Source organism: Nitratireductor luteus (assembly GCF_026162365.1).
GTDB classification, from domain to species: Bacteria; Pseudomonadota; Alphaproteobacteria; order Rhizobiales; family Rhizobiaceae; genus Chelativorans; species Chelativorans luteus.
On sequence record NZ_JAOANW010000014.1, the window covers coordinates 1 to 55,085 of the forward strand.

At 60.9% G+C, this 55,085-nt stretch carries 60 protein-coding genes and 4 pseudogenes (1 of these 64 running past the window's edge); 34 read left to right on the forward strand and 30 right to left on the reverse strand.

All coding sequences use genetic code 11. The annotated features are described in order from the left end of the window. Window positions 1–341 precede the first annotated feature (341 nt). Window positions 342–2,891: a heavy metal translocating P-type ATPase gene (locus N1058_RS18385; protein WP_420848013.1), complete on the forward strand. Its 2,550-nt coding sequence runs from the start codon at window positions 342–344 to the stop codon at window positions 2,889–2,891. An 11-nt stretch (window positions 2,892–2,902) separates the two neighbouring features. Further along, window positions 2,903–3,334, forward strand: coding sequence for a Cu(I)-responsive transcriptional regulator (gene cueR / locus N1058_RS18390; protein ID WP_265519062.1), 432 nt, complete (start codon window positions 2,903–2,905; stop codon window positions 3,332–3,334). A gap of 508 nt (window positions 3,335–3,842) precedes the next feature. Here the strand turns inward: cueR and N1058_RS18395 are convergent. Next, window positions 3,843–4,307, reverse strand: coding sequence for a hypothetical protein (locus N1058_RS18395; RefSeq protein ID WP_265519063.1), 465 nt, complete (start codon window positions 4,305–4,307; stop codon window positions 3,843–3,845). After that, window positions 4,294–4,683 (reverse strand): hypothetical protein, encoded by a 390-nt coding sequence (locus tag N1058_RS18400; protein WP_265519064.1) that lies wholly within the window; start codon window positions 4,681–4,683, stop codon window positions 4,294–4,296. The genes N1058_RS18395 and N1058_RS18400 overlap by 14 nt, the downstream gene beginning before the upstream one ends. Before the next feature lie 121 nt (window positions 4,684–4,804). Here N1058_RS18400 and N1058_RS18405 point away from each other — a divergent pair, with 121 nt between their 5' ends. The 7 genes from N1058_RS18405 (at window position 4,805) to N1058_RS18435 (ending at window position 10,416) form a co-directional block, all read left to right on the forward strand. After that, a complete protein-coding gene (locus N1058_RS18405) occupies window positions 4,805–5,278 on the forward strand; it encodes a MerR family transcriptional regulator (RefSeq protein ID WP_265519065.1) in 474 nt (157 codons plus the stop codon). A 42-nt stretch (window positions 5,279–5,320) separates the two neighbouring features. After that, complete coding sequence (locus N1058_RS18410) at window positions 5,321–6,283, forward strand: arsenic resistance protein (RefSeq protein WP_265519066.1); 963 nt, start codon at window positions 5,321–5,323, stop codon at window positions 6,281–6,283. A gap of 344 nt (window positions 6,284–6,627) precedes the next feature. Next, entirely contained in the window at window positions 6,628–7,572 is a 945-nt protein-coding gene (msrP, locus tag N1058_RS18415; protein ID WP_265519067.1) for a protein-methionine-sulfoxide reductase catalytic subunit MsrP, read from the forward strand. Further along, entirely contained in the window at window positions 7,572–8,219 is a 648-nt protein-coding gene (gene msrQ / locus N1058_RS18420; protein ID WP_420848014.1) for a protein-methionine-sulfoxide reductase heme-binding subunit MsrQ, read from the forward strand. The genes msrP and msrQ overlap by 1 nt, the downstream gene beginning before the upstream one ends. A gap of 558 nt (window positions 8,220–8,777) precedes the next feature. Continuing rightward, entirely contained in the window at window positions 8,778–9,227 is a 450-nt protein-coding gene (locus N1058_RS18425; RefSeq protein WP_265519069.1) for a pseudoazurin, read from the forward strand. Window positions 9,228–9,264: 37 nt separating this feature from the next. After that, window positions 9,265–9,768, forward strand: a complete 504-nt coding sequence (locus tag N1058_RS18430) for a cupredoxin domain-containing protein (RefSeq protein ID WP_265519070.1) — start codon at window positions 9,265–9,267, stop codon at window positions 9,766–9,768. 279 nt (window positions 9,769–10,047) lie between these two features. Continuing rightward, on the forward strand, window positions 10,048–10,416 hold the full coding sequence (locus tag N1058_RS18435) for a hypothetical protein (protein ID WP_265519071.1): 369 nt from the start codon (window positions 10,048–10,050) through the stop codon (window positions 10,414–10,416). Between the two features lie 202 nt (window positions 10,417–10,618). On the opposite strand, the gene N1058_RS18440 is transcribed toward N1058_RS18435, so the two are convergent. The 11 genes from N1058_RS18440 to N1058_RS18490 form a co-directional block, all read right to left on the reverse strand. Then, entirely contained in the window at window positions 10,619–10,906 is a 288-nt protein-coding gene (locus tag N1058_RS18440; protein WP_265519072.1) for a copper-binding protein, read from the reverse strand. Window positions 10,907–10,933: 27 nt separating this feature from the next. Continuing rightward, window positions 10,934–11,419, reverse strand: a complete 486-nt coding sequence (locus tag N1058_RS18445; protein WP_265519073.1) for a cupredoxin domain-containing protein — start codon at window positions 11,417–11,419, stop codon at window positions 10,934–10,936. Between the two features lie 40 nt (window positions 11,420–11,459). After that, the gene (locus tag N1058_RS18450) at window positions 11,460–12,818 is read right to left on the reverse strand and encodes a multicopper oxidase family protein (protein WP_265519074.1); all 1,359 of its coding nucleotides are present in this window, start codon (window positions 12,816–12,818) and stop codon (window positions 11,460–11,462) included. A gap of 17 nt (window positions 12,819–12,835) precedes the next feature. Next, window positions 12,836–14,296, reverse strand: a complete 1,461-nt coding sequence (locus tag N1058_RS18455) for a TolC family protein (protein ID WP_265519075.1) — start codon at window positions 14,294–14,296, stop codon at window positions 12,836–12,838. A 315-nt stretch (window positions 14,297–14,611) separates the two neighbouring features. Continuing rightward, the gene (locus N1058_RS18460; protein WP_265519076.1) at window positions 14,612–14,932 is read right to left on the reverse strand and encodes a hypothetical protein; all 321 of its coding nucleotides are present in this window, start codon (window positions 14,930–14,932) and stop codon (window positions 14,612–14,614) included. Between the two features lie 478 nt (window positions 14,933–15,410). Further along, window positions 15,411–15,893, reverse strand: coding sequence for a DCC1-like thiol-disulfide oxidoreductase family protein (locus N1058_RS18465; protein WP_265519077.1), 483 nt, complete (start codon window positions 15,891–15,893; stop codon window positions 15,411–15,413). Between the two features lie 255 nt (window positions 15,894–16,148). After that, a complete protein-coding gene (locus N1058_RS18470; RefSeq protein ID WP_265519078.1) occupies window positions 16,149–16,649 on the reverse strand; it encodes a cytochrome b in 501 nt (166 codons plus the stop codon). 118 nt (window positions 16,650–16,767) lie between these two features. Then, window positions 16,768–18,570 (reverse strand): glycoside hydrolase family 15 protein, encoded by a 1,803-nt coding sequence (locus N1058_RS18475; protein ID WP_265519203.1) that lies wholly within the window; start codon window positions 18,568–18,570, stop codon window positions 16,768–16,770. A gap of 10 nt (window positions 18,571–18,580) precedes the next feature. Then, complete coding sequence (locus N1058_RS18480; protein WP_265519079.1) at window positions 18,581–19,396, reverse strand: SDR family oxidoreductase; 816 nt, start codon at window positions 19,394–19,396, stop codon at window positions 18,581–18,583. A gap of 4 nt (window positions 19,397–19,400) precedes the next feature. Continuing rightward, on the reverse strand, window positions 19,401–21,941 hold the full coding sequence (locus N1058_RS18485; protein WP_265519080.1) for an SPW repeat domain-containing protein: 2,541 nt from the start codon (window positions 21,939–21,941) through the stop codon (window positions 19,401–19,403). A 30-nt stretch (window positions 21,942–21,971) separates the two neighbouring features. Then, window positions 21,972–22,115, reverse strand: coding sequence for a hypothetical protein (locus N1058_RS18490; RefSeq protein ID WP_265519081.1), 144 nt, complete (start codon window positions 22,113–22,115; stop codon window positions 21,972–21,974). A gap of 295 nt (window positions 22,116–22,410) precedes the next feature. On the opposite strand from N1058_RS18490, the gene N1058_RS18495 reads away from it, so the two are divergent. The 3 genes from N1058_RS18495 (at window position 22,411) to N1058_RS18505 (ending at window position 24,266) form a co-directional block, all read left to right on the forward strand. Next, the gene (locus tag N1058_RS18495) at window positions 22,411–23,334 is read left to right on the forward strand and encodes a permease (protein WP_265519082.1); all 924 of its coding nucleotides are present in this window, start codon (window positions 22,411–22,413) and stop codon (window positions 23,332–23,334) included. A 78-nt stretch (window positions 23,335–23,412) separates the two neighbouring features. Further along, entirely contained in the window at window positions 23,413–23,763 is a 351-nt protein-coding gene (locus N1058_RS18500; RefSeq protein WP_265519083.1) for an MbcA/ParS/Xre antitoxin family protein, read from the forward strand. Window positions 23,764–23,765: 2 nt separating this feature from the next. Beyond that, a complete protein-coding gene (locus tag N1058_RS18505; RefSeq protein ID WP_265519084.1) occupies window positions 23,766–24,266 on the forward strand; it encodes an RES family NAD+ phosphorylase in 501 nt (166 codons plus the stop codon). A gap of 12 nt (window positions 24,267–24,278) precedes the next feature. Here N1058_RS18505 and N1058_RS18510 read toward each other — a convergent pair whose 3' ends face one another. Then, window positions 24,279–24,506 (reverse strand): hypothetical protein, encoded by a 228-nt coding sequence (locus N1058_RS18510; RefSeq protein WP_265519212.1) that lies wholly within the window; start codon window positions 24,504–24,506, stop codon window positions 24,279–24,281. On the opposite strand from N1058_RS18510, the pseudogene N1058_RS18515 reads away from it, so the two are divergent. Continuing rightward, window positions 24,468–24,587, forward strand: a pseudogene (locus N1058_RS18515) (integrase); the annotation flags it as partial. The gene N1058_RS18510 and the pseudogene N1058_RS18515 sit on opposite strands and share 39 nt — an antisense overlap. Before the next feature lie 15 nt (window positions 24,588–24,602). On the opposite strand, the gene N1058_RS18520 reads toward N1058_RS18515, so the two are convergent. The 3 genes from N1058_RS18520 to N1058_RS18530 form a co-directional block, all read right to left on the reverse strand. Then, entirely contained in the window at window positions 24,603–25,040 is a 438-nt protein-coding gene (locus N1058_RS18520; protein ID WP_265519085.1) for a type II toxin-antitoxin system VapC family toxin, read from the reverse strand. Next, entirely contained in the window at window positions 25,040–25,282 is a 243-nt protein-coding gene (locus N1058_RS18525) for a type II toxin-antitoxin system Phd/YefM family antitoxin (protein ID WP_265519086.1), read from the reverse strand. The genes N1058_RS18520 and N1058_RS18525 overlap by 1 nt, the downstream gene beginning before the upstream one ends. A gap of 318 nt (window positions 25,283–25,600) precedes the next feature. Next, window positions 25,601–26,644, reverse strand: coding sequence for a tyrosine-type recombinase/integrase (locus N1058_RS18530; protein ID WP_265519087.1), 1,044 nt, complete (start codon window positions 26,642–26,644; stop codon window positions 25,601–25,603). A gap of 484 nt (window positions 26,645–27,128) precedes the next feature. Here N1058_RS18530 and N1058_RS18535 point away from each other — a divergent pair, with 484 nt between their 5' ends. The 3 genes from N1058_RS18535 to N1058_RS18545 all read left to right on the forward strand — a co-directional run bounded on the left by N1058_RS18535 (window position 27,129) and on the right by N1058_RS18545 (window position 29,613). Then, window positions 27,129–28,013: an Arc family DNA-binding protein gene (locus N1058_RS18535; RefSeq protein WP_265519088.1), complete on the forward strand. Its 885-nt coding sequence runs from the start codon at window positions 27,129–27,131 to the stop codon at window positions 28,011–28,013. Between the two features lie 949 nt (window positions 28,014–28,962). Next, window positions 28,963–29,208: a type II toxin-antitoxin system VapB family antitoxin gene (locus N1058_RS18540; RefSeq protein ID WP_265519089.1), complete on the forward strand. Its 246-nt coding sequence runs from the start codon at window positions 28,963–28,965 to the stop codon at window positions 29,206–29,208. A gap of 9 nt (window positions 29,209–29,217) precedes the next feature. Then, window positions 29,218–29,613 (forward strand): type II toxin-antitoxin system VapC family toxin, encoded by a 396-nt coding sequence (locus tag N1058_RS18545; protein ID WP_265519090.1) that lies wholly within the window; start codon window positions 29,218–29,220, stop codon window positions 29,611–29,613. Between the two features lie 7 nt (window positions 29,614–29,620). Here the strand turns inward: N1058_RS18545 and N1058_RS18550 are convergent, their stop codons facing one another. Genes N1058_RS18550 through N1058_RS18570 form a run of 5 tightly spaced genes read right to left on the reverse strand, consistent with a single transcriptional unit; the run spans window position 29,621 to window position 34,324 of the window. After that, complete coding sequence (locus N1058_RS18550; RefSeq protein WP_265519091.1) at window positions 29,621–30,901, reverse strand: TRAP transporter large permease; 1,281 nt, start codon at window positions 30,899–30,901, stop codon at window positions 29,621–29,623. 6 nt (window positions 30,902–30,907) lie between these two features. Beyond that, a complete protein-coding gene (locus N1058_RS18555; RefSeq protein ID WP_265519092.1) occupies window positions 30,908–31,405 on the reverse strand; it encodes a TRAP transporter small permease in 498 nt (165 codons plus the stop codon). 27 nt (window positions 31,406–31,432) lie between these two features. After that, complete coding sequence (locus N1058_RS18560) at window positions 31,433–32,425, reverse strand: C4-dicarboxylate TRAP transporter substrate-binding protein (protein ID WP_265519093.1); 993 nt, start codon at window positions 32,423–32,425, stop codon at window positions 31,433–31,435. Between the two features lie 25 nt (window positions 32,426–32,450). Continuing rightward, a complete protein-coding gene (locus N1058_RS18565) occupies window positions 32,451–33,584 on the reverse strand; it encodes an Ldh family oxidoreductase (protein ID WP_265519094.1) in 1,134 nt (377 codons plus the stop codon). Then, window positions 33,581–34,324, reverse strand: a complete 744-nt coding sequence (locus N1058_RS18570) for an SDR family oxidoreductase (RefSeq protein WP_265519095.1) — start codon at window positions 34,322–34,324, stop codon at window positions 33,581–33,583. The genes N1058_RS18565 and N1058_RS18570 overlap by 4 nt, the downstream gene beginning before the upstream one ends. Window positions 34,325–34,470: 146 nt before the next feature. Here N1058_RS18570 and N1058_RS18575 point away from each other — a divergent pair, with 146 nt between their 5' ends. After that, window positions 34,471–35,490: a GntR family transcriptional regulator gene (locus N1058_RS18575; RefSeq protein WP_265519096.1), complete on the forward strand. Its 1,020-nt coding sequence runs from the start codon at window positions 34,471–34,473 to the stop codon at window positions 35,488–35,490. 162 nt (window positions 35,491–35,652) lie between these two features. Here the strand turns inward: N1058_RS18575 and N1058_RS18580 are convergent, their stop codons facing one another. From N1058_RS18580 to N1058_RS18590, 3 genes are all read right to left on the reverse strand, one after another. After that, window positions 35,653–36,069 carry a curlin gene (locus N1058_RS18580; RefSeq protein WP_265519097.1) on the reverse strand — a complete coding sequence of 139 codons (417 nt, stop codon included), beginning with the start codon at window positions 36,067–36,069 and terminating at the stop codon, window positions 35,653–35,655. Between the two features lie 185 nt (window positions 36,070–36,254). Further along, window positions 36,255–36,662, reverse strand: coding sequence for a curli-like amyloid fiber formation chaperone CsgH (csgH, locus tag N1058_RS18585; protein WP_265519098.1), 408 nt, complete (start codon window positions 36,660–36,662; stop codon window positions 36,255–36,257). 74 nt (window positions 36,663–36,736) lie between these two features. Then, complete coding sequence (locus N1058_RS18590; RefSeq protein ID WP_265519099.1) at window positions 36,737–37,171, reverse strand: curlin; 435 nt, start codon at window positions 37,169–37,171, stop codon at window positions 36,737–36,739. A 298-nt stretch (window positions 37,172–37,469) separates the two neighbouring features. Between N1058_RS18590 and nthA the strand changes: the two genes are divergently transcribed. Genes nthA through N1058_RS18605 form a run of 3 tightly spaced genes read left to right on the forward strand, consistent with a single transcriptional unit; the run spans window position 37,470 to window position 39,119 of the window. Beyond that, a complete protein-coding gene (gene nthA / locus N1058_RS18595) occupies window positions 37,470–38,111 on the forward strand; it encodes a nitrile hydratase subunit alpha (protein ID WP_265519100.1) in 642 nt (213 codons plus the stop codon). Then, the gene (nthB, locus tag N1058_RS18600; protein WP_265519101.1) at window positions 38,111–38,770 is read left to right on the forward strand and encodes a nitrile hydratase subunit beta; all 660 of its coding nucleotides are present in this window, start codon (window positions 38,111–38,113) and stop codon (window positions 38,768–38,770) included. Before nthA ends, nthB begins: the two co-directional genes overlap by 1 nt. Continuing rightward, window positions 38,757–39,119 (forward strand): nitrile hydratase accessory protein, encoded by a 363-nt coding sequence (locus N1058_RS18605; RefSeq protein WP_265519102.1) that lies wholly within the window; start codon window positions 38,757–38,759, stop codon window positions 39,117–39,119. The genes nthB and N1058_RS18605 overlap by 14 nt, the downstream gene beginning before the upstream one ends. Before the next feature lie 390 nt (window positions 39,120–39,509). Here N1058_RS18605 and eglC read toward each other — a convergent pair whose 3' ends face one another. The 4 genes and pseudogenes from eglC to N1058_RS18625 form a co-directional block, all read right to left on the reverse strand. Beyond that, window positions 39,510–40,940 carry an endo-1,3-1,4-beta-glycanase EglC gene (eglC, locus tag N1058_RS18610; protein WP_265519204.1) on the reverse strand — a complete coding sequence of 477 codons (1,431 nt, stop codon included), beginning with the start codon at window positions 40,938–40,940 and terminating at the stop codon, window positions 39,510–39,512. A 12-nt stretch (window positions 40,941–40,952) separates the two neighbouring features. Beyond that, window positions 40,953–41,585, reverse strand: a pseudogene (locus N1058_RS24330) (1,3-1,4-beta-glycanase); the annotation flags it as partial. Window positions 41,586–41,737: 152 nt separating this feature from the next. Then, a complete protein-coding gene (locus tag N1058_RS18620; RefSeq protein WP_265519103.1) occupies window positions 41,738–43,078 on the reverse strand; it encodes an HlyD family type I secretion periplasmic adaptor subunit in 1,341 nt (446 codons plus the stop codon). 3 nt (window positions 43,079–43,081) lie between these two features. Next, on the reverse strand, window positions 43,082–44,851 hold the full coding sequence (locus tag N1058_RS18625) for a type I secretion system permease/ATPase (protein WP_265519104.1): 1,770 nt from the start codon (window positions 44,849–44,851) through the stop codon (window positions 43,082–43,084). Between the two features lie 193 nt (window positions 44,852–45,044). Here N1058_RS18625 and N1058_RS18630 point away from each other — a divergent pair, with 193 nt between their 5' ends. The 14 genes and pseudogenes from N1058_RS18630 to N1058_RS18695 form a co-directional block, all read left to right on the forward strand. Beyond that, window positions 45,045–45,299 carry a hypothetical protein gene (locus N1058_RS18630; RefSeq protein ID WP_265519105.1) on the forward strand — a complete coding sequence of 85 codons (255 nt, stop codon included), beginning with the start codon at window positions 45,045–45,047 and terminating at the stop codon, window positions 45,297–45,299. 800 nt (window positions 45,300–46,099) lie between these two features. Beyond that, on the forward strand, window positions 46,100–46,438 hold the full coding sequence (locus N1058_RS18635) for a DUF736 domain-containing protein (protein WP_265519106.1): 339 nt from the start codon (window positions 46,100–46,102) through the stop codon (window positions 46,436–46,438). 171 nt (window positions 46,439–46,609) lie between these two features. Further along, on the forward strand, window positions 46,610–46,882 hold the full coding sequence (locus tag N1058_RS18640; RefSeq protein ID WP_265519107.1) for a type II toxin-antitoxin system VapB family antitoxin: 273 nt from the start codon (window positions 46,610–46,612) through the stop codon (window positions 46,880–46,882). Further along, entirely contained in the window at window positions 46,879–47,292 is a 414-nt protein-coding gene (locus N1058_RS18645; RefSeq protein WP_265519108.1) for a type II toxin-antitoxin system VapC family toxin, read from the forward strand. Before N1058_RS18640 ends, N1058_RS18645 begins: the two co-directional genes overlap by 4 nt. A gap of 507 nt (window positions 47,293–47,799) precedes the next feature. Continuing rightward, entirely contained in the window at window positions 47,800–48,210 is a 411-nt protein-coding gene (locus tag N1058_RS18650) for a hypothetical protein (RefSeq protein WP_265519205.1), read from the forward strand. Between the two features lie 214 nt (window positions 48,211–48,424). Continuing rightward, entirely contained in the window at window positions 48,425–48,661 is a 237-nt protein-coding gene (locus N1058_RS18655) for a helix-turn-helix transcriptional regulator (RefSeq protein WP_265519109.1), read from the forward strand. Next, entirely contained in the window at window positions 48,661–49,167 is a 507-nt protein-coding gene (locus N1058_RS18660; RefSeq protein WP_265519110.1) for a S26 family signal peptidase, read from the forward strand. Before N1058_RS18655 ends, N1058_RS18660 begins: the two co-directional genes overlap by 1 nt. A 131-nt stretch (window positions 49,168–49,298) precedes the next feature. Beyond that, the gene (locus N1058_RS24275; protein WP_420848015.1) at window positions 49,299–49,802 is read left to right on the forward strand and encodes a lytic transglycosylase domain-containing protein; all 504 of its coding nucleotides are present in this window, start codon (window positions 49,299–49,301) and stop codon (window positions 49,800–49,802) included. Window positions 49,803–50,109: 307 nt separating this feature from the next. After that, a complete protein-coding gene (gene rlxS / locus N1058_RS18670) occupies window positions 50,110–52,083 on the forward strand; it encodes a relaxase/mobilization nuclease RlxS (protein ID WP_265519111.1) in 1,974 nt (657 codons plus the stop codon). 229 nt (window positions 52,084–52,312) lie between these two features. Next, window positions 52,313–52,486 (forward strand): annotated as a pseudogene (locus tag N1058_RS18675) (transposase); the annotation flags it as partial. Window positions 52,487–52,660: 174 nt separating this feature from the next. Beyond that, window positions 52,661–52,975: a hypothetical protein gene (locus N1058_RS18680; protein WP_265519112.1), complete on the forward strand. Its 315-nt coding sequence runs from the start codon at window positions 52,661–52,663 to the stop codon at window positions 52,973–52,975. Window positions 52,976–53,261: 286 nt separating this feature from the next. Next, on the forward strand, window positions 53,262–53,516 hold the full coding sequence (locus N1058_RS18685; protein ID WP_265519113.1) for a type II toxin-antitoxin system prevent-host-death family antitoxin: 255 nt from the start codon (window positions 53,262–53,264) through the stop codon (window positions 53,514–53,516). 179 nt (window positions 53,517–53,695) lie between these two features. Next, window positions 53,696–53,905, forward strand: coding sequence for a hypothetical protein (locus tag N1058_RS18690; RefSeq protein WP_265519114.1), 210 nt, complete (start codon window positions 53,696–53,698; stop codon window positions 53,903–53,905). A 116-nt stretch (window positions 53,906–54,021) separates the two neighbouring features. Further along, window positions 54,022–54,389 (forward strand): annotated as a pseudogene (locus tag N1058_RS18695) (DDE-type integrase/transposase/recombinase); the annotation flags it as partial. 153 nt (window positions 54,390–54,542) lie between these two features. Here the strand turns inward: N1058_RS18695 and N1058_RS18700 are convergent. Beyond that, window positions 54,543–55,085 carry the 3' portion of a putative bifunctional diguanylate cyclase/phosphodiesterase gene (locus N1058_RS18700; RefSeq protein WP_265519115.1) on the reverse strand. It continues 1,365 nt past the right edge of the window, so the window shows 543 of its 1,908 coding nt (coding positions 1,366–1,908); its start codon lies off the right edge, out of view — the gene reads right to left on this strand; the stop codon is at window positions 54,543–54,545.

A 55,085-nucleotide genomic window follows, 5' to 3' on the forward strand; every position in this document is an offset into this window, starting at 1 on the left:
ATAGTCCATGGTTGTCCCTCGCTTGATGCTTGGGGCCGACACAATCGGACCCCGTTCAACATCATCACTCTGAGGGACAGCCACCTTCATGGCTACCAGAGGAGCGCCGGCCCATTACGGCATCTAGGGTGTGCGCGCTATCGACGATCATATCTTCCGCAAGACGATCGCTCGTCCAGGCATAGGCCAAAGTCGGCACGTCCGGAGCTGACGTACCGTTGAAAACGTTCATTGAGTGCACCTTGGATTCGCCGTTTCAAAAAACTCGCCCACCAACCTTGACCTTACCACCGCTGGAACCTTTATGTTTCCTTGCGATCAGGAACAGAAGGAGCGACGGCATGAATTCCATGGTCGCACCAAAAGACAAGGCCTCTCAGGAGCCGCCGCAGCAGCTTCGCTTGTCGATCAAAGGCATGAGCTGCGCATCATGCGTTGGCCGCGTAGAGAAAGCCATCCAAGCAGTTCCGGGCGTGAAATCGAACTCAGTCAATCTGGCGACCGAGCGCGCCGAGATAGTGTTCTCGGGCAAATATGATGTTCCGGCTCTCGTCGAAGCCGTCAGGGGCATAGGGTATGACGTTCCCCCCGAAAGGGTTGATTTGGCCGTCGAGGGCATGAACTGTGCCTCCTGCGTTGGTCGTATCGAATCCGCGCTGAAGGCCGTGCCCGGCGTTACCCATGCCGCCGTGAATTTGGCGACCGGCAGGGCTTCCGTCGAGATTGTTTCAGGTGCGGTCAGTGCATTCGATCTCATTGCGGCGATCGAAGAGACCGGCTATGCCGCCCGGTCTATTGGTGCCGACGCTCCCCAGGAGCAGGAGGCGGAGACGCGAGAGCGTGAGAGAAAGAAACTGTGGTGGGCCGTGGTCGTTGCCTCGGTCCTGACGCTGCCGGTGGTCTTGCTCGAGATGGGCACCTTTCTCGTTCCCGCGATCGAGACAATTGTCACCGAACGTCTCGGGATGCAGGTAAGCTGGGAAATCCAGTTTGCGCTCGCGACGATCGTATTGTTCGGACCGGGCCTGCGCTTCTTCCGTAAAGGGTTTCCGGCGCTCATGCGCCTCGCCCCGGATATGAATTCGCTGGTCGCCCTCGGCACCGGCGCTGCCTGGCTCTATTCGGTCGTGGCCACCTTCTTGCCCGACGTTCTACCGGAAGGTACCCGAAACGTCTATTTTGAGGCGGCGGCCGTGATCACCACGCTGATCCTTCTCGGACGCTACCTGGAAGCGCGAGCCAAGGGTCGCACAAGCGAGGCGATCAAACATCTGATGGGCTTGCAGCCCAAGACTGCCCGCGTTCTGCGCGAGGGGAGCGCGGTGGAAGTGCCGCTCGATGAGGTGATGGTCGGAGATCTGGTCCTGGTCCGGCCGGGGGAGAAGGTGGCGGTCGATGGCGAATTGACCGAAGGTTCCTCCTTTGTCGACGAATCCATGATCACCGGCGAGCCCATGCCGGTCCCAAAGGCTGCGGGCGATGCGATTGTCGGCGGGACGATTAACAAGACGGGATCGTTCACGTTCCGCACGACAAAGATCGGTTCGGATACCGTCCTTGCCCAGATCGTTCAGATGGTGGAGCGCGCACAGGCGGCAAAACTGCCGATCCAGGCTCTGGTCGACAAGGTCACGGCCTGGTTCGTACCTGCCGTCATGGGCATCGCCGTCGCCACCTTTCTCGTGTGGCTCGGCTTCGGTCCGGAGCCGGCACTCACCTTTGCACTTGTCAACGCCGTCGCTGTCTTGATCATCGCTTGCCCTTGCGCCATGGGACTAGCGACCCCGACTTCGATCATGGTCGGAACCGGGCGCGGAGCGGAAATGGGTGTCCTGTTCCGCAACGGCGAGGCCCTACAGACCTTGCGCGATGCTCAGGTGATCGCGCTCGACAAAACCGGCACGTTGACCAAGGGTCGGCCGGAACTGACCGACTTCGTCACCATGGCGGGTTTCGAGCGCGATGAGGTCCTGGCCCTTGTGGCCGCAGTCGAGGCTCATTCAGAGCATCCGATCGCCGAGGCCATTGTCGAAGCGGCGCGGCACGCGGGACTGGAGATCTCAAGGGCCGAGGGATTCGAAGCCATACCCGGATTTGGCGTGAGAGCGAAGGTAGGAGGACAGGCGGTCGAAGTCGGCGCGGACCGCCTCATGACGAAGCTGGGGATCGACACAGCACCTGTTGCTGAAACCGCCATTCGTTTTGGTGATGAAGGCAAGTCGCCGCTCTATGCCGCCGTCAATGGAAAGCTTGCCGCGATCATCGCGGTCGCCGACCCGATCAAGCAGTCGACGCCCCAAGCTATCGAGGCGCTGCATCGACTTGGGCTGAAGATCACAATGATCACCGGCGACAACGAGCGGACGGCAGGCGCCATCGCAAAGATGCTCGGGATCGACGAAGTCGTGGCCGAGGTTCTGCCGGACGGCAAAGTGGAGGCCTTGCACCGGTTACGGCAAGGGGGCCTCAGGATCGCGTTTGTGGGAGACGGCATCAACGATGCGCCGGCGCTCGCCGAGGCCGATGTTGGCATCGCCATCGGCACAGGGACCGACGTTGCAATCGAAAGCGCGGATGTGGTGCTGATGTCCGGCGAGCTGACCGGCGTCCCCAACGCCATCGCGCTGAGCCGTTCCACGTTGCGCAATATCAAGCAGAATCTGTTCTGGGCCTTCGCTTACAATACGGCGCTGATTCCGGTGGCTGCAGGCGTGTTGTTCCCCGGTTTTGGTCTGTTGCTGTCGCCCATGCTTGCCGCCGCCGCGATGGCATTTTCGAGCGTCTTCGTGGTCACAAATGCCCTTCGTCTCAAGACCTTCCGTCCTCCGGTGGCGGTAGGGTCTGACACCGCATCAAGCAACGCAACAGAGCCGTTGCAGGCAATTTCGTAGTGGAGGTTGTGATGAATATCGGACAGGCCGCACAAGCTTCCGGCGTCCAGGCAAAGACCATCCGTTATTATGAGGAAACCGGCCTCATTCCCGCCGCCGGACGCACCGAGGCAGGATATAGAGTCTACGCCCATAAGGACGTCAACACGCTGCGCTTCATCCATCGTGCCCGACAACTGGGGTTTTCAATGGAAGACATCCGCCGGCTCTTGGAGTTGTGGCAGGACGACAGCCGAACGAGCATGAAAGTCAAGGCGCTCGCCCGGGTCCACATCAGCGTTCTCGATGAGAAGCTGGCAAAACTCAAGGCTATGAAGCGTACACTACAGCACCTCGTTGACCATTGTGAGGGTGATGAACGCCCGGATTGTCCGATCCTGGACGATTTGGCGGGAGAAGACACCGAGCTTCCACGCGGCCAAGTCGGGCCACGATTCAATTAACGATCTCCCGCTCACTGTCCTCGTGGATTCGCCGGCTCGTTGCACGTAAGGATCAGGATCACTCCAAGCGCACCGGACAGGATAATCGGCGTGGAATACATATGCAGCATGACCAAGCCGCTATGTTCGGAAAGGTAACACGCGACCGACAGCAGAACGTACATCCCAACAAGGGAGGCAAGAACAGCAACGAGGATTTTGGACGCAAGTATGAACATAGAGGGAAGGTGCATCATTTGAGGCCGCGATCAAGGAGGCCGTGACAGAGTGCCGAACGAAAGCCGTTCAAGTTTGCGTTACATCGCCATGCTCAACGTTTTGGGGTGTCCATTCACTGCGAACGCTGGCGCAAGTCCCACTTTGGCGGTCCAAACTGGACTACCCTGCCGACCACGGCTGGCCTCGCCTTCAGTTTCGGGATCATGTACGCGACCGCCATGCTGGTGAAGATCTGACGGCCGCGTCTGGCGCAATCAGGTCGCGGAGCCGGATCATCCCCATTGCCAGATCAGTTCGTGGACGAGCGCGCCGAACGGAACGCTGGAAGGTACTCGTCCAATCCCCATAGCAGAAGTCCGAACAGCAGATGGGGCACGAATGACGCCGGGATCAGCCTGGGGCTGACGGAGACGCCGGCAAAACCCCAACCCACGACAGGGAAGAACACCACGAGGATCACAAGCCACAGGACGCCGGCGAGCCCCAACGCCGTCCACAGGTCCCTGCGCGGAAAATACCGGACGAAGATCACCGACCAGAAAGTCACGTAGGCGGTATGAAACAGCAGCCCGACCGGCAGGGGCAGAGCGCGCCCGAGCATTGTCTCCGCGAAAGCGAGCGATGGCGGCTTTGGGAATGGTGACAGGCCGGCGGCAGTCAGCGCGAGCATCACCGCCGCGGTGACGATGGAGACCAGGAGGCCGATCCCGACGGCTCGCGGCCAGGACCTTGCGTTGGGTTCAGCAGTAGTCATTGTCTTCTCCCTTCCGGCTGGACGGCGCCGCGCACGCGCAACCTCCGCTTTGGGGTGAACCCGTCAGGAAAGGCTCGAATATTGCGTCCAGAGCATCGGCGGCGCTCACCGGCGCTTTGACGACAAGCGTCACACGGCCATCGTCCTCCCTGAGGTCGAAGCCGAGAAAACCGCAACATTTCTGTTCCTGGCGGACCATCTCGCGGACGCGGTTCGCATGCTCCTGACGATAGGCCAGGATCAGCCGCACTCCTTTCCGCTGCACGTCCAGCAATGCGGCCCGGTTAAGCTCCGCAATCCAATCAAGGCGCTTTCCGAACTCTCCGGCCCCAAGGGTGCAGGCGATCGGTTCTGCTTGAGAAATTGTTCCGTCCATTCTTCACTCCACTGGTTCCGCCGCGACGCGTCGGAGGCGTCGCGGCGATTACTGGCGTAAAGGTAGGTCTTCAAGTAACTTGAGGTTCAAGAGGCGAATGTAAATTGTGAGGAAACGAGCGATGCCCGGAATGAAGATCGGCGACCTCGCCACACGCACCGGCACGAATGCGCCGACGATCCGCTATTACGAGGAGATCGGCCTCATACCGCGCGCCGATCGCCAGGACGGAGGGCAGCGCCGCTATGGTGACGAAGACGTCAAGCGCCTGACCCTGATCCGCCGCTGCCGCGAGTTCGGCTTCCCGATCGAACAGGTGCGGTCGCTGGTGGCGCTCGCTGAGGAACCTGGCCGTTCTTGTCTGGAAGCACGCGACCTCGCCCGGGAGCATCTCATGGCCGTGCGCGCCAAGCTGCACGAGCTCAAAGTGCTGGAACAGAGCCTCGCGCGCTTTGTCGCAAGCTGTGAGACCGCTTGCGCCGGTGGTCCCGGCCCTGACTGCACGATCCTGGGAGACCTTGCCACGCCGTCCAGTCAGGCGAGAACCCTAAGCGAAGCCGGGCAGACGGCAAGACGACTTCGTGCCCGCCGGTAGCATCAAGCGCCCGCAGTCGAAGCCGAAAGAAGGGAGGCATGCGTGGAGCAGGTTCGCTCGGTCCTCGAAGAGCACCAGGTGGCGATCTATCTGGCGGCGATCGCCATCGGGGCGCTTGCCGGCCTCGGCGTCCCGCGGGTCAGCGCGCTTGGGGCAGCGATCAACCCGGCTCTTGCGTTCATGCTCTTCGTCACCTTCCTCCAGGTTCCGCTGGCGGAACTCGGAGCGGCGCTGCGCAACACGCGCTTCCTCGGCGTGCTGCTTGCAACGAATTTCGTCCTGATGCCGGCGGTCACGGCGCTCCTGGTGCAGCTGCTGCCCGACGAGCCGATGCTGCGGCTGGCGGTGCTGTTCGTGCTTCTGACACCGTGCGTCGACTATGTGGTGACGTTCACGCATCTCGGGCGTGGCGACGCCAGGCTGCTGCTGGCGGCGACGCCAGCGCTTCTGCTCGTCCAAATGGCGCTGCTGCCGGTCTATCTGCGTCTTCTGCTCGGCAGCGACGCCTCCGGTCTCGTCCGTCCGGAGCCCTTCCTGCACGCCTTCCTGTGGCTGATCGCCGTGCCGCTGCTGCTGGCGGCGGGCTTGCAGCTCTGGGCGGCCCGCACAGCGACCGGCGAGCGCGCATTAGCTGCCCTCGGCCTGCTGCCGGTGCCGGCAACGGCCCTCGTGCTCTTCCTCGTCCTGGCCGCCGTCATGCCGCAGATCGGAGAGGCCGCGGGCGCGGCGCTGACCGCGGCGCCGATCTACCTGGCCTATGCCGTCGTGGCGCCGGTGCTTGGCTGGATCGCCGCGCGCAGCGGCCGCCTTGCCCCTGGCGCTATGCGGGCCGTGGCGTTCAGCGCCGCCACGCGCAACTCGCTCGTCATCCTTCCGCTCGCCTTCGCGGTGCCGGGCGGTGTGCCGCTTGTTCCGGCCGTCGTCGTTACCCAGACGATGATCGAGCTGGTGAGTGAGCTCGTCTATGTGCGCTGGATACCGGCCATGGCCAGGTCGCCGAACTGAAAGGCCAAGAGTATGGAAGCTGTAAGTCAGAGTGGCGATCACCCCCCTGCCCTCCCCAACCATATCGCGCGCAGGCTGTCAAAGCCGGCAACTAGCCGAGTCGATCGGGGATTTCGCCAGGAGAGCGTGCGAGCCGGTAAGCAGGAAGGGATCTCTCCCCCGAAGAGCTGCCGATGGTGTCTCTGGCCCAGGCTGCACTTTGAATACTGGCGATGCCCCGGGTCCGGACCAACGAGAAGCGGCCGCAGACACGACATTGTGTGCAGATATGAATTTCCAGAAGCGGGCCCGATGTTACTATATGGCCAGGCTTCCATGGAGATCGCCATCTCAGGGATTCGTCGATGTTGATTTCGCATGCACCACTTATCCGTCCGTCGGAGATCACGCCGCGGGACGTCTATCTCAACCGTCGCAGCCTGATGCTGGGTGCAGCCGCTGCAGGGCTTTCCGCCGCCATGGCGCCACGGGGCGCGGAGGCGGCGCAGCTTGAAGCCTCGCCCAGCCCGCTGTCGACCGACGAGGAGCCGACGGCGCTCGAACACATCACGAACTATAACAACTACTATGAGTTCGGCACCGGCAAGGAAGACCCGGCGAAAAACGCCCACACCCTCACCACGAAGCCGTGGAGTGTGAAGGTGGACGGCCTCGTCTCGCGGCCGGCCGAATTCGACCTCGAAGACCTCTTGAAGCCGGTGACGCTGGAGGAGCGCATCTACAGGCTGCGTTGCGTGGAGGGATGGTCCATGGTCATCCCATGGGTCGGCTTCCCGCTCTCGGAGGTGCTCAATCGGGTGGAACCCTTGGGCAGCGCCAAGTTCGTCGCCTTCGAGACGGTGATGCGGCCGGACGAGATGCCGGGCCTGCGTGCCTTCTTCAACGTGCTCGACTGGCCCTATGTGGAAGGGCTGCGGCTCGACGAGGCGATGCATCCCCTCACCATCCTTACGGTCGGTCTCTACGGGGAGACCCTGCCCAACCAGAACGGCGCGCCGATCCGGCTCGTCGTGCCGTGGAAATACGGCTTCAAGAGCATCAAGTCCATCGTCAGGATCACGCTCACGGAGGAGCAGCCGCCGACCTCGTGGAGCAAGCAGAACCCGCGCGAATACGGCTTCTACTCGAACGTCAATCCGGAGGTGGACCATCCGCGCTGGAGCCAGGCGACGGAACTGCCGATCGGCCAGGGGATTTTCGCCAAGCGCAAGCCGACGCTGCTGTTCAACGGTTACGCCGACCAGGTAGCCCAGCTTTACGCCGGCATGGACCTCACCAAGTTCTACTGATGCTTCAGATCACCGACGTCGCGAGGGAGCCCAGATTGTCCAAAGCGCTGCGCTTCCGCCTGTTGCGCGCCACGCTCTACTGGGTCGGGTTCGCGCCTGCCGTATGGGTCTTCTACCTGGGGTTCACGAACCAGCTCGGCGCAAATCCTGTCAGGACGCTGGAACAGGAACTCGGTATCTGGACGCTGCGCTTCCTGATCACCACGCTGATGGTGACGCCGCTGCGCGACCTCACCGGCATCAGCCTCATCCGCTACCGGCGCACGCTCGGGCTCCTGACCTTCTACTATGCCCTTTTGCATTTTACGACATACATGCTGATCGACTACCGGCTCGACCTGCAGGCGATCGCAGCCGACATCGTCAAGCGCCCCTACATCACCTTCGGCATGCTGGCCTTCGCCATTCTGGTGCCGCTTGCCATCACCTCGAACGACCGGATGGTGCGGCGCCTGCGAGGGGCTTGGGCAAAGCTTCACCGGTGGGTCTACCTGGTCGCCGCGGCCGCCGCTGTGCACTATCTGCTGGTAGTGAAATCCTGGCCCATGGAGCCGCTCGTCTATTTCGCCATCGTCGCCGTGCTCCTTGCCTATCGGCTCGGAAAGCACTTGCGCCGCCGAAGGCGCAGGCGGCCTGCTGCGGCGTGAAGCACGTTGAGAAGACGTTCAACCCTGCCACAAGAAGACGCAAGCTCGGGGGAACGATAAGCGTCGAGTTTACACATTCTTATCACATTCATGCTGTTTGGTTGCGAGGCAAACCATGATGAAATGACCAAGGAATTGCGCTCCTTCAAGCATGCGGCAGATTCTCCTCACGTTCATGATTGTCCTGGGACTGATCGCAACCCAGATGTCCGCTATCGCACAGGGGCATATGGGTGGGGCAGTCGCGATTGCGCAAACACAGGGAGACGCCCATGGCCATCCGCGAGGGCAAAGTACTGGTCATTGCCCGGCGAAAATTTCCTGTACGCACGCGCTGCTGGCTCTAAAGCCAGTTCCGGATTCCGCGCAGACGACTAACGCGGGGGGGTTTGTTCTTTCGCTTGCTGAGCACGAACCACGCCGATTCTTACTAGGAATCGACCCGCCGGTGCCGCGAGACTGATCCACATATTCCTTTAGAAGCGTCCGTTCGGTGCGTCCAAAACGCAGTTGCCGAACGGTCGATATTCAACCGAACAAAAGAATATGGAGAATGGAATGCGCGCAAAACGCATGCGAGTAGCCTTGTTGTGCGCCGCCGCCACAGCTGTGGCTGGTGTTGCTTCGGCATCGGCGGAAACCGCAACTATCGAAATGCTGAACAAAAAGGGCGATGAGCGGTTTGTCTATTCTGAGCCATTGGTTCGGATCGAACCCGGCGATACTCTGAGTATCGCCGCCACCGACAAAGGGCACAATGCGGTCTCGATAGACGGCATGCTTCCCTCCGGGGCCGAGCCGATCAATGTCCCGTTCAACAAGGATGGCGAGATCACCCTGACCGAGCCGGGTGTCTACGGCATCAAATGCACCCCGCATGTCGGCCTGGGCATGGTCGCTCTTATCGTGGTCGGCGATCCAGCCAATCTCGACGCGGCCGCGGACGCCGCAGACAAACTCCCTCCCAAGGCAAAGAAACGCATGTCAGAGCTGTTCTCTCAGCTTTGACCGACATCCACTCGTCAAACTCAGGATAAAGATTGTCATGATGAAAATTTCCATCCACAACCTCCCCATTCTCGCCGCTCTCAGTGCTTCGATTCTCGCCCATGCATCTGCCGCTCGGGCCGATGCCGGGCATGGCACCGTGAGTTTCGGCAAGCCGGGCAGTGCCGCTGAAGTCGACCGAACCATCGAATTGACCGCGGACGGGATGAACTACGGGATCGACAACTTGCAAGTACGCGCTGGCGAGACGATCCGTTTCGTGATCGACAATGGCAGCGAGCTCAACCATGACTTCACGATCGGCGACAAGGCCACGCAGGCAGAACATCGCGCCCAAATGACGGAAATGATGGCGTCGTCGTCCGGTATGATGGATCATGACGACGCCAACGCCGTGTTCCTCAATCCAGGTGAGACGGGAGAACTGATTTGGACCTTCTCCAAGACTGGGCAATTCGAATTTGCCTGCAATGTTCCCGGCCATTACGAAGCCGGCATGCACGGACCAATCACCGTAGCAGAAGCAGACGTCGACACGTAAGATGACATAGAATGGCTCAACCCCGGTCTGACTGACAGACCGGGGTTGAGCTTTGTTGCGACCCACGTCGTCCTGCTCGTCGGTCGTAGGACGCCTGCCTGCAGCCTCGGCATTGATCGAAAGATGCCAACCGGCAGCGCTTTCTTCCCCGCCAGTTGCTCACATATGCTTCTGGCTGGACCCCTCCGCCGTGGGAAGGGTGCACACTCTTGGTCCGAAACCCGCGTTTTTCGGGGCCATATGTGCTATGGTGTCCCCTGCAGTTCCAGGGAGGAGACAATGTATGTGCAATCTCTTCTGGCAGGCGCACTGATCACAACGGCCGCCGCAGCTGCGGAGCCTATGATATTTCATACGGCCTATTTCCCGGATGCAACGGCGGTCAACCTCAGTGTGGCCGACAAAACACTATCGGCAGATGGTAACTACGACTTCGATGTGATGATCAGATTGACCGAGGTGGATGCGGCGGGAGCCGTTATCTTTGAGGATTCTGTGAGTCATGGCGCGCGCGTAAGATGCAGCGCCCCGGCCAAGATCCTGGTCGGAGGCCTCGACTATGCTGTCGGGGCAACTTCGGTCTCCCCGGACTTATCCAGCTGGAAGGAAGACCTCTGGCGGACTGTCTGCGGGGCGCCCGTGTCCTGACGGAATTGTACATCCGCTTGTCCAAGCGGCTTATCGCACCCAATAGAAGCGATGGAAGTGAACTGCCGCCCGCTGAGCGGCCGGGAGACTCGCGAGCACCGAGACGAGGAACAGGTACTTCGTGTTGATTCCCGTGGGACGAGTGACAACGGGACAAGCCGCTGCGGGCCGGCGCTGGAGATCCGCCCGCAGCGACCACAGTTTACTGTTGAATCTCGGTGACCGTCAGGCGCCCGTTGACGCGCTCGGCAACGAACTCGACTGGTTGGCCCACCTTGACTTTGTCGAGCATCGCATCGTCGGCGACGACGAACACCATCGTCATTGCCGGCATATCGAGGTTCTTCAGTTCTTCATGTTTAATGGTGAGCTTCTTTTGCGCCGTATCGATCTTCTTGATTTCACCCTTGGTGTACTCGGCAGCGAGGGCTGTCCCGGCGAGGGTGCCCGACAGTGCAAGAGCTACAATCAGCTTTGCAATGAGCTTCATGGTTTTTTTCTCCTGTTCAGATGGGTGCTAGTTGGTGACGTTGATGTCGCCCTTCATTCCGGACTCGTAGTGCCCCGGAATAAGGCAGGCGAACTCGAACTCCCCGGCCTTGGCGAAGGTCCAGACGATTTCCCCCTTTGCGCCGGCACCAAGGCGAACGGCATTCGGGTCGGCGTGTTCCATCTCGGGGAACTTCTCCATCAGCGCCTTGTGCTCCAAGATGCTCTCATGGACGTCCATGACGAACTCGTGCTCCAGTTCGCCCTCATTGACGAACGTCAAACGAATGGTCTCGCCCTCCTCGATCTTCAGTGAGGCGGGTTCGAAGACCATTTCGCCGTCGTCATTCTCCTTCATGGAGATGGCCACCGTCCGCCCCGCCGCGGCGGCATCGCCCGGCTTGCCGATCGCCATCATTTCGGCTTCACCGTGGTCACCGCCATGATTGCCGCCGGCATATGCGATGCTTGTGAGTGTCGCCATCGAAGCGACGGCCATGATCAGTCGTTTCATGTCGTTCCATTCCTTGGTTTTGCTGATTGGGAGGGTGGTTTCATCCCTGCTTGCCGTGACCGCGGGGACTTGCCGGAGTCATCGTTTTTGCGTCGCCGGACTTGACCGGAGCGGGAACGTCCCCGGTCCATTCATAGGCGACGGTTCCCTCCGGGTGCTCGTACCAGCCCGGATCGGAATAGTCGGTCGCTGAAAGCCCCTCGCGTACCTTCACGACCGAGAACATCGAGCCCATCTCGATGGCGCCGAACTGCCCCCATCCCTCCATCATCTTGATGGTGTTGTCGGGAAGCGGCATCTCCATCTCGCCCATGTCCGCCATGCCGCGGTTCCCCATAGGCATGTATTCGGGCTGTACGCGCTGGATCTTCTTCGTCACTTCGGTCTTGTCGACGCCGATGAACGTCGGCACGTCGTGGCCCATCGCGTTCATCGTATGATGCGACTTGTGACAGTGAAACGCCCAGTCGCCCTCGTATTTGGCATCGAACTCGTACGCGCGCATGGCGCCGACGGGGATGTCGATCGTCACCTCCGGCCAGCGCGCTTCGGGCCTGACCCAGCCGCCGTCGGTGCAGGTGACCTCGAAATCGTAGCCATGCATGTGGATCGGGTGGTTGGTCATCGTCAGATTGCCGACGCGCACGCGCACCCGGTCGTTTTTCGAGACGGCCAGAGGGCTGATCCCCGGGAAGACCCGGCTGTTCATGCACCACAGATTGAAGTCGGTCATCTCCATCACGCGCGGAACGTAGGAGCCAGGCTCGATGTCATAGGCGTTGAGGAGAAAGACGAAGTCGCGGTCGACGGGCATGAAGGACGGATCCTTCGGGTGGATGACGAAGAAGCCCATCATGCCCATTGCCATCTGCACCATCTCGTCGGCGTGCGGGTGGTACATGAAGGTCCCGCTCTTCACGAGGTCGAATTCGTAGACGAAAGTCTTGCCGGGTGGGATGCCGGGCTGCGTCAGACCTGTCACGCCGTCCATTCCGTTGGGCAGGATCAGGCCATGCCAGTGAATGGTTGTGTGCTCGGGGAGCTTGTTGGTGACGAAGATCCGCACCCGGTCGCCTTCAACGGCCTCGATGGTCGGGCCCGGCGACTGGCCGTTATAGCCCCAGAGATAGGCCGTCGTTCCCGGAGCCAGTTCGCGCTCGACCGGCTCGGCGACGAGGTGAAACTCCTTTACACCGCTGTTCATGCGGTGCGGTAAAGTCCATCCGTTGATGGTGACAACCGGCTGATAGTCGGGCCCGCTGGTTGGGAATAACGGCGGTTGCATGTCCGGTGTTTCCATGATCGGCGCCTCGGGAAGCCCCATCGCCGAGGTTTTCGTCCACGCGGCCGCTCCTGCAAGGAGCGCGCCACCGCCGAGGATTTGACGTCTTGTAATCATCGCGTTTCTCCTTGCGTTCAATGTCCGCCGCCCTCGTCGCCCGCCGAGCTGACCTCGGACGCTTCGGCTGCCGGGGACGATCCGCCCCCGCCATGCACGGCCGTCCCCAGGTCCACATCCGCGAGCCAGAACTGGCGCTTGGCGTTGAGGGAAAGTATGATCGAATTGATCTTGGCGCGCGTGTCGGCGAGCAGTTCAAAGGTATTGGTAATCATGCCGCTGTAGGTGAGGACGGATTCCTCTTCGATCGTGGTCCTGAGCGGCACGACGCTGTTCCGGTAATGCCGTGCAATGTCGTAGGTCGAGCGATAAGCGTCATAAGCGCCGCGCGCTTCCGAGCGTATGTTGACAGCCTTCTCCGCCAGAAGATTTGCCGCGCGCATATAGGCGAGTTCTGCCTTGCGCATGCGCGCCTTGCCCGTATCGAAGATCGGTATGACGAACTCGACCTCAAGGTTGCCGGCTACACTGGTCTCGGTTTCGCCGTCCTCCTTCTCCCGTTCGATCTCAACCCCGCTCAGCAGTTCGAGATCGGTCAGGTAGCGGGTGGCATCCGTCAGTCCGTAAGAAAGCGCCAGTGCATCGAGCTCGAGGCGCGCGATTTCCAGGTCGACACGGTTGCGCAGCGCCTCCGCCTCGATGGCACGTTTGGCCACGACGCTCTTCGGCAAGGACGGCAGAGCATTCGGCACCTGATAGTCGATGTCGTCGCCCCACAGCCCCATCAGGCGTGTCAGTTCCTCCTTCGCCATCCTTGCCTGCATGCGCGCCTCGGCTGTCTGCCCCGCCAGCTCGGCATAGAAGACATGTTCGCGCGCCTGCCCGCTCTTGGTGAAGGCGCCGGTCTCGCCGAGTTTCTTGGCGAGTTCCGATGCCGCATCGGCAGCCGCTTGCGCCTGGTTGAGATAGGCGACCCGTTCCCAGGCCGAAACGGCATTGATCCAGGCGCGGCGCGTGTCCGCGGCAAGGCGCAATGTCTCTTCCGCCGCGCGCAATTGCGCCTGCCGGAACCGGGCATCCGCGACAGCGACGCGCTTCGGTCGCGTGATGAGCGCGAGGATGTTGCTGACGACGGCCGTCTCAACCGTACGGCTGACCCCGCCAATGCCCGTCGCACCGATTGATATACGCGGATTGACGAGCAACGTCTCCTGCCAGAGATCGGCGGCCGAAAGGCCGATATCGGCATAGGCCGCCTGCAGGCCCTTGTTGTTCAGAAGCGCCGCCTGCACGGCGACGTCCGGTCCGACTGTCTTCTTCTGGACCAGCCCCCTGACCCGCTCGGCGAGCGATTGGGATTCCGCGCTTGACTGAACCCAGACCGCCTGCTTGCCCGTCACCGATGCGGTCCGTGCGGCGACAGTGGTGAAGCCGAGGCTCGGATCGGAGATGTTGTCGTACGATGCCGTCGTCGTGCAAGCGCCGGCCAGCAGCGGCAATATGGTGGCCGCGATTGCCTTTATGGGCAGATTTCTCACGAGCCACCTCCAGGATTCGCCGGCGAGAGGCGTTCGTTCTGCTGCCTCCAATTCTGCGGTTCGACCGGAACCCGGTGTTCGTAGTCGGCCACGACAGGGTGGTAATGTACGTCCCTGATCCCCAGGGCCGGGTCAGATGGATTGAAAGCCGGAAGAGTGTCTGGCGGCGTTGCCGCGCAGCCGGCCAGGGAGAGCGATGCAAGCACCGCAGCAGCTGGAAGTTTCATTGCTGGTCCTGAACTTGACATGGGATGCCGACCACGACGGGCTCATGCCCATCGCGGCGCTCAGCCCGCGTTGCGGGCGCGTGTCAGTTCAGGCTCTCGGAGGCCTCATGAAATCCGCGTATTCGCCGGGCTGAAGCACCGAACCGGGTTCCGCCGCATGAAAGCGAGCGGTCGGCTGCAGCAGCGCCGGGCATGCAACAGGGATGGTGCTCATCGGCGCGCAGTGGACCTCGCAGACCTTGTCGGCAGTCTGCTTGCCGTGATGGTGCTGGTCTCCCGCTTCCTGACCGCCGGTGCCACCCCTGTCGGACAGGACATGACGATGCTCGTCAGCCTGATACATGGGCAACTCTGCGTCGACAGTCATCGCCATCTTGCCATGGAGCCCGGCGGCACTCGCCGTCGTCATTAACCCCGGCTGGAGAGACATTAGGATGAGAAATACGATCGCAAGTACCGCCCGCAGCGGTACAATGCGTCCAATCGTAGCTCGGCTCATGATTCTCATCGCGAGACTTTTGACGATTGTTCGCGGCATATGTCAAGCGATGAAACCCGGGCGTTGCTGCACTGCAACGAAATGTGATGATCGGGCGAATGGCGGGGAACGAACCGTTGGCGCCCACGGCCATTTAATCCGCATTCCTGACCCGCCGTCTGGACACAGCAGCAACGAGTCCAACTTTGGCGTTGCGGGATTCGCGAACGGTCGAGGGGATGGAATGCCGCTGGAGCTTAGCTTGCTCGTACGCCCGCAGCCAAGTTGGGCCCATAATGATCGTTGTCGCTCACCTTCAATTTTCCTCCGACCCAACTGATTTTTGAACGTCGATCATGAATCCCATTTCCAACCACCTAAAGGCACACTCTTGTAGGTAGCGGGCGCTCTAGAAACGGTCGTTGCCTTCGATCCGCAAATTGTTGATCTTGGTTTTGCCCAAGGCTTTCAGCAGAAGGTTTCGGCATGCCCGGAGAGGCGGATAGAGCAAATGCGCCGCCGTTCTGGAACGAAACAGGTAGTAGCTCATTCTGTTGAAGACGCCGGTCCGACTACTGAGGCCGGCGAGAACGTGAATGGCCTCGCCGCCGTAATAGAGCCGTCCGTCCTTCTTGACGACCATTCCCTGGTCGATATCGAGCCCGGCCTCGGTTATCTCCTCCATGACCGGGTTCGGGTCACGCGCATTGACAATCCGCAGCGTGCCTGCGGATGGCTGAATGTGCACCATGCGGCAGTAAACATCGCAGGCCGGACATTCCCGATCGTAGACCAGCAGCACTTCTTCAGCCTCTGCCACCGGTTGCGGATCATCAACTTTGTGATTGGGCAAGCCTTGCGCCATATTTGCCTGATCCGTCTTCCCGTCCACGGTCCACCGTCTTCTTCGACCGCCGGCTCTGAAAGGGCGACTCCGTCCATTCCGGCTCATCCGGCGCGGCGCTCGATACGCTGATCGCCTTCTATATATGGCGCCGACTTGATCCGCGAACTCCAATTGAATTGGCATACATGCTTCATCCTGATACGGCATTGAGCACGGTCCGTTTGGATGACACCAGACATCTGCCCGCTGCGGTGGAACCGGCCTGCCTCATCTGCTTTCCGCGGCGGCCGTCCTGCTCTGTCAGCGAGGCCAAGGGACCATGCGCTTGACGACCCCGTCGCACCGAACCGCGTGGTACGCGGCCGCTGCTATATGAAGGCTGGCGAGCACAAGTGTGACGTTCCACAACAGGATGTGGATTCGCCCGGCGGGCGCCCACAGATAGGCTGCCGCGAACCCGGCCGCAACCTGTCCGAGCAGTGAGATGTAAAGCCCCCAATGGATGACCTGCGAAAGTCGTTCCAGCCAGCCCTGAATGTGCAATGACGCAGGACGAGGTTGGAACAATCGAAGCCCGATCCGCGCGAGCATCAACGCGCCGATCAGCAGGCCAGCATAGTTGTGGACTGCGTGCAAAAGCAGGTCCGTACTGGATGGTGGCAGAAGCGGATTGTGCGTTCGAGGTATAGCCTGAGAGGTGTACCATTGCTCGACGACCAAAAGCACAACCGCCCAATGGATGGCGATCTGCAGCCGCGTATATCGGGTGCTTTCTTGGTTATTTGGCGCAACCGAGGACATGGGAGCTTTGTTGTCTTTCGTCTGTGCAGGACCAACTCCGCTGGAAAGCCGACGAATATGGGATAAATCAGGCGGTGACTAGATGATTCCCAGCGCCTACAATCGACTTTGAGTTATCCTACACGGCGGCTTCTTGCGATCGCTGTCGTGCCGGCTGGCCCGCCTTGGTCAGGTTCAGGGCGGTATCGGCCAATGCCACATGACTGAAGACATGAGGAAAATTGCCGAGATGGCGGCGTGCTCGCGGGTCATATTCTTCCGCCAGCAAGCCGACGTCGTTGCGCAAGTCGAGCAGCCGCTCGAAAAGCTCGCTGGCTTCTTTCTGCCGGCCGAGCAGGACGAGGTTGTCGGCAAGCCAAAAGCTGCAGGCGAGGAACGCTCCTTCCCCTGGCGGCAGTCCGTCCTGTGTGACCGCGGAATCATACCTGAGTACCAATCCGTCGACCATGAGACGATTCTGGACAGCCTCCACAGTACCCCGCACACGATCATCATCCGCCGGAAGAAAGCCGACAATCGGCAGTAGCAGAAGACTGGCATCCAGGGCCTTGCCTCCGTAGCACTGCACGAATGCGCCCAAGTCGGGATTGTATCCGCGTCGGCAAACCTCCTCATGGACCCGCGCGCGCAATGCTCTCCAGCGCTCAACCGGTCCCTCGAGCTGGAACTGCTCGGCACTACGGATCGCACGGTCGAGCGCCACCCAGGCCATCACCTTGGAATGGGTAAAATGGCGTCGCCTGGCGCGAATTTCCCAGATGCCTTCATCGGGCTTGGCCCAGATCCTCTCGAGATGCTCAATAAGCGCCCGCTGCAGTTCCCATGCTTCGTGACTTGGCTCAAGGCCGCCGCGCCGTGCCTGGTGCATTGCGTCCATGATCTCGCCGAAGACATCAATCTGGAGTTGGCCATGGGCCGCATTGCCGATCCGGACCGGCCGGGACTCTTCATATCCGGGCAGCCATGGCAGTTCCCATTCGGTGAGGCGACGTTCTCCGGCGACGCCGTGCATCGGCTGCAAGTGCGTAGGCGTACCGGCGGCCGCACGCAGGAGCCAGTCGCGCCATGCCTTCGCCTCATCGTAGTAGCCGGCATTCATCAGCGAGAGCAGCGTGAACGTCGCGTCGCGCAGCCAGCAGAAGCGGTAGTCCCAGTTTCGTTGGCCACCGATCAGTTCCGGAAGCGACGTCGTCGGAGAAGCCACAATCCCGCCAGTGGGGCCATAAGTCAGCGCCTTCAGGACAACGTGCGAGTGGACGACCGCGTCTTCCCAAGGTCCTTTGTAGCGGCAGCGCCCTCCCCAGCTCCGCCAAAAGGCTTCAGTCTCGTCCAGCAGTTCCTGGGCATCGACCGGAGCCGGCGGTGGCAGATGGGACGGCGAGTAGCTCAAGACGAAGGCTACGATCTCGCCGGCAGTAATCGTGAATCGAGAGGCGGTCCTCTGGTCCTCGTGAAGGGAAGGGCGCCCGCCCTGGACCGTGACCATATCGGGCCCTGCGATCGCACGCAGCCTGCCATCTTTTAGGTTCGTTATCCAAGGCACAACGGCACCGTAGCCAAAGCGGATCACAAGTTCAGACAACATTGCGACCCGCCCGCGGCTGCCCTTCACAATTCGGACCAGCCTGGGATGGTCCCGACCGATCGCCAAGAAGTCGATGAGCGTGGCTGCACCCTCGTCCGTCTCGAATTGCGTCTCCAGGACAAGCGTCAGGTCGCGGTAGCGGCGCGTGACGCGCGCGGTCTCTGCCGCCGGCCGAACAAGCCATCGTCCGTGTTCGGGGCTTCCCAGAAGCGCGGCAAAGCAAGCGTCGGAATCGAAACGGGGCCAGCAAAGCCAGTCGACTGACCCGTCACGGCTCACCAGCGCGGCGCTCCGGCAGTCGCCGATCAGTGCATAATCTTCTATGCGCGCCGTCACCGCCCCGTCCTCACCCGGCGTCACGGAATTCCGGATAGAGCGCCATGCCGCCATCCAAAAAGAGTGTGGCGCCTGTGACATAATCCGAAAGGTCTGACGCAAGCCAAAGTGCGGCTTCGGCGACATCCTCGGGCTCGCCGATGCGCCCGTAGGGGATGAGCTTCAGCAGATCTGCTTCCGCCTCAGGTGTCTTCCAGGCCGCGCGGTTGATCGGGGTCCTGATCGCGCCCGGAGCAATTCCGTTCACGCGAATGCGATTTTGCGCCGTTTCCTGCGCCAGCGTTTTCATCATCAACATCAGTCCGCCTTTGGAGGCCGCATAGTTGACGTGACCTGCCCAGGGAACGAGTTGGTGGACGGAGCTCATGCAGATGATTTTGCCTGCCGCTTTTGAACGGGGGCTGGGTCTCTGCTGGTCGAAGCAGCGGATGGCTTCCCGGGCACAGAGGAACTGGCCCGTAAGATTGACGTCGAGCACACGCCGCCACTCCTTCTCCGTCATTTCGGCTGCAGGCGCGTCCATCTGGATTCCGGCGTTGGCCACGAGAATATCGATCCTGCCGAACGCCTCGATGAAGGCGGCAAACAGCGAATGCACTTCTTCTTCGGCGGAGACATCCGCCTGGAGTGCGACCGCCTTGCCGCCATTCCTCTTGATTCCCTCTACGATCTTCGTGGCCGCTTCGAAATGGGAGTGATAGTTAACCCCGACAGCCGCGCCTGCGGTTGAAAATCGGCGGGCGACGGCCTCGCCAATCCCGGAACTTGCTCCGGTGATCAGGGCGTTTTGCCCCTGTAGGGGATGCTCGCGATCGACTTTGCTCATAGGCTCACAGGATGTAACGGTCCCAGCCGCCATAATGCTCCTTGCTGCGGGTGCCGCGCGGCAGACTGAGGGTGATAAGGATAAGACCCGCTATCACGCTGTGCGCCGCCGCCAGCGCGCCACCGCCAGCCAGAAGCCAGGGCGCGGCGATAAGCCAGAGGCCGAAGGCGACGTTGATGAAGCGCAGTGGGCGCGCCACCTCGGCCATGGCCATGACGGCGACGGTGATGACCAGCGCGCCGACCAGGTGGTCGCTGTCGGCCATCGGCGGCTCAGTACCGAAAACCAGGCGACTGAACATCAGCCAGGCGCCGAGCAGCGAGCTTGCGACCAGCGTCCACGGCACCGTCACGCCGCGTGCCGCAGAAAGGACCAGTTCCCAAAGCGGCATATCAAAGCCGGGCCTTTGAAGGTCCTTGCCGCTTCCCGGCAATGCATCGCCCCTGAAGAAGGATCGCCAGAAGGGGCGGCCGCGGCGCGTGTTGAGCACCAGGAACTGGCCCATCGCGACCAGTTCGTCGAGCGCATAGGGGATCATGATCAGCATCGCCAGCGCCGCCAGAAGGCAAAGCGTGCAGTAGGTGCCGATCATAATCGGCTGAATGATGATAAAGTAGATGGAGATGACGCCGAGCGGCACCACAACGATGCCGAACAGAAGCACCATCCAGGGCATGGTGCGCCAGCGCGCTCGCCCACCCATGATCCCCATCAAGATCTCGAACATGTAGCTGGTCGCGCCCAGCCCGCCGTCGGCGATCGGCCAGGCCCTGGAAACGTCGGAGGTGATGATGAACTCGGTGCCGTTCCGGCCGCCCTCGCCCGCAAAGAACGGCTCCCAAACGCTGTCGATGTGGCCGAGCTGGTAGGCAGCAAGAACGCGGGCGATGACGAAACCAATAGCACCGAGCGCGATAATCGGCAGTCGCTGCAGATATGTGGAGGGGCAATAGCTCCAGCCGGGTGGCTTGTCGGAGTCGTCCATCATGCCCTCGTGGCTCATGCCGGGCATCATCGGCACGAGGATGGCGAAGGTGATGACAAGCGCCCCGACAAAGGTGTCGTTGGCATAGACGGCGGCACTCGGTGCCCAAAAGACGAGCGGCGCGAAGAGAAGCCAAATGCCCACCGCCGTGTTCGCCCATTGCGCCCAGCTAAAGCGCGGCGAGAGCGAAATCGCCGAAAATGCCATGATCAACAGGCCGCTGGCGAGATCGCTCCAGGCGGTGAGCGAATTGCGCAATGACGGGTCCCAGAGCCCACGCTCTTCCGTGACGCGCATGACGGCGTCGCTGAAGGTGTCCGCGCCGAACGTACCGAAGACGAACGGGCTCGTTGCCAGCCACAAGCCCAGCAGCATGTTGAGGAAGTGCGCCCAGAGCATATCGAAATGCATCATGCGCATGTGCTGCACGTGCTTTTGCATCATGGCATGAAACCGCTCGGGCTCCTGCTCTGCCTCGTTCTGTTCGTTTTCGACCTGCTCCGCCGCTACCGCGGCCGAGTTCAGCTTGTTCGCCATGTACCATCCGACTGGATCGGCCTTCAGTGCGGCGATCATCTTAGGCAGTGTCTCGCGCAGAGAATGTTCCGGTTCCCAGCCGAGTAGCTCCTTGGCGCGCGAGATGTCGAGTTCGTAGTGGTCGTCCGAGATGTCGACCATCCAGGGCCGGATGAAGGGGTCCTGATTCAGCACCTCGCCCTGCACCCAGGCGCCCGTCCGGGCGAGGCCTTTCAGAATGTGCCGCGTCTCCCAGTCCTCGTCATGGATCAAGCGGCCAATCTCGCGCTGCAATTCGTCGAATGTGGGCGTATCCGTTTCGCCCAGCAGCAGCGCCACATCCGGCGGCAACTCTTTCCGGCGCTCAATTATCGTGATCAGGGCCGCGGTGAGGTCGTCGAGATGGAGGAACGGTTGCCCCGTATCAAGATCGCCTGGGTAGAAATGGCTGACATATTGACGCTCGTAGATGCGTGCGATCTGGTGTGAGAGGAAGGTTGCGTGGCCGATATCGTCGTAGACGCCGGCCGGGCGCACCATGACCACCGGAATTTTTCCCCTCTGCTCGCGGATCAGCTTTTCCGTGCGAATCTTGGACTCGCGATAGGGTAGCTTCGCATCGAGCGGCCAATCCTCATCGATCGGCTCCCCCTTCCTGCCCGGAGCATGAACCAGCATTGTGCTCGAGAAGATGAACTGCTCCACCTCGAATTGCTGAAGCCCGCGCAGCAGCCGTTCCGTCCCGCGCACAGTTACCTGTTCGTATAGCGGATTGGGTTCCCCCGTCAGATCGAAATAGGCGGCGAGATGGACGACCGAGGCAATGCGGTTGCCATAGCCGAGCCGCATCCGCTCTAACGCGGCCTCAATGCTGCTGTCGGAGGTGAGGTCGATACAAATACACTCTGCCTCCGCCGGAGGATGCGGCGGCATGTCGCGGTCAAATCCGACCGGTGTAAAGTGTGCTGCCAGCTTCTTTATCAGTGCCGATCCGATAAAGCCGCTGCTTCCTGTGACGACCACCACGTCCTTCTCGGAATTCACCTTTCCCTCCGAATGCGCAAACAATAAGCCTCAGCTTCTCACAAATTTCACGAGCGCAACCATCGCGAGAACGATCACCGCCAGGAGCAGAATCCAGAACACGCCTACCCCGGCCACGATCCAGCCCGCGCCCTCGATCCCCATGCACTCCATCATCATGGTTGCGCGCTTCATCTAATCTCCAGCCGTTCCAGATCACCAACCGCATGCCGGTGCTGATCTGTGCCCAGATTCCTGGACTCCACCTCGGAAAATCTCTACTTCGCCGCGACGGTTCCGCAGCCAAATTCTAAATTAAACCGACGCGTTCCGACATGGTTCCAATTCCGGATGGGCACGACCGCCGACTGCTCCCGTCTCTCGGCGGCTCCTTGCAAACGCGCTACGGTAGAAAACAAGTCCGGGGAACGGCATAGCATCCCGGACGTTGGGTGAGGAACCCGGCGACTGCTACCTCACAGGAAGCACTATGATCGAGCAGACCGGCACGTCACTTTATGTCAGCGCCGGCCTTTTCTGGAAGGCCTTTTGGGCGCTTGCGTTCGGTTACGCGTTTTCCTCGCTCATCCAGGTGCTCGTACCGCGCGAGATAATCGCGAGGCATCTTGGGCGCTCCGGCGTTAAGGAGACCGTTTTGGCGATGGTGCTGGGGCCGGCATCTTCGTCTTGCTCTTTTGCGGCGCTCTCGGCCGGGCGTGCCCTGTTCGTCAAGGGAGCCGCGCTGACGCCAATGATGGCGTTCCTCTTCGGCGCGACGAATCTGTCGCCGCAGGTCGCGGCTCTCGCCTGGATCTTTCTCGGCTGGCAGTTCGCGCTGGCCGTGGTTGTTGGCTCGATAGCGCATGTCCTCGTGATGGCGGTGGCCGTGCACCTTACCTATCCTAAGAAGATGGTCGAGCGGGCGCGGCAGGACGCCTCGAAGATTGGTCACGCTGGGCACGGCGACCCGGCGGAAGGCCTGCCCCGCCGCTGGCGGGAGAAACTGACCAGCCGAAAGACATGGCGCCGCATCGGCGCGACCTATTTTGGCGAGTGGCACATGGTCTGGAAGGACCTGCTGTTTGGTTTCCTCGTCGCCGGCGCAGTCGCCGTGCTCGTGCCGGACACGGTGTTCCAGGCCGTCTTCCCGCAGGTCCTGACGCCTGTCTTGCTCGTTGTCATCCATGCGTTTTTCGGACCGGTGCTGGCGCTGCTGACGATCATCGGCTCAATGGGGAACGGCCCGCTCGCCGCCGTACTGTGGGAGAACGGCGTCCTGTTCGCGGGCATCATCGCCTTCCTGTATTCCGACTTTGTTGTCATCCCGTCGCTGCGGATCAACGCCACCTACTATGGCTGGCGCTTCGCGGCCTCATCGCCGGTTGACCTGCAGCCTCTCACAAGCTCGCAATAGGCAAAGCACGACACTTGAGTGCCGCCCATGATGACGTTATATTGCGTCATAAACACTGGCACAGGATGCGGTGACAGAATGAGCCTCGCACAATACTCAGATCATGGGCTGTTCGCGCCCAACAAGATCGCAGCCGTCTTTCGCACGACGAGCGAAGAGATTGCGCGCACGGTCGGGCTTGGCAAGGACGCGATCCAGCGCAAGGATCGGGTGCGCTCGCACAAGACACAGCGCCGCCTGCGCGAAATGGTGGAGATCGTCAATAAGGTCGAACCGCGTTTCGGCTCCGCGCTGATGGCCTACGCCTGGTATCGGTCCGAGCCGTTGCCGGGATTTTCCGGGCAGACGGCCATGCAGCTTGTTCGCGACGGTCGGGCCGAAGAGGTTCTCGATTTCATCGATGCCGTCGACGCCGGCGTTCACGCCTGATCGTGGCGCTCACCTATTCCGGAAAGCTCTACCGGGCCCTCAATCCGGTCTTTGCGCGTGAGCCAATGTCGGGGCGCGGAGCGGAACGTTATGGCGGCCGGTTCAATCCGAAGGGGGTGCCGGCCCTTTACACCTCGACATCCGTGCTGACCGCACTGAGGGAAGCCAACCAGGTGGGCGATCTGCAGCCGACAATGTTGGTCTGTTACCGCGCCGAGATCGAGATGGTCTTCGACGCTGCAGATACCGCGGCCCTTGCCGCGGCAGGTGTAGACGAAGCCTCGCTGGCAGATCCAACCTGGCGCGATCAGATGAGGAAGACAAGCGAAGCACGCACACAGCGTTTCGCGCGCAACCTGATTGCGGAAGGCTATAACGGCCTGCTCGTTCGCAGTTTCGCCAAGGGAGCCGGTCCGGGTGACATGAATCTGGTGCTCTGGAAATGGAGCAAGAGCGTCCCGTCCCGCCTGGAGTTGATCGATGATGAGGGTCGGTTGGGCTGAGTGCAACGCGCGTCACGCCGCCTTATCGACACCTGGCGCGTTGGTGATGACATCGTCGGCCAGATCTTTTTCGATCTCGGTCAGTTGCCGGCGTTTGTCTTCAAGCTCTCCCGCAAGGGAGAAGGCTTCGCTGTGGCAAGCGCGATAGGAGGCGAGCCTGCGCTCCGCATCCGCCAGACGCTGGCGATACCGGAGCCGCTCGAGGTCGACCAGCGCTATGTGCAAAAACAGCTCGGCCATACCTCGGCCAAAATGACCCGCAAGTACCAGCGGCGCCGGGACAGATTCCGAGTCAAACTCACCAAGGCCGCAGGGTTGTAAGGAAGCCCCCCTGCTCTACGACGCCTCCGGCAATGCAATGAAAGGATCGATTGCTCGAACGCCGAGGGGTTCGAAATGTCGCAAGTTGCGTGTCAGCACGGTCAGATCGTGAGCTTGCGCGGTGGCAGCGATGGCGATGTCATCAAAGCCCGGCTGATGAGCACGAGCAGAATCCATAATCTCACCGGCCAGATGGGCACATTTCAGGTCGAATGGCAGAAGCTTTTCGGCATACAGATACTCCACGCTCTCCCACCAATCGGTCAGTCGGCGCGCTTTCGTGCTTGCCCCTTCCCGCTCGGCCTTGGCAATTCCGGATTTGACCTCAGCAGCCGAGATGACAGACAGGAACAGTCTTGGGCTGGCCTTGTCGAGCCACTCTACGAGCCGATCGCTCTTTTGACGTTTGGACGGAGCTAGTGCGGATATAACATTCGTATCGACCAGGAACATCAGAGATCGACAGTGCGGGTCGGCTTGTTGCTCCTTGGCGGGATATCTCCCTCATCGCCCGGAAAGGCGGCCAGCAATCTGCCAAAGCTCGGGATATGCGAGAGCTTTTCATACTCGTCGAACGAAAGCACGACGGCTTCCTTCTTGCCATGCCGCGTGATGATCGCGGGATTGCCGCGAACAGCCTGATCGACAACGGCGGAAAGCGTCGCCTTCGCATCTTTCAGCTGAATCTCTCTCATGTCGGCCTCCCAATAATGACCACAGTAGTCATATAGCGAGGCCAAGGCGCTTGCGCAATAGGCATTGCAGGCTCAGCGGCGACTACATCCGATCGGTTATGTGTCGGCATTTTTCTTCACCTATCGCTAGGCAAAAGAAATCTGCTCGCCGAATCGGCGCTCAAACCGACCTGAATGGTCTTGGCTATGATTCGCGGAAATGGGATTCTCTCAGTCGCCAAACTTAAAGAGTAGGTCTTTCGGAATGCCGTTTCGGGGGCCTTTTTCTTTTGCCCTTAATCTCCGTTAGTGGTTGCTCGTTTTCCGCAATCTCTCGTGTCAGCCGGGTGCACGGTCGGAAAATTTTGATCCTGTTTCGAGCTTCCTAATAGCCGATTCCCCGAGTGCGGGATCGCGATGCAGATAATGCGCATCGAGGATGGACCGGACATCGTGGAGGCTGTGTCCGGTTATTGTCACGATCTCTGCCTCCGTACATCCAGCAAGGGCAAGGCGAGTGACGGCCGTTCCGCGAAGATCGTTGAAGGTGACACCGACAACGCCGGCGGCAGCGCATGCCTTGCGCCATGAAGAACGGAAGCCATCGGCCGTCCAGGGGTTTCCGTCGCTGTTGAGCAGTATCGGCCCCAACTTGCCGCCGATCGCGTCCAGCGCAATTTTGAGTGGCGCTCCAACGGGGATTACGACGCGGGTCCCGGTCTTGCTTTGTCGGAGCCGGACGACCCTTCCATCATATTGTGTCCATGCGAGCCGAAGCAGATCCCCTTGGCGCTGCCCCGTCCACAGGGCCAGGAGCAGGGGCAGATGAAGATGGCGCGGAGCACTGGCCAGGAAAGCGGCCTCATCGTCCTGGGTCCAAACCTTGTCAGCGCGGCTGCCACGATAAAGGCGTCCGCCCTTCTCGCAGGGATTGGCGATGACGAGCCCCCGATCATGCGCCCATGAGAGAATGCGGGCTAGCACCTGCCAACCGTAGTCGGCCTGCCGGCGAGACCGTTCGGCGCGCTCGTCGCGCCACTCCATGAAAAGGCCGCGCGTGCGCCTATCCGATAAAGCAGACAGCGGAAAGTCGCCAAACTTTTGCTCGATGATCTTGATCAGGTTTACGTAGTCGCGCTTTGTGCGCGGGGCCAAGTCGTCCCAATCGGAGCTGACCTGAAAACCCTGCAAAATTGATAGCAACGTGCCCGTTGGCGGCTCCATCTTGCGCGTCACTGCTGCATTGTATGCCGCGGCGAACTCTGGATCGCCTGGCTTTCCGGGCAGGCGCGGCCCGCTTTTCCAGGCATACCAGTACGTCCGACGAGTGCCGTCGGCCAGTATCTTTTTCTTGCTGTTGATGCCTCTAAGACGAATCCGCATGTCGCTCCAGCCACCTATCCAGATCGTTCCGTTGAGGTTCGGAATTCTCAGGCACCGTCCTGATGAGAATTCGGCCCGAGCAAGGATCAATCTCAACTTGCTCGATCGTCAGCCCAGCGGCTTTCGCGCCCTTCACTGCCCGCAGGATGTCGACCTGCTTGAACGGTACTTTAGCCATCGCTTGCCCGGCCGTCCTGAGCACAGGAAAGGAGCGCCCCGTCAGGAACCTTTGCAGCGCCTCTGGCCTCCATGCGATGCTGGATGCAGCGCATGTCTTCGCTGCTCAGGGATGAGGCGCAGCGCCTTGCTTCCGCCTCTACGAAGTCCCGTAACTCCGTTTCAGTCCGAAGCTTCAACTGATTGGCCGCATCACTCATTCATGCCTCCGTTACCTCTGCACGGAATTTATGGACCTAAATGATCCATGTCAATATTCCGCGTGACAGGGGTTCCATGGTGAACCATTTCGGTCCATATAGGAGGTATGATTCAGAAGCAGACTGACCCTCAATTCAAACTGCGCTTTCCGCCTCACCTGAAGGAAGCGATCGAACGTGCTGCGCAGCAGAACAACCGTTCCATGAACGCGGAGATCATCGCGCGCCTGGAGCAGACGATCATGCCGACCATAGTCGATCGCCTTCAATCCCTGCTCAAGCAGATCAACGAGTCGCGTCCACTGCACGCAATTCTGCCGTCTGTGATTGCGGAGCGGATAGGCGAAGAGAGTGCCACCCGTATGGAGAAGGTGTTCGAGGGCTTGGAAGCTCCCACCTTCGAGTTGTTGGACAGAATTTCGGCGTTTCTCGGCGTCCGGCCCAGCTGGCTGAAGCATGGCCTCGACCACCCGTTTCCGGTAACGTCAGAACGATGGCTCGGAATTGACTTCGTTGACCGCATTGCGGACGAAAAGCCGGACCGCGTGCTCGTCGTTCGCAGCCGCAACGATGTCGGAAATATTGCCATCGTCTTGCAAATTGACGACGTGAGATACTCGACTAGGCGGACCATGCTGCATGCGAGCGATCATATCGGCGCAGGTGGAGAACGCGACCTTGCCGCCTTTTCGAACGCGTGCTGCCGCTTATCGAAAAGGAAGGACCTCAATGTTAGCGGCCTCCTGCTCGATGAGCAAATCTTCACCAGCCTGGTTGACGGAAGCATCTATCCGCGCACGGCGATACAGGCCGGTTCGCCGTCTCATTGGTTCGAGGATTGGTGGGACCCGTCGGTGTTTCGCCACGAACTCATTTTCGATCACTATTGGCCGGGCTTCAAGGAGTGGTGCGAGCGCATCTATCAAGTCGTTCAGGAGAACAAGCAATTGCGCACCGAACGAGAGAAGCTCGACAAGGACGAGATATATTGAACCCATTATGCCACCTGCTCACCGTCGCCGCTTGAAGGAATATGGCGGCGCCGTTCCGGTTGCCATGCGAACTCTTCACCACGAGTGCATTTGCAAGGGCCGAGCCGTTCTAGCGGCCGATGATCAGGGAAATTTCGGTAGGCGCGCAGAATTGGCTCCAAATGATCATGGTAGAGTAGTTGCCCGGCATTGGCAGCGGCGCGACCGGAAGGCCGCCCAGCGACTGGACCAAAACGACGTACCTCGGCGATGGGATGGATGAATCCTTCACGCTCTGAAAGCGGAGCGACAGGATGGCGGCACAAAGCCGGACTATAGTCAGGTGGTGCCTGAAAATAGAAATCATGCCTGATCGATTGCACTGATGAGGTGAAGAATTTCCCCGCTTTGTATTCGGCATCGATGATCGTCAGATCTGCAAGATTTGAGCGATAGACGCTTTCGAGCGGGAGCCTAAGCGTATCGGAAGGGTCGCCAGTGGAAGTCGATGAGCCTAGAATAAAGACGTACCATGGGATGAACCATCACGACAGGTGGCCCGTTGATCGGCCCGACATCGACGAAGCGATGGCTATGGCCGGCCCGCCAGCGTAAGCGCAAGATACGCGCTCCCGGCGCGAATTCCCGCACGAGATCGTCAAAATAGTCAGCGTGCCTCGCATTAGAACGGACACAGAGTCCGTGGGTCTACCCTTGATTTTATTGAATTTTTCTTCCGACTTTGGAGAAAATACCTCATGCAATATCAAACAGATACGAATGCATTCCCGACCGTTTCAAGCGCTTCCGTACGCGCGGCGCGCGCACGGGGCCTATCGCCCGTCCTTCTCTGCCGTCTCTAATCGCCGCTGGGTGAAGAACACAAGCCCCACCCTCCCATGGTGACCTTTGCCAATGTAGAATGAAATATCTACATTAAAATGTGGACTTATCTACATGGAAAACGACCATGGCTATCAACGTCAACAATCATCAGGCCGACGAGCTGACACGCAAGTTCGCGAAGATGACCGGTGTGTCCATCACCGATGCCATCGTCATCGCCATGAAAGAGGCGATCGAGCGACGACGCAATGTCGAAACGCCTTTGCAGACGGCCAAACGGCTCCGCGAGAAGCATGGAATTGTGCACAGCGAGACCGCGCGCAAGCCGCTGCCCAGGGAAGCGTTTGATGAAATGTGGGACGAGCGCTAATGTTCGTCGATGCCTGCGCAATCATCGCCGTCCTGTCAGAGGGAGCGCGAGGCCGAGCGCGTATCTGCAGCCCTGGTCAAATCCAAAAAGCGGCTGACATCGCCTGTCGCTATTCTCGAGGCAGGTATCGGGCTCGCCCGGCCGGACAAGTTCAATATGCCCGTCAACGCGGTCGGACCCATCGTGTTGGAATTCCTGGACGAACGCGGTGTCGAAATCCGTGACCTGCCGCCCGCCAAGCAGGCAATAGCCCTCTCATTGTCGGCCGCGGACAGGTACAAAACCGGAAAGCATAAGCTCAATCTCGGCGATTGCCTGCACTACGCATGTGCGAAATACTACCGAGTGCCGATTCTCGCCACCGATGACAAACTCCGCGACACTGATCTAGAGGCCCTTTCCTAAGGAATGCTCACCCGAAGATCAGATTGGGCAGGAGGAGCACCGCGCCCGGTACGAAGATCAGAAACAGCGTGACCAGCGCCACAGCTGCAAACAGCGGCATGGATTCGCGCGTATAGGCGCCGACAGGGCATTTCAGGATCGAGCATACGGCATACATGGCGGCGCCCACGGGCGGCGTGAAGTTGCCGATCGTGGCTGCCAGGATGAAGACGATGCCGAAATGCACGGGATCGCCGCCGAGCTGACGGACGAGCGGTAGAAAGATCGGCGTCAGCATGATGATGAGCACCGTCGCGTCGATGAAGAAGCCGATCACGAGCACGAAGAGCGCTATCAGGATCATCGCGCCCTGAAGATTGCCGGTGACGCCAAGGATCCAGCCCGAGACGACTTCCGGAACCCGGTCGAGCACGATGCCATAGCTGAAGATGGCCGACAGCGCGATCAGGAACATCACCGAGCCGACATCGCCGAGGCTACCCTCCATCGCTTCCAGAAAGCTTTGAACCTTCATCTTGCGGTAGATCAGCACGCCGATGAATAGGGCATAAAGGACGGCGAAGGCGCCGATCTCGGAGGGCGTGAAGACGCCCATGCGCAGGCCGAGCAGCAGGAAGATGGGGAACAGGATCGCCCAGATGCCGCCGGTAAAGGCGCGAACGGTCTCGCGCGCGGTGGGCCGCTTTGCGCGCTCGGGCTTGTAGCCTCGCCGCTTTGCCGTCAGCCACACGGCAGTCGATAGACCCAGCCACAGCAAGAAGGCCGGCAGGAAGCCGGCGGCGAACAGCCGTCCGATCGAGACTTGGCCGATCGTGCCGTAGAGGATCATGCCGATCCCCGGAGGGATGATCGGCGTGAGCACCGCACCATAGGAAAGCACAGCGGCCGTGAAGCCGAGCGGAAAGCCGCGCTTCACCATCTCACTGCCCAGCATGCGCGACTGCATGGCGGCGTCGGCGATGGCTGAGCCGGAGACCCCACCCATCAGCGCCGAAAGGGCGATGGAGACCTGCGCCAGTCCGCCGGTTAGCCTGCCCGTAAGCACCGAGGCCAGTTCCAAGAGCCGCTCGGTGATGCCCGAGCGGTTCATGAAATTGCCGGCCATGATGAAAAGCGGCACTGCAAGCAGCGCGAAGTTCTGCGTCTGCGAAACGGTCACTTGAACGGGGATCGTGAACGGCAGTTCGGGGTGCTGAATGAAGAACAGCGAGCCCGAAATCGCGATGGCAAAAGCGACGGGCATGCCCATCAGCAGCAGGACGACGAAGGCAATCGCGACGATCAGCATGGGCCTTCACCGCAGGGCGGGAGGAGAGGCGCGGAAAAAGCCGTCCTCCCTGAGCGCTGCATGCACCTTGATGAGCGTGGTGAGTAGAAGCAGCAGCCCCCCCACCACGATGCTCGCCGTCACCCAGGAAAAGCTCACATTCGGAATCCCCTGGAAGGCGCGTGCCCGACTCACCCAGGAGAGCCACGTGCCCGCATAGATCACGTATATCAGGAAGGCGGTGATGATGGCGTAGTTGACATAGACGAGAAGGCGCGCGGCCTTTTCCGGCAGCCGCGCCGTCAACACGTCAATCGACATCAGCATGTCGTTGCGCCAGGCGACGTCGGCGCACAAAAACGCCCCCCAGGCGAAGAAGGCCGTGGAAAGATCGATGGTCCAGTTGAGCGGATGGCCCATCATGCGCGCCACCCCGCCAGTGAAGATCAGAACCACCATGAGAAGCAGGAACGTCCCGGCAAGGACCGCCTCGAGCCGTTTCAGGAGAGCATAGATCGCACCCATCAGCGTTCCTCCCCGGAGCCGTTCGTGTTACTTCCCGATTTCCTCCTGCACCTTGTTCTTCGCTTCGATCAGACCGAGCACCTCATAGGCCTTCTCGCCGGCCTTACGAAAGGCTTCGAGGTCGACGTCCTCGACGATCGTCATGCCCTGCTCGATCACCTCCGCCTTTGCCTCGGCCACGGCCTGCTCGATGGTGGCGGACGTTTCCTGGCCCGCGGTCCTGCATTCCTCCACCAGCGCCGTCTGATAGTCCTCCGGCAGGCTGTTGAACCATTGGGAGCTAACCACCTGGAAATTGACGAGCAGAATGTGCTTCGTCTCGCTGCCGTGGCTCAGGACCTCGTAGAGGCTGGCGGCGGTGATGTTGGGGTAGACCAACTCCGCCCCATCCACGGCACGCTGCTGCAGGCCCGGATAGATGTCGGTGAAGTTGAGAGCAACGGGCTCAGCACCCAGTGCGCGGACCGATTCCTGCCAGATGGGCGCCGGAGGCGTGCGGATGCGCTGGCCGGCGAGGTCCTCAGGCGTGCGGATCGGCTTGTTTGTGAAGAAATTGCGGAAACCCTGCACCCAGTCGAAGCACACCACCTTCAGCCCGTGCTGCTCGGCCAGTTCCTGCTGCCATTCCTGCATGGTGGGGGAGTCGGCTAGCGCAAAGGCCTCTTCCAGAGACTCCACGAAATAGGGGCCGTTGACCACCGCGATGCCGGGCACATAGTTGCCGAGACGGGCGGAGTCGGTGTTCTGACCAATATTGGCGCCCTGGCGGATCTGCTCGATGATGTCCTCCTCGACGCCGAGTTGGGCGCTGTGGAAGACCTCGATGGTCAGCCCGCCATCGGTGCGCTCCTTCACGCGCTCGGCCCAGCTGAGAAAGCCCTGGTGGTAGGGCTCGCCAGGCCCCAGCACATGGTTGAAGCGCAGCGTGAAAGTTTCCTGCGCGCCGGCGGCGCTATGGATTCCCGCGGCAAGAGCCACAGTGACGCAGGCGATGGAAAGCCGTTTCATTAATCCAGACATGTCTTCTCCTCCTTACGCGAGTGCCTCACTTCACCGGTCGGCGATCCCCTCCACCGCCGGCCGCTCGTGCATCGGCCCATTCCGGCATCTCTACTGCGAACCGGTCGGCAAGATGCCGAAACGCTTCGAGCGTGACGGGATCGAGAGGGATCCCTTCGGCCGCACGTCGGTCCGACTCTGCCCATTCGCGATCGCCGGGGGCCATGACCTCGCCGCCGGCGCGCGCGCGCGAGCCGCGCAGCGCAGCCAGATAACGCGTCATACCGTCGGCGAAGATCTTTTCGTCCACGAAGGCGCCGGGCCTCAGCGCCATGACGAAAGCACCGAGGCCGCGCGGCGTGGAAACATCCGATCCGAACATGGGCGCGATCTGGAACGAAAGCCGCATGCCCGAAAGGACAGCGCTGAAGATCTCGGCCATGCCGGCAAGGCCCGCGCCCTTGAAGCCAAACTCGCCGCCGAGCGGGGCGAGCATCTCGGCCTCGTCGGCATCGTTCGTGTCCTCGCCGCCGGCCCGCGAGGCGGTGCCTAGAGGCAGCTTCTGCCCGAGGCTCTCGTAGAGCTGGATGCGGTTAAACGGGATGGCGCTTGTCGCCATGTCGAGCAGCCAGGGGCGTTCACCGGGCACGGGCACGGCGCAGGCGATGGGGTTCGTGCCGTGGAAGCGCTCTGCGCCGTCATGCAGCCGCACGAAGCTGTCGGAGTTGCACATGGCGATCCCGATCATGCCTGCCTGTGCCGCAGCATGGGCATAGGTGCCGGCCGCGCCGAAATGAGAGCTGTTGCGTATGGCGACAGCGCCAATGCCCGAACTTCGCGCCAGCCCAACCGCCTCGTCCATGGCCGAATAGGCGGCAAGCGCCCCATGGGCGTCGTCGGCGTCCAGCGTGGCAGCGGCGCCGCCTTTATGGACGAGACGGAGCTTCGGCTTCGGATTGACCCGGCCGTGGGTCAGCGCCTTTACGTAGTGGTCCAGAAGGCGCGCACCATGGCTGTCGATGCCAAGGCGGGAGCCATGCATCATGGCGCGGGTGGCGGCGTCAGTCGTCGCCGTATCCGCGCCTGCGGCCGAAAGCACCGCGCGGCAGAAGCGCTCCAGCGCATCCGCCATTACGCGGCATCGGGCGCTGTCGGTCGCCGTTTCCGCACGCGCCGTCATAGCGTCTGCCCTCCGTCGACCACGATAACGGAGCCAGTGGTGAAAGCGGATTCGTCGCCGGCGAGATAAAGGACTGCGGCAGCCATCTCCTCCACCTTGCCGAGCCGCCCTATGGGTTGGCGCTCGATGAAGGCGCGCCGCGTCGCCGCGGGATCTGCGGTCGCTGCGATGCGCGTCTCGAGCGACGGCGAGTGCGTGGTGCCCGGGCACAGCACGTTAACGCGCACGCCCGTGCGGACCACGTCGCGCGCCACGGCCTTGGTAAGCCCGATCACGGCCGCCTTACTGGCGCCATAGGCGGCACGGTTCGGCACGCCGGTAATTGAGGATGCCACGGAGGCGACATTGACGATCGAGCCCGAGCCACGCTCGATCATGCCAGGCAGGGTGGCGCGGATCGTGTGAAAGCAGGAGGTGACGTTCTGGTCGAAACTTCGCGTCCAGTCCTCTCCCGAACAATCAAGGATAGTCCCGTTGTGCACCCATCCCGCGCAGTTGACCAGGATGTCGATGCGTCCGGCATCCGCAATGGCGCGGGCCGTGGCCAAACCGTCGGTGACGTCGAGGCCGACAGGCATGATGGAGGATGAAGCCTCCCGCAGGTCGCGCATCTTCTCCGCCGTCCGGCTTGCCGCTACCACCTCGGCGCCCTCTTCGGCAAAGGCAAGAACGATGGCGCGCCCGATACCCTGCCCAGCACCGGTTACGAATGCGCGTTTGCCGGCGAGTCGACCCGCCAATGGCTTCCTCCCGTGGCGGCATTTTGCACTGTCGCACTAGAATGTGTAATGTGTACACTATACGAAATAGGCGCTCTGGACAAGCGCGTTTCCGCGCGGCAGCCAATGGCGCGACATGGACAAGCAGGGGACATGAGGGAAAGCAGGTGAGCGTGTCACCGACCAGGACGCGAGGGCGATCGCCCGGCGGGCAAGGCGCAGGGCGGGCGCCCCGGCTTTACCAGCGCGCCTTCGAGATTCTCGCGGCCCAGATCGAGGACGGTATGCTCAAGCCCGGTGCGCGGCTCACAGAATCGGCGATCGCCGGGCAGTTCGGCATCAGCCGTGCGCCCGCCCGTCGTGCGCTGGCAGAGCTTGAAGGGATCGGCCTTGTCGTCAAGTCGGCGGGCCGCGGCTATACGGTGCGCGCACCCGTGAAAGGTGCAAGTGCGGCCCGCGCCGCCGCCCCAAAGGAAGAAGACATTCGGCTCATCTCACGGTCTAGCTGGGAGCGCATCTATGCGGAGGTGGAGGACGAGATCGTCGGCCGCATCTCGTTCGCGAGCTGGCGCGTCAACGAGGCGGAGCTGGCGCGCTACTACCATGTCAGCCGCACCGTGGCGCGCGATGTGGTGGCTCGCCTGCAACAGCGCGGCATCGTGCGCAAGGATGAGCGCTCGCGCTGGTACGCGCCGGCGCTCACGGCTGAGCATGTGGGCGAGCTTTACGAGTTGCGCAGCATCCTGGAACCGGTCGCCCTGACGAAGGCCGCGCCCAACCTGCCGCCGGACTTCCTTGCAGGCATGCGGGCGCATCTGGAGGACGCCATCGCCCAAGCCGAGGCCATCGAGGGGCCGACCCTCGACAGACTGGAGGAGGAGATGCACGTCACCCTGCTTCAATATTGCGGCAACCGCACATTGATGCAGGCCATCACGCTGCCGCAGTCGCTGCTCATTGCGCACCACTTCCTCTATCGCTGGACGCCACGGCTCTTTAATACTGAGCCCTTCCTGCCCGAGCACATGAAAATTCTGCAACACCTGGAAGCTGGTGACATCCATGGCGCAGCGACTGCGCTCGAGCATCACCTGAAGGTCTCCGCCGGCCGGGCGCTCGCACGCGTGGACGTCATCCGCCGCGAATTCCACGCCGAAAGCCTGCCATATCTGGAGCGGCTTGGGTGATGCGTCGCTAACACCTTTGTGATGGCGACGCATCTTCTCTCACCGTGGAAAGGTCCGCAGGACAACGAAGTTGCTTGGGCGGACCTATTGTAGAGGCTGCATCCAACTCAGACCTAGCAAACGGTTTGCTGCGGGGATGACGGAGTTGGCAACGCGCCCGCGCTACCAGCCGAACTGGAAGGCCGCGCCGGCACCGCCATAGCCGTTCTGCACCACATGGCCGTCGGTGTTGCGGCCGAACTGGAACAGGCCATAGGCGTTTCCATTGCCGTTCTGCTGCAATGTGCCGTGGTGGCCACGGCCTTCCTGATGCACAACACCGAAATTGCCGCGGCCGTTCTGACCGACGCCGGCGGAATTGTTGCGGCCACGCTGACGGATGCTCGCGCCGCCCTTGATGGCGCTGTAGAACGAGTAGAGTTGAAGCCCAGTGCGCAGCGCGCGCTCGGAATCGGCACTGTCGGGCGCAATGTGGACGCTCAACGAGCCGCCGGCAGCGGCGGGGGCAGAAAGCGCGCTCAGTCCGACAATCGCCGCAGCGAGACCGGCGGTAAGTATCTTGATGGGCTTGCGGGTCATCAGCATTCTCCTTCTTGGTGTGTCGGGCACAGTCGGTCTCGCCCGACCGTTGGAGCGGATCATGAACGAGGCAGACTGAACCGGCCCAGAACCGCGTGTTCAGATTTCATTTAGAAACGAGGGCCGGCTAAAGCGGCAGAGTAGACGGAACGAAAAAGCGCCCGAACCGGGCGCCTTTTCGAAGGTCAGAGCTTGGATGGACCGATTGGGCCACCGATCAGCTCCTCGCAGATGACGGTCGAGCCGGCGCTACTGACCTCGAGGCGGGCATCGTAGGTCCCGCCGCTGTCCAGCATGACGTGGCCGAGCGTGACGGGCGCGTTCGGCGTTGCGTAGAAGGCGCCGGCTTGGTTGATGCGGGCGCTTCCCGTGGCGCCGCCGCCGTCGACAAAAAGTCGGTAGCTTCCCTCGACCGCGTCGGTCGCGTGAACGACGCCCTCAATCGTTGTCATACCGTTCGCCGCGCCGGTGCGGAACTCACAGGCGAGCAGGCCGTCGGTGGATGCGGCCTCGCCTGCAAGCGCGGCGTTCACGCTGAGCACAGCGATAAGTGGCATGACGCTGAGGACTGTATGGGTGACTTGCTTCGACATGATGCCATCTCCTATGAGCATTGGGCCGGCTGGGCTTTGGAAGATCCCAGCCGGCGTGCGATCCAGGCTGCTTTTCAGCGGCAGGTCTGAACGATCGCCGCGACGTTACCGCGGCCGGACTGCGACGTTGCGGCGTCGCAGCCATGGCCGACCTGAACGCCGGCCGCGATGTTGCCGTTGCCGTCCTGGACCATGATGCTGTTGTGGCCGGAGCCGAACTGGCCGATGCCGGCGGCGTTGTTGCGGCCGCGCTGTTCGGCCTGGCCGCGGTTACGCCAGCCTTCCTGGCCGACGGCGGCGACGTTGCCGCGGCCGCGTTGCTTGGCGATGGCGTTGTTGCGGGCACCATTCTGGTACACGCCGAACTCGTTGCGGCGGCCGTCCTGGAAGCCGCCGACCGAATTCGACCAGCCGTGCTGCTCGATCCAGATGCTGTTGGCCATGGCGGGCATGGAGGTGAAGCTGATGATCGCGGCGACGGCGCTGGTGACGAAGAGCTTGGAAGTCATTTGCTTCTCCAGAATTAGTGGGTTCAGTTCCGCTTGAGAACGACCAGACCCTGGCAGAGGCCAACGGAACCTTCGCTGAACCGACCGTTCAGCGGGGGTTCACCGTTTCCTGATGCAAGCCCTCGGTGGCTGCTTAAGGGGACGCAGGAAATCTACCGAAAACGTGCGGAACAGCCGCCTCGTGGACGAAACCGACAGGTCCGGACTGCAATATCGGCAACGCCTGCGCTTCCGGGGTTATTGTGGACAGAGTAATCAAGCGATAGATTTGACTTGGAACTTAAGGAAGGATTGGCAGATGGCGACATTCGACGGTGAGAAAGCTGCTGCCCTGCACCGTGAACTGCACACGCACCTGCCGTCCGATCCGGCAATGCGCGTCAAGACGTTGGAAAGCCTCGCCATCGAGCGGGGCCTCGTCGCACCGGAAAGTATCGACGCTTGGATCGAGGCCTATTCGGAGCACATTGGGCCGAAGCGTGGCGCGAAGGTCGTGGCACATGCCTGGACCGATCCGAATTTCCGCAAGCGGTTGCTCGACAACGCTGCCGATGCGATCAAGGATTTCGACTTCCAAGGCAGTGCCACGGGCCATCTGAAGGCGGTCGAGAATACCGATAACCAGCATAATCTTGTTGTCTGCACGCTTTGCTCTTGTTACCCGTTCTCAATCCTCGGCATGTCACCGGCCTGGTACAAATCGGCCGAGTACCGTGCTCGCGCCGTGCGTGAACCGCGTAAGGTGTTGGAGGAGTTCGGCGTCATTCTGCCTGAGTACGTGGGTGTCCGCGTGTGGGACAGCACTGCCGAGCTTCGTTATATAGTGATCCCGCAGCGTCCGGCCGGCACCGATGGTTGGGATGCAGACCGTCTTGCCACTGTCGTAACGCGCAACTCGATGATCGGCACCGAGCGCGACCTTACGAGGGAGCCGGCCTGATGGATGGCATTCACGACCTCGGTGGCGTGGAGGGTTTTGGCCCAGTGCCGGTGAAGTCCGGCGATGCATCCTTCTCCCAGATCGAAGAATGGGAAAAGCGTATGTGGGCGCTTGCTCGCAACGGCCTTGCGAGCTCGATCACGATCGACTGGTTCCGCCACGGAATCGAGCGGATGGTACCGGCCGATTACCTGAGTTTCGCTTACTTCAACAAGTGGTGTGCCGACTACTTCATGCTCATGATCGACGAAGGCACGATCACGATGGAGGAGGTCAAACGCGGCCATGTCGAGAACCCCGGTCCGCCGGCCAACGCCATTACGTTGAACGATGCCCTCAAGCTCAACAGCAAGGCGAACAGGAGCTTTGAGATTGAGGCGCTGACCCAGCCGGCCTTCATTGTCGGCGAGACTGTGCGGACACATCGCAACGTGCCGAGTGGACACACCCGCCTGCCGCGCTATGCCCGCGACGCGGGCGGGACCGTCATTGCCCATCACGGCTGCCATCTGTTGCCGGACGAGGGCGCGAGGGGCCGCCACGTGGGCGATCATCTTTATACGGTCTCCTTCACGGCCGCGGAACTATGGGGCCTGGAAGCGAACCCGCGCGACACGGTCGCGCTGGATCTGTGGGAGTGCTACCTTGTTCGCGCCTAACGAACCGCTCACGCCGCCGGGAGGCGTCTTCGACGAACCCTGGCAGGCACAGGCACTCGCCTTGGCGGACACGATGGTGCAGGAGGGCTATTTCTCGGCAATCGAGTGGGCCAATGCGCTTGGAATTGCGCTAAGAGAGGCTGAAGCGCAGGGCGTTTCCGACACGCTTGTGACCTATTATTCCGCAGTGCTCGTTGCTCTGGAGCGCCTATGCGAGGCGCACGCCGGGATATCAAGCGACGATCGCGCGCGTCGTCGTGCCGACTGGGAAGCTGCGTACCGGCTGACGCCGCATGGTCAGCCCGTTGAAATCCGTACAAGCAGGATCGCCTCGTCCCCGAAAGGTTAGCGACGGACCGCTTTGCGCTCGAAGTTATCCATTGCTCGGACTTCTTGAGTCAAGTCTGAACGCGTGAGGGTTCGGGCAGGATCTGATTTAGGCTGGCGCACCGGTCCTACGGGACGGCCGGCGACGTGAAGGGTGCATGATCCGCCGACACAGCCTGCAGCTCTGGCTGGCTATGCCGTCGCGCCGCTCTGCGGCAGCAAAAGGCGTGCTTTCAGGGATTAACGAAGAAAGTCCCCGCAGAACCCGAATTCTTGGGGTCTAAGACGACGATTTTCCGAACAATCGCGATTTAACGCGCGTCATCTAGGGACTGGATGCCATACCTGGGCCGTGCGGTCGAGCTTGAGACGCAAGGAACCTCACGCTAGTCGTGCCCTATCCGTCGTATATTCAGAGCATCCCGTCGCTGTCTGCAGTGGCGGCAACGCCGGTCTGAAGATTGTCCAGCGCATATGCGTGGATATAGTCAATCTGCATCTCGGCAGGCGTAGCCAAGCCGTCATCGGGCTCGCCGGCGATACCGCCCACCGCAAGGTTGGCCAGCAGATACATCTGTTTGTGCATATCGGCCGGCGTGGAAGTACGCGCGACCTCGACATCGTCGAAATACCAAACGAGATCATCCTCGGTCCACAGCACACCGTATTTGTGAAAGCCTTCGGTGTCCGTGACGTTGACCGACGAGAGGTCTTCAGTGTGGCTGCCCGTCTGGTTCGTGTGAGCGGTCAGGTCGAGCCTGTTCGGCTCCTGTCCGACCATCTCCACGACATCGAGTTCGGGCGGCCATGACTGGTCCTTCGGCAGAAGCCAGAAAGCCGGCCAGACCCCGTCATTCTCCGGCATGTCGGCTCGCATTTCGAAATAGCCGTATTTCTGGGCAAAGGACTCGTAGGTCGTCAGCAGGCCCGAGGTATACTCATAGTCCTCGATATAGGGGCGGATATCCTCCGGTGCGCGCTCGGCGGTGATCGTGACAACGCCATTGTCCACGCTGAAAGGATTGACCGGACTGGTAGGCCCGTAATCGGGCTGGACGTACCATTGCAGCTCATCATTCTTGTAGAGCGTGCTTCCGTTATTTCGACCCCACCAGAAGTTTGTATCCCAAGTGCCGGACTCTCCGTTCCATAGATCGAGCGTGTCGAATTCATCCGAAAAAGTCAGCCGGAAACTGGATCTGTCGAGCTGAAGCTGGAACTGGCTTTCGTCGAACTGGTCGACGGCGGTGTCAGCGAAAACCAGCGTCTCGCCGCCGCCAAGGTCAAGCACCGCGTCATCATCCACCTGGGTCATCCCTGCCTGGACCTCTTCGAACGAGGTGAATCCATAGCCGTCCAGGCGCACCGTGTCCTCAGCCGCAAAGTCGACGATCAGGTCGCTGCCGTTCCCTACTTTGATGTTGAATGTATCGGCCCCCGCGCCGCCTTCGAGAACGTCGTCTCCAGGGCCGCCGTCCAGCGTTTGCGCGCCGTTCTTGCCCATGATGATGTTGTCGGCATCGTTGCCGTAGGCATAACGGCCGTCGCCGGTGACTTTCAGGTTCTCGAAATTGTCCGGCAAGGCGTAGCTCATCCAGGTGACAATTGTGTCAACGCCCTCGCCGGGGTTTTCACCGGCGCGATTGATCGCGGAATAGAGATGATAGATGTCGTCTCCGGCGCCGCCATACATAGTTACATCGACGCTCGCATCGCCCCACATCGTATCGTTATCGGCGCTGCCATGAAGCTCGGGACCGCCGGCATCTGCCGCCGAATAATGGTTTACCGAAGCTCCGCTGTAGAAAAGCGGAACGTCCTTGGCGTTGAGCACACTGTTCATCGGTGCTTCGTCAATCGTGAACTGGCTCTCATCGAGCTGGCCAATGGTGGTGTTCGAAAAAACCAGGATCTCGCCCTCGCCAAGGTCGATCCGGACGCCGGCGTCCGACTGGGACATCCTCGCCTGCAGATCGGCAAATGAGGTGATCTTGTATCCTTCGATGCGCACACTGTCCTCGGTCGTGAAATCGAGTATCAGGTCACTTCCATTGCCGGCTTTGATAGTGAATTTATCGGCCCCCGCGCCACCCTCGAGCACGTCGTCGCCCTTGCCGCCGTCGAGGGTCTGGGTCCCGTTCTTGCCCATGATGATGTTGTCGGCATCGTTGCCGTAGGCATAACGCCCGTCGCCGGTAACCCTCAGGTTCTCGAAATTGTCCGGCAGCGTATAGTCCATCCAGGTGACGATCGTGTCGACGCCTTCGCCCGGCGTTTCGGATGCCCAATTAGTCGATGAGTATAGATAGTAGATGTCGTCGCCGGCGCCGCCATACATGGTGACGTCGACGCTGCCATCGCCCCACAAGGAGTCGTGGCTGTCCGTGCCGTATAGCTCCGGCCCTGAGTTCGTTGCCGAAAAATGATTGACGGACTTGGTGCTGTAGGAGAGAGGGACACCTCGGGCGTTTAGAATAGTGCTCATCACGAAAACCCTATATACCTGAAATTCGGTGCCTAGCAGCTAGGCTAGCATCCAATATCGTGTACGACGACCGGGCCGGCGCTAACGTTATGCGACATAACGTTACAAGCGAGCCGATATCGGGCGCTGGATTGCTGATCTTGCTTTGAGACGACCTATTCTTCCCGGAACGCCCGGTTGAAGCTGTCGATCACCGGCCTTGCCAGATACTCGAAAAATGTGCGCTCGCTGGTCTTGATGTAGGTCTCGACCGGCATGCCTGGATAAATCTGTTCCAGCGTGATCTCCGGAGGCAGCGCGTCAGTCATGCGCAGACGCGCCGTATAGTAGGCCTGTTCATTGTCCTGATTGACCAGCCGGTCAGCCGAGAGATAGAACACTGTCGCATCGACGGTCGGCGTCATGCGAGCATTCAGCGCGCTGAAACGCAGCCGCGCCCCCTGCCCGATTTTGACGACATCCACATCCTGGGGGGAAATACGCGCCTCGATCACAAGATCGGTCGCGGTCGGCAGAAGTTCGAGCAAAGAATCACCTGGTCGGACGACGCTGCCATGGCTGTTATAGGCCATCTCCACGATAATCCCGTCGCTCGGCGCGCGGATCACGATTCGATCGAGGACGGCTTTCGCGGCACGTCGCTGCTCCTGCGCGTCGGCAATTTCAACACGGACGCCGTTAAGCTCGGAGACAGCCGTCTCGACGCGCTGAGTCTTCAACCGAGCGATTTGTTCCTCGGCCTCGGCGATTCGCGTGCGTGACGTCAGGATGGAGGCCTTGGTTTGGCCAAGCTGGCCTAGCAGATCGGCCTCGCTTCGCAGCAAAGCCGTATACTCCGACCTGTCCGTCAGGCCCTTGTCCAGCAGCCCCTTTTTCCGCTCGGCCTCGTCCCGGACAATTTCCAGTTGCCGTTCGACCGCAACCTGCTGGGCTGCCATCCCCTCGATCTGGTCCTTCAGCGCGCCGATGCGCTGGTTCAGAATGAACAGCTCCTGACGATGGCGCGCGAGACGGGTATCGAACTCCGTCTTCTGCTCGCTCAGAACGTCGCCTTCACCTTCGGCGCTCGCCATTTCCTCAAGACTTTCGGGAAAGATCAGCTTATCGGCGCCGTCCCACTCGGCCGCCAGGCGCTCAGCACGCGCCATAAGGGCGACGAGTTGCTTCTGAAGGCGATTGTACTGGGCGCGAGCACTGGTCCCATCGAGCTCGAAGAGGGGCTGGCCGGCTTTGACGCGGTCACCTTCGTGGACGAGGATCTTGTCGATTATCCCGCCTTCCAGATGCTGCACACGTTGATTCTGCCCGCCCGCCGCAACGACCCCTGGCGCGATAGCTGCCCCTGAAAGCGGAGCAAGCGATGCCCAGGCGCCGAAGCCGAAGACGAAGAGAAGTGTCGAGGCGAGGCCGACAGTCGAGACCAGGCGCGTGCTGGTTTTGACATTCCTAGCCCAATCAGCGTTGTCGTTCATATCCGTCGTCCGCTCGACCTGCACCGGTCAGCGCCTGATCTCGGGGGCAACGCTTGCGAAGTCCCCCAGGACGGCTGGCTGCGGCGCACTGTCGGTACTGCGTTGCTGCGCCTCGCGAGCGGCCCGTGCTTTTTCGACCTGACGCTGAAGCACCTTCTCGCGCGGCCCGTATTCTTCCAGATATCCATCTCGCAGAACCATGATGCGGTCCGCCTTCTCGACGACCGAGCGTCGTTGGGTCACGATCAGAACTGTAATCCCCTCCGCTTTTGCCGTAGTGAGCGCATGCTCCAGAGCCTTCTCGCCTTCGGCATCGAGATTGGCGTTCGGCTCGTCGAGGACCAGGACCCTCGGCTCGCCAAAGAAGGCTCGGGCGAGCCCCACACGCTGGCGCTGTCCGCCCGAGAGCTGAAAGCCTCTAGGTTCAATCATCGTATCGTAAGCCTTCGGCAGCTTCAGTGCGAGATCGTCCATCCCGGCCTTCCGGGCGGCACAAATGATAGCTTCGCCGGACGCGTCAGCGTTAAAACGGGCGACATTTTGAGCGACCGTTCCCGGTAGAAGCTCAACGTCCTGAGCGAGATAGCCAATATATTGACCAAGACGGTCGGGATCCCAACTGCGAATGTCCGCACCGTCGATTCGCACCGCGCCCGATCGTGGTTCAATTGCTCCGATCAGCGTGCGCATAAGGGTCGTTTTTCCCGCCCCGGAAGGTCCGATCACGGCCACGCACTCGCCGGCGGGGATCGTAGCGTTGATGCGCTTCAGCAACGGCTCGCCCGCCTGGGTTTTGCCACGCCCCGCAGCCTCCCCATTCGGTGGGAAAACGACAACGGCTTCGAAAGTCACCTCGCCGCGCGGAGCGGGGAGATCGGTGTGTGTCTCGGCCGGCCTTGCGGCGGCAAGCGCCTCGCTCAGACGCTTCCAAGCCTTGCGTGCCTCGATGAAGCCCTTCCAATTGCCGATGACCTGATCGATCGGCTGGAGACCACGCCCTGAGATGAGCGAGGCGGCAAAGATCATCCCCGCGGTCATTTCGCCCGCAAGCACAAGGTAACCGCCATAACCGAGAGTAGCGATCTGGAGACCGAGGCGCAGGATGCGCGACAAGCCTGCAAAAAGCGCGTTGACCCGGTTCATCCGATCATGCGCGGCGAGAGAAAGAGCCTCCTCCGAGCCCCAGTGACGGACGATGTTGCGGTTCATGCCCATCGCCGTCAGGCTTTCGGCATTCCTGACGAAGGCCTGAGCGGCCAGCGTCGCGCTCATCTGGCGGGCGGTGGCATCGTCCGCCGCCCTGGCGCTCGTCCATTGGTTGGCGACGGCGATGGCGACGAGAACAACCGCTCCCACCAATGTCAGCCAGAAAAGCTTCGGGTGGATCAGATAAAGAATCCCGATAAAGAAGGGAGCAAAGGGTAGATCGAGGAAAGCGAAAAGCCCCCGCCCGGAGGTGAAGCCACGGACGGCGTGGAGATCGCGGAGCGGCTGGACATCACCCAGGCTCGCACGGGGTGAAGCCATTGACGCCAGAAGCACGTCCGCACCGACCGCCACATCGAGACGACTGGCGAGACGTCCGGCCATGATCGCTCGTACACTGTCGATGATACCGAGCAGGAGAAGCGTGCCGGCGGCAATAACGGAAATGTAGATCAATGTCTCGAAGGAGGCCGATAGCAGCACCCGGTCATAGATCTGGAGCATGTAAACCGGCTGAACGAGCAACAGCAGATTTACCATGAAAGTGAAGCCTATGAGCCCTGCGAGGCCCTGGCGAAAAGTGGTTGCCAATCGCTCTTCGCCTTGCATTCGTGAATGATCCCCTCGCAATAGCACCGCCGGCTTGCCGAGCACTGCCGGCCGTCGCCGGCAGAGACCTTCTTTGCTGCATCATATGCACGCAAAGAAGAAATGACAGGCCGACTGAGAGTCTTTTCACGCCGGCATTGACCTTGAAGCCTTCGCACGCGTACCGGATGTCGCCGTGGTCCTGCAATTCGGTGTCGCGGAGTTCGATGAAGCGTTCAAATCCTTCTACAAGTCCGGTTCCAATCTACAGGTCATAAAGACCCTGGCGCCGGTGTTCGACGGCCCGGCAATGCTCTCCGACGAAGGCATTATGGAGATCAGGGGCTATTACCGGACCAACCCCGATCGTGTTCATTTCACCCTCAAATATATTTATGAGGGGGCATACTGGAAGCTGTTAGGCTTCTCGGCGAAAGTAGGTATGGGATGATCGCGCCCCCCGGGCGCTCGCACCACAGCCGCCCTCCCCTGGCATTCTTCCGGCTAAAGACGCTTGTGGAATGCGCATCATGAGGCTGGCTTGTGCCTCTAAAGGCCCGCGCTGGAGTACAATCAGCCTCGGGCCGCTTTTGCCCGCATTCGCGGGCCGTTGGTGGTTGGCGCTTGCCGCATAAAAAGGCCGCACTTCTCATGGGATTAGGCATGACCGGGAGAGGAATGGCGGCACGTTGGATCCCGTTGCCAGCATGGCGGCCGTCTCGCGGGCATAGCTTGGGTGCCGCATCTGGGCCCGAAATGGTGCGGCGGATGAGGATTGCGGCGGTGCTCGCTGCGCGTTCTGGCGCGGCTGCCCGGCGTCGTATCTCGTGTCGCGCAGCCGGCATATTGGCATGATGAAGGGGCATTTTCCGCTCATCCCTGCACTGAAGAACGACGATCCGGCGGGGGGTGGTGGCGGGCATGTGCGCATATCAGAAAACCCGTCAGGCAGGCGGTGAAAGCTACGGCCGATTGGGCCATTCGTCTCCCTGCGCTGCCATTCATCGGGGACCAACCCTTGCTTGTCTTTCTTAACGCTTAAATCCCGCGCCGGGCCGTTCAACCCTTCGGACGGAAAATTTCCCCTGCGGCTTTTCCGCATTCCTCGCGCTCGCTTTGCTTCAAATTTCCGCGCCCCGGCGGGTGCTCCGCGTCGCTACGCCCTTTCAGGTGAACCGCCCGCCTTTGCGGTCTTTTCGCTGGTGACATCGCAGGGATGGTCCCGCGATCAACAGCATAGGAGACTTCAAAATGGCTATCACCCTTGGCGCCTTCACCAAATCCGCAAACGGCAACTTTACCGGCACGCTTAATACCCTCAACGTCACCGCCAGCCTCGTCATCGTCCCCGTGGACAAGATGAGTGCAAACGCCCCCGATCATCGCGTCTATGCCGGCAACGGCAACCGCTACGAAGTTGGCTCGGGGTGGAGCCAGATCGCCAAATCGAGCGGCGAGACCTACCTCAACCTCAAGATCGGTGCTCCGGAATTTGGCCCCAACTGGGTGCGCGCCCGCCTGGTCAAGCTGGAACAGCCCGGCGAAGACGGCACCACCCATGTCGCCCTCTGGGAGCCGCGCGACCGCTGATTCCGCCTCACCAAAGCCCCGCTACGGTCGATCCGCAAGCGGGGCTTTTCTCATGCTTTCGCACCTGCCGGGCCGGCGAAATTCAGGCGAAGGTTGGGGGGAATGCCCTTGTGCTTGAGGGAAGATCGCCTACATGCTATCTAGATATTTTATATAGAAACGGAAACCATCATGGCGCTGAGCATCAAGACCGAGGAAGCCGATAAGCTGGCGCGGGAGTTGTCCCGCCTCACCGGCGAGACCATGACCGATGCCATCACCAGAGCTATGCGCGAACGGCTTGAGCGTTTGCGGGCCGAGCACGACACGAACAGCGACTATGTCGCACGCATGAAGGCTTTTGTGCGCGAACGCGCCGACCGTTATGATCGTCGCCCGGTCACGAAACGGGAGTGGGATGAAGCTGTCGGAGACACGCCCGAAGAACTCGGCTTCTCCCGATGATCATTGTGGATTCATCCGTCATCATCGCGATCATGTTCGATGAGGCGGAAGCGCCTGCCTGTATGGCGGCGCTTCAGAAAGACGGTTCACGTCTCATCTCGGCCGTGAACTACGTCGAAGCCGGCACCGTCATGGCCGGCAGGATCAGAAGCGGAGACCGGCGCGAGGCGATTGCCGATCTCGATGCTTTCCTGGTCAATTTTCGTATCGACATTGCCCCTGTCGATGACCGGCTGGCGCGCGCAGCAATGAAGGCCAGGATTGATTACGGTCAGGGCTTCGGGACCCGAGGCGGTCTCAACTTCGGCGACTGCTTCGCCTACGCACTGGCGAAACAGCATTCCGTCCCGTTGCTCTATGTCGGCAATGACTTTGCACTCACCGACATTCAACCGGCTCTGGCTCCCTGATCCGGCGGCAGGAGAGCCTGAGGCTGTAACCAGGACGGAGAACCTGGACAGGATTGAGAGAACGACGGTCTATGACCCGCGTCGCTCTTTATGCTCGCTAGGGTCAGGACCTATTAATATGGCCACAATGGTCGGCCTGATTTGTGCGGATACGCGGAGCAGGACCGCAGGAAGACTTTACGTCTTTCAAGGTCTTGCGACAAAGTAGCCCGTGCAAATCAGGCCGATCCGAAGGACGCTCGATAGACCGGCGAGCTGCCGCGTCAAAGCCCTTGACCGGGGGGAAGACCCCGCTCTGCGGGCTTTTCCTTGCATCTCTTGGTCTATCGAACGCCATTGTGGTCATATTAATAGGTCCTGACCCTAGTCCTCCGATAGTCAGAGCGAGGCATCGATTAAAGACCAGTTCTGGCTGTGCCGGGATCATGCGCGGCGGGGCGGTGGTAGATCGTCGGTTCCTATGAGGATGCCGCGATCTCTGGCGCGAGCACGATCCTGCGGCCGGGCATCCAGCGGCTCATGCGTGACGCGCAACATGTGGGGTTCAAGATCCTGCTGGCCGAGACGCTGGACCGCATCAACCGCGATCAGGCCCGATGTCGCCACGCTCTACAAGCAGTTGAAGTTCGCGGGCGTCACCCATCTGCTCATCGTCGCAAGTTGCGTCACATGGCGTGCGGGGCCTTCCACCCCGCGACATCAGTAACAACGCAAAAGTCAAAGCACTTCTTTCTTCAACTTAACTCCCAACGCACGGAGATTTTCACCATGTCACGCATCGATATAGCCATCTGGATCGAACTCTCGGACATCGAATTGCGCAGGGGACTGCCCGCGGATGAGAGCGCATGGAGCCGCGCCGAGATCGCCGAATTGCAGGCCCAGCTTGATGCGATGGAGGAAGCGGAAGGGGCATAGCGCCCCTTCTTTCGGCGCGTTTTCTTCGACGAAAGCCTCATCGCGCAAAGGGGGATCGTTTTCGATACCCCCCGTTTTCCGATCCTGAGCAAGCGCGCTCCCCGCCCCCATCCTTTGCTCATCTGCGCTTGGTCGCGCATCCGAACGCCAAACCAGTTCCCACTTCGGCTGGATGCGCTCCGGCACGTCGACTTTCACCGACAGGAGCCAAAGGATGAATGACGAACACACACGGGCGGCCGAGGCCCGCAAGGGCACGCCGTTCCTCACTACCAGAGACGCCGCCCATTATCTCTGCCTCTCCTACCGCACCTTGGAGAAGATGCGCCTGACCGGTCATGGCCCGCGCTTTCGCAAGCATGGCCGTTATGTCCGCTACCACATCGCCGAACTTGACGCCTGGTCAGAAGGGCGACGGAAAAATTCCACCTCCGATGAGGAAGAACGGTGATGAAAAAGCCCGCCCCTCTCCTTCTCGCCACCGCCCTTGCGAGCGCCTCGCTCGTCGGCTTTTCCGCATTTGCCGAGCCAACGCCTTGGTTCGTCTGGAACGCCTCGGCCAGCGCGCCTGTCGGGCTGTATCGTGTCCTTCCCGGCGCACTGCGGCACGGCGATCTCGTGCTCGTCTACCCACCGGAAGGCGTCGCAAAGCTCGCCGCCAAACGCGGCTATCTCCCCGCCGGCGTGCCGCTCATCAAGCGCGTTGTGGCCATGGATGGCGACCGTGTTTGTGCTTTGCGCGGCACGATTTTTGTCAATGACGCCGCTATCGCCTACCAGCGCAAGGCCGACCGCGCGGGCCGTGCTCTTCCGCACTGGCGGGGCTGCCGGGACCTTACCAAGGACGAGCTTTTCCTGCTCATGAAGACCGTCCCCGAGTCCTTCGACAGCCGCTATTTCGGCCCGGTAACGAGCGTGCACATCATCGGGAGGCTCACGCCGCTATGCACCGACTGAGCCCTTTCATTCTTGTTGCTGCCGCCATCGCTGCCCCCGCAGAAGGCGCCAATCTCGACCAATATCAGACCCATATCACCGAGGCATCACAGCGTTTCGGCATCCCCGAAAGCTGGGTGCGTGCGGTGATCATGGCCGAGAGCAACGGCGACCGCCAAGCCCTCTCGCCCAAGGGCGCGATGGGTCTGATGCAGCTCATGCCTAATACCTGGGAAGAGCTGCGCGACAGCCACGGGTTAAGCGCCGATCCTTATCAGCCACGCGTCAACATTTTCGCCGGGACAGCCTATCTCAAGGCGATGCACGACCGCTTCGGCTATCCCGGCTTGTTTGCCGCCTACAACGCTGGGCCGGGGCGCTATGATGAGCATCTGCGCACCGGCAGACCACTGCCGCGCGAAACACAGCGCTATGTCGCGCGCATCGAAAAGGCACTTGGCCGTTCGTCGGAACTGGCCCTCGACGGCGTGATTTCGCCGCCAGCCAATGCCGGAAATTCCGCCAAAATCGCCTCCGGGACACGGCTGTTTTTCACCCTCTCGACGCTAAAAAACGAAGCTGAAAGCGCTCAAAATTCTGCGACGGAAAGCGAGATTTTCGTTCCCGTCTGGACAAGAAATCAGCACGCAGAATGAGGGCGGGAATGCCGCATTTCATCACGGAACGCGTTCAATTTCTGCTTGGCGGCATAGCTTCGCCGCTGCCGGGTTGTCTGCCTATCAGGACACGTGATCGTGGATGGTCGCATCGGAGTCGAGGGAAGCCGCGTAAGGCAAGAAGAAGCTCTGGCACCATTCGCTGGATCACAAATGGTGAGCCTTTGTCTGCACATCAGTTTTTCTGTTCGCCCTTGGCACTATTGGCCGTACCTGTGGTGTCATGCCTGCAGCACCTGGCTGGTTTTCCTCAATATCTCTGCCACCTTTTTCGATGAGGAGCGTTATGCCCGATGACGATGATTTCAAGCCGAAGCTCGGCAGGCCCCGCGCTAACGGATCTAAGGCCGGGCGCAAGTTCCTGCATCAGGTTCTCGCCGCATCGAACCTTGCCAAAGGCGGCGGCGATGCGCGTAAACCGCTCTTCACCGGCGCGCGCATCGGACGCGGTGTTGGGGCGGGCCGCGTGCTCGCCAGCCGCGACCGTTACGCCGCCTTCCGCCAGCGCCGCGTCATCATCAAATCCCGCATCGTCAAACTGGCCGACAAGGGGATGGACGGGGCGCGGGCGCATCTGCGCTATATCCAGCGCGACGGCGTCACCCGCGAGGGGGAGCCGGGCCAGCTTTACGATGCCCAGGAGAACGATACCCGCGACAAGGCTTTCCTCGACCGTGCCGATGGTGACCGCCACCAGTTTCGCTTCATTGTCTCGGCCGAGGACGGCGCGGAATATGTCGACCTGAAGCCCCTCACCCGCCGCCTGATGGCGCGCATGGAGGAAGATCTGGCGACCCGCCTCGATTGGGTGGCGGTCGATCATTTCAACACCGGCCATCCGCACACGCATATCCTGGTGCGCGGTTGCGACGAAAAGGGCAAGGACCTCATCATCGCCCGCGACTACATCACCACCGGCATGCGCGAGCGGGCCGCCGAGATCGTCAGCCTGGATTTCGGGCCGCGCTCAGATTCCGAGATCGAGAACCGGCTGCGTCGCGAGATCGAGCAGGAACGGCTGACCAGCATCGACCGCCGCCTGGTCCGCGAGATGGACGAGATGGGTGTCGTTGCTGCGACAGATCGCGACGCCTTCCAGCAGAGCCTGCGGGCTGGCCGCCTACAGAAGCTGAGGCGGCTGGGCTTGGCCGAGGAACTTCGCCCCGGTGGGTGGTGGCTTGAAGAAGGGTTGGTGGATACGCTGCGTCGAATGGGCGAGCGCGGCGACATCATCAAGACCCTGCACCGGGAAATGGCCAGGCAAAATATCGTTCGCAGTCCCACTGACTACGCGATCTTCGACACCACGGATGCGAACACGAAGTCCGTTGTCGGGCGTGTGATGGCGCGCGGGCTCTCTGATGAGATCAAAGATCGTCATTACCTGATTGTCGATGGCGTAGACGGGCGCGCTCATTATATCGACATCGGCAAGGGCGATGCGACCGACCCGACGCCGGAAGGCAACATCGTCCGCGTGAGGCCGAAGAATATCGAGCCCAAGGAAGTGGATCGAGCTGTTGCCGAAATCGCGGCAGCCAACGGCGAGCGCTACAATATCGACATCCACCTCCAGCACGATCCCCGTGCGACGGAAAGCTTCGCTGAGATCCACAATAGGCGGCTTGAAGCCATCCGCCGCGTCACCGGTGCTATCGACCGCGAGCCCGACGGAACCTGGATCATTGCGCCCGACCATCTCGACCGCGTGAGGGAATATGAACGCGGGCAGGCCAAATCAGCACCGGTTATCGTCGACAAACTCTCGCACTTGACGCTCGATCAGCAGATTGGCGCCGATGGTGCAACCTGGCTTGACCGAGAACTGATGACAAACACTCCTGAACCTACCAGCGATTTCGGTTTCGGCCGCGAAGTGCGCGAGGCCCAAGCCCGTCGCCGCCAATGGTTGATCGCGGAAGGGCTGGCGCATGAAGAAAGAAACGGCATAAAGTATCGCGCCGACATGCTGGACTCCCTGCGGCGACGCGAGCTCACCCGTGTCGGAGGAGAGCTTTCTAACCAACTCGGTCTCGGCTATGTCGAGACCCGCCACGGCGAAGCTGTCGAAGGCACGCTACGACGCGCGATCGAGCTTGCTAGCGGCAAATACGCTGTCATCGAGAAATCCCGCGAGTTGACCCTCGTCCCCTGGCGCCCCGTCCTCGACCGTCATATCGGCCGACACGTCTCCGGCATGATGCGTGGCGACAGCATTTCCTGGACCATCGGACGGCAAAGAGGGCTGGGCATTTCCTGAATTCAGTTGCCTCTGTTGGCGCGGGTGGCGCGCGACCTGCTCTTCGCCCGCCTCCCGCACCAACTCCGGAAGACACGCACAGCGGGATGCGCAAGGGCCTCTTTTGTAACGACTGTAGCGACGGCGTAGCAAGCAAACTGAACTGATGCGATGGATGCCCCCTTCGTCCGGCATCGTATGATGTCCCGGGATTGCCGGAGGCTCCTACTCTTGAGAAGGTGGAGCCATCATGAGCAATACGACAAATCGATTTTCATCTGAGGCCCGGGCCCGCGCGGTTCGGATGGTTTTGGATCACGAGGGGGAGCACCCGTCGCGTTGGGCAGCCATATCGTCGATCGCGGCCAAGATCGGCTGCACGGCGCAGACTCTCAATGAATGGGTCAAGAAGGCGGAGGTGGACAAAGTGGTCGGCGGCATCGGGATCAGTTCGGGCACGCCGGATCAAGACCGGCAATGCGCCCAGGTGGGACTGGACGCATTTCATTCAGGTCTCACCTGAGGCCACGATGGTCGGCCGGCACGAGTGCCTTTGGGCACGGGCTATCGCTTCAGGTGCCTTGCGTACGAGGGACGGGTGTGGCACGGCCGCGTGGATCGTGCGATCCGCGACCTGGAGCGGCTCCTGGCGAGGCTGAAGGATGTGCAGAAAGAAGGCGAGTTCTCGATCGCACGGCTGCACAGCCTTGGCGTGCAACTCCTGACCTATGTCCGCTCGAACCGCAGCGCGATCGTCAACTATGGAAAGCGCTACCGGTCCGGCCTTCGGGTTGCCACGACCCTCGCCGAGTCGGCAGTGAATTCACTCGTCGGCAAGCGCATGGTCAAGAAACAGCAGATGCGGTGGTCGCTCCACGGCGCGCACATGCCTATGCAGGTCCGGACAGCATAGATCAACGGCGAACTTCGCGATCGATTACGGGCACCGTTCCGACAGCCTGAACCGAGCGTACCGCCAATATTCAAGCCGAAACCACCTCTTCTGCGCGCCGCCTGACCCCAGAGAAATTACCGGTCTCGGCCAGACCGGCGACCGCAAGGCTGCAGAGGTGCAGATGGCCGCTCTTGGCTAGATACCTCGGGCGGAGCTCCGGCTCCGCCCGCTATTTCGGTCCGACAGCTCGGATTGACAGAATGACGTAAAACACCTATTTTACGTGAAACACTGGAGCCGAGAGATGAAACAGTACACCTTCTCCGATATGAACCGATTCTCGGGCGAAATCCTTGAGACGGCGATGATCGAGCCGGTCGTGCTCACCAAGCACGGCAAGGAAAAGCTCTATGTCCTCTCAGCCCGGGATTATCACCGGATGCGCGGCGAGCCGAGCCCGACGGAGTCCTATTCGCTCCATGATGCGCCGGACAACATCCATGAGGAGCTCATGACAGGGATAGACGCCATACTTGAACCTGCCAAGACCGATGTTTGAGCAGGGCGACGTCGCCGAGTTCCACTATCTCTGGCGCCGCGAAGCACAAAAGGGCGAGGAATCCGGTCGGAAGCCTCGCCCTGTCTGTATCGTGATCAAGACCCCGGGCAACCCGGACGTCGTATTTTCTCTTTCCCTTCACGTCCAAGCCACCGATTGCCGGCCAGGTCGCCCTGAGCGTGCCGGAAACAGAATGTCGCCGCATCGGCCTTGCCGCGCCGTGCTGGATCATTCTCGATGAGTACAATCGCGTCGAAATGGACAAGGACTATGACTTCGTGTCGACCGAGCCCATCGGATCAGTGAGTACTGCCTTCCTCCGCGAGATTGCCGCGACCATCAAGCAGTCAGCCCGGACATCCGCCATCAGAGCCGTGAAGCGGACCTGATGGCGGCCAGAGGCCTCGGTAGTGTCGCTCGTGATGTTGAGGCAAAACGGGATACCCTCCAGGGCGCCCGGCGTTCGGTCGAAGAAATTGCCGACGCGGGTGTAGCGGTAACCTTCAAGCGCTTCTTCAGAAAGGCGCTGGAGCATCATGGTCGACCGGACCGCGTCGTCATCGACGGGAGCCAGACCAATCGCGAGGCGATCGTTTCCTGGGACACGACCAACCGCCTGCAGAACCGCTCCCGGCACCGGTTGAAGCCGATCCGGATCCGCCAAAGCCAGTACCTCACGGATTGCTTTGAGCAGGATCATCGGCGCATCAAGCGCCGTGTCTGGCCAATGCTCGGCTTCAAGTCATTCGCAAGCGCGACTGCAACCCTGGCCGGCGTCGAGATGAAGCACATGATGCGCAAACGGCAGGCGAGGTATCTTACAATCCGAATCCGTCGGTTGCTGAACAGTTTGAAATCATCGCTGCAGCGTGAAGCTCTCGCCACCCCGCAGTCTCTGTGCCGCGACGAAAATTTGCAACGGAACCGTCGAATATCGTCTGCCTGCATTCATCGGCCTCTCCCCGGATCTACGCCGGCTCGATGACGAGGAAAGCTCAAGAATGTGGCCGCTATGGTGGGTGCCGGTCACAACTCCTTTGCATGCTCCTTTACTGCCAACTCAAGCGCTTGGCTCAGAGGCACCGCCTTGGAGAATAGGAAGCCCTGAGCGGTTCTGCAGCCAAGCTTGCGCAGCGCTTGCCGATCCGCCTCCGTTTCGACACCCTCGGCCATGACCTCGATCCCGAGCGTCCTACCGAGATCGATCACCGCTTTGACAAGTAGCCGGTCCTCGCGGGACTTGGCCAAGCCGCGGATGAAGCCCTGGTCTATTTTCACCTTGCCTATCCTGCTGTCCTTGAGCGATGCCAATGTGGAAAAGCCGGTGCCGAAGTCATCGAGCGCGATGGAAATGCCGGCATGTGAAAGGCGTCCAAGCTTTTCATCCACTCTGTCCGGATCCACTGGGGATTCTTCGGTAATCTCGATTTCGAACATCGTTGCGGGGAGGCCCCTTGCCGTCAGACCATTCAGGACCATGTCGTCGATATCGCCGGCTTCCAATTCGCGCGGTGAAACATTCATCGCCACACGAACATCACGACAGTCAGCTTTCACCAATCCCTCGAT

What these genes read in the sequence shown, in the direction of transcription:
- N1058_RS18555 (WP_265519092.1), bottom strand. Translation starts at nt 31,405, where the DNA reads ATGGGTGCGATCTATGCTCTCCTGAAACGGCTCGAGGCGGTCCTTGCC.
- N1058_RS18550 (WP_265519091.1), bottom strand. Translation starts at nt 30,901, where the DNA reads ATGCTGATCGTCGCGATTGCCTTCGTCGTCCTGCTGCTGATGGGCATG.
- N1058_RS18440 (WP_265519072.1), bottom strand. Translation starts at nt 10,906, where the DNA reads ATGAAGCTCATTGCAAAGCTGATTGTAGCTCTTGCACTGTCGGGCACC.
- N1058_RS18395 (WP_265519063.1), bottom strand. Translation starts at nt 4,307, where the DNA reads ATGACTACTGCTGAACCCAACGCAAGGTCCTGGCCGCGAGCCGTCGGG.
- rlxS (WP_265519111.1), top strand. Translation starts at nt 50,110, where the DNA reads ATGCCCGATGACGATGATTTCAAGCCGAAGCTCGGCAGGCCCCGCGCT.
- N1058_RS18425 (WP_265519069.1), top strand. Translation starts at nt 8,778, where the DNA reads ATGCGCGCAAAACGCATGCGAGTAGCCTTGTTGTGCGCCGCCGCCACA.
- N1058_RS18445 (WP_265519073.1), bottom strand. Translation starts at nt 11,419, where the DNA reads ATGAAACGACTGATCATGGCCGTCGCTTCGATGGCGACACTCACAAGC.
- N1058_RS18535 (WP_265519088.1), top strand. Translation starts at nt 27,129, where the DNA reads ATGATTCAGAAGCAGACTGACCCTCAATTCAAACTGCGCTTTCCGCCT.
- N1058_RS18635 (WP_265519106.1), top strand. Translation starts at nt 46,100, where the DNA reads ATGGCTATCACCCTTGGCGCCTTCACCAAATCCGCAAACGGCAACTTT.
- N1058_RS18400 (WP_265519064.1), bottom strand. Translation starts at nt 4,683, where the DNA reads ATGGACGGAACAATTTCTCAAGCAGAACCGATCGCCTGCACCCTTGGG.
- N1058_RS18685 (WP_265519113.1), top strand. Translation starts at nt 53,262, where the DNA reads ATGAAACAGTACACCTTCTCCGATATGAACCGATTCTCGGGCGAAATC.
- N1058_RS18565 (WP_265519094.1), bottom strand. Translation starts at nt 33,584, where the DNA reads ATGACGGCGCGTGCGGAAACGGCGACCGACAGCGCCCGATGCCGCGTA.
- msrP (WP_265519067.1), top strand. Translation starts at nt 6,628, where the DNA reads ATGTTGATTTCGCATGCACCACTTATCCGTCCGTCGGAGATCACGCCG.
- eglC (WP_265519204.1), bottom strand. Translation starts at nt 40,940, where the DNA reads ATGAACAGTGTGCTCAACGCCAAGGACGTTCCGCTTTTCTACAGCGGA.
- N1058_RS18530 (WP_265519087.1), bottom strand. Translation starts at nt 26,644, where the DNA reads ATGCGGATTCGTCTTAGAGGCATCAACAGCAAGAAAAAGATACTGGCC.
- N1058_RS18510 (WP_265519212.1), bottom strand. Translation starts at nt 24,506, where the DNA reads ATGGCCGAGCTGTTTTTGCACATAGCGCTGGTCGACCTCGAGCGGCTC.
- N1058_RS18500 (WP_265519083.1), top strand. Translation starts at nt 23,413, where the DNA reads ATGAGCCTCGCACAATACTCAGATCATGGGCTGTTCGCGCCCAACAAG.
- N1058_RS18490 (WP_265519081.1), bottom strand. Translation starts at nt 22,115, where the DNA reads ATGAAGCGCGCAACCATGATGATGGAGTGCATGGGGATCGAGGGCGCG.
- N1058_RS18480 (WP_265519079.1), bottom strand. Translation starts at nt 19,396, where the DNA reads ATGAGCAAAGTCGATCGCGAGCATCCCCTACAGGGGCAAAACGCCCTG.
- csgH (WP_265519098.1), bottom strand. Translation starts at nt 36,662, where the DNA reads ATGTCGAAGCAAGTCACCCATACAGTCCTCAGCGTCATGCCACTTATC.
- msrQ (WP_420848014.1), top strand. Translation starts at nt 7,572, where the DNA reads ATGCTTCAGATCACCGACGTCGCGAGGGAGCCCAGATTGTCCAAAGCG.
- N1058_RS18580 (WP_265519097.1), bottom strand. Translation starts at nt 36,069, where the DNA reads ATGACCCGCAAGCCCATCAAGATACTTACCGCCGGTCTCGCTGCGGCG.
- N1058_RS18540 (WP_265519089.1), top strand. Translation starts at nt 28,963, where the DNA reads ATGGCTATCAACGTCAACAATCATCAGGCCGACGAGCTGACACGCAAG.
- N1058_RS18460 (WP_265519076.1), bottom strand. Translation starts at nt 14,932, where the DNA reads ATGACGACGGCGAGTGCCGCCGGGCTCCATGGCAAGATGGCGATGACT.
- N1058_RS18545 (WP_265519090.1), top strand. Translation starts at nt 29,218, where the DNA reads ATGCCTGCGCAATCATCGCCGTCCTGTCAGAGGGAGCGCGAGGCCGAG.
- cueR (WP_265519062.1), top strand. Translation starts at nt 2,903, where the DNA reads ATGAATATCGGACAGGCCGCACAAGCTTCCGGCGTCCAGGCAAAGACC.
- N1058_RS18660 (WP_265519110.1), top strand. Translation starts at nt 48,661, where the DNA reads ATGAAAAAGCCCGCCCCTCTCCTTCTCGCCACCGCCCTTGCGAGCGCC.
- N1058_RS18645 (WP_265519108.1), top strand. Translation starts at nt 46,879, where the DNA reads ATGATCATTGTGGATTCATCCGTCATCATCGCGATCATGTTCGATGAG.
- nthB (WP_265519101.1), top strand. Translation starts at nt 38,111, where the DNA reads ATGGATGGCATTCACGACCTCGGTGGCGTGGAGGGTTTTGGCCCAGTG.
- N1058_RS18450 (WP_265519074.1), bottom strand. Translation starts at nt 12,818, where the DNA reads ATGATTACAAGACGTCAAATCCTCGGCGGTGGCGCGCTCCTTGCAGGA.
- N1058_RS18525 (WP_265519086.1), bottom strand. Translation starts at nt 25,282, where the DNA reads ATGAGAGAGATTCAGCTGAAAGATGCGAAGGCGACGCTTTCCGCCGTT.
- N1058_RS18495 (WP_265519082.1), top strand. Translation starts at nt 22,411, where the DNA reads ATGATCGAGCAGACCGGCACGTCACTTTATGTCAGCGCCGGCCTTTTC.
- N1058_RS18655 (WP_265519109.1), top strand. Translation starts at nt 48,425, where the DNA reads ATGAATGACGAACACACACGGGCGGCCGAGGCCCGCAAGGGCACGCCG.
- N1058_RS18520 (WP_265519085.1), bottom strand. Translation starts at nt 25,040, where the DNA reads ATGTTCCTGGTCGATACGAATGTTATATCCGCACTAGCTCCGTCCAAA.
- N1058_RS18385 (WP_420848013.1), top strand. Translation starts at nt 342, where the DNA reads ATGAATTCCATGGTCGCACCAAAAGACAAGGCCTCTCAGGAGCCGCCG.
- N1058_RS18405 (WP_265519065.1), top strand. Translation starts at nt 4,805, where the DNA reads ATGCCCGGAATGAAGATCGGCGACCTCGCCACACGCACCGGCACGAAT.
- N1058_RS24275 (WP_420848015.1), top strand. Translation starts at nt 49,299, where the DNA reads ATGGCCGAGAGCAACGGCGACCGCCAAGCCCTCTCGCCCAAGGGCGCG.
- N1058_RS18560 (WP_265519093.1), bottom strand. Translation starts at nt 32,425, where the DNA reads ATGTCTGGATTAATGAAACGGCTTTCCATCGCCTGCGTCACTGTGGCT.
- N1058_RS18430 (WP_265519070.1), top strand. Translation starts at nt 9,265, where the DNA reads ATGATGAAAATTTCCATCCACAACCTCCCCATTCTCGCCGCTCTCAGT.
- N1058_RS18590 (WP_265519099.1), bottom strand. Translation starts at nt 37,171, where the DNA reads ATGACTTCCAAGCTCTTCGTCACCAGCGCCGTCGCCGCGATCATCAGC.
- N1058_RS18435 (WP_265519071.1), top strand. Translation starts at nt 10,048, where the DNA reads ATGTATGTGCAATCTCTTCTGGCAGGCGCACTGATCACAACGGCCGCC.
- N1058_RS18470 (WP_265519078.1), bottom strand. Translation starts at nt 16,649, where the DNA reads ATGTCCTCGGTTGCGCCAAATAACCAAGAAAGCACCCGATATACGCGG.
- nthA (WP_265519100.1), top strand. Translation starts at nt 37,470, where the DNA reads ATGGCGACATTCGACGGTGAGAAAGCTGCTGCCCTGCACCGTGAACTG.
- N1058_RS18640 (WP_265519107.1), top strand. Translation starts at nt 46,610, where the DNA reads ATGGCGCTGAGCATCAAGACCGAGGAAGCCGATAAGCTGGCGCGGGAG.